The following is a 57,671-nucleotide window of genomic DNA, read 5'->3' as shown; positions in this document are numbered from 1 at the left end:
CTTCGCTAGAACGAATTACCCCGGTAGCGCCTTCAAATTTGGTATAATCATATTTACCATCTTTGTAAAACTCAGATGAAGCACAATCTAAAGCTAAACAGATTTGAGAACCTGGTTTGTAACCAGCAGTTTCAATTGCTTTTAATACCGTTTCAATTGCATCTTCAGTACCATCAAAAGTTGGTGCAAAACCACCTTCGTCGCCTACTGCAGTAGATAAACCTCTATCGTGAAGAATTTTTTTCAAGCTATGGAAAACTTCAGTTCCCCAACGTAAAGCCTCAGAGAAAGAAGGTGCGCCAACAGGCATAATCATAAATTCCTGGAAAGCGATAGGTGCATCAGAGTGAGAACCACCGTTAATGATGTTCATCATCGGAATTGGTAAAGTGTTTGCGTTAACACCACCAATGTAACGGTATAATGGCTGACCGATTTCATCTGCAGCAGCTTTAGCAGCAGCCAAAGAAACACCTAAAATTGCGTTAGCACCTAAGTTACCTTTGTTTTCGGTACCATCTAGGTCTAACATGATTTTATCAATTGTATTTTGCTCAAAAACATCAGTACCTCTTAATGCATCAGCAATTTTAGTATTTACATTTTCTACAGCTTTTAAAACACCTTTACCTAAATATGTAGATTTATCTCCATCACGTAATTCAACAGCCTCATATTGTCCAGTAGATGCACCGCTTGGTACAGCTGCACGGCCAAAAGCACCTGCTTCTGTTACAACTTCTACTTCTACTGTTGGATTGCCTCTCGAATCGAGAATTTGTCTGGCATGGACATTAACGATTATGCTCATTTTTATTTGATTTTTTATTGATTTTTTAACCTGCTTAGTGTATAAAGTACAATTACTAAGCGCAACATCAAAGTTAGTATTATTTTTAAATAAATAAAGCGTTTTAAGGGTTAATGTTACTATAGTTGTTCAAGTTAACCAGCGGTTAATTTTAATTTAATATTAGCTATCTGTAATGCCGGATGAATGTCGTCATCTTGACTGAAGTGCAGCGAAATGGAGAGATCAACCTACAGTATCATGCCGATAGGTTTCTCCTCCGAAGGAGTTTCTTTGGAACACTGCGGTCGAAATGGTTATTTTTTAGCCTCAGCCAAAAGTTCAGAATTGAGACGTACATATTCATCAACCTTTTGTGCCTTTGCAGCATCTATGCCTTGTTGTGCAGTAGCTGATGCTCCCGCTTTATCGCCCATTTTTAGTTGGATACGGCCTTTCCATAGTTTAAACCAGGGTGCTTTAGGATCTGATTTTTCTGCTTCCGTCATCCATTCTAAAGCTGTTTTTAAATCTTTTCCATTTTGATAATAATACAATGCCGAATTAAAGTAAGGTTTCTTTTCGTCCTTCATCGCTTCTGCAATATTTGCCATTACTTTCTCATCAATAGAAGTTGTAATATTGATTGAATACGCACTATTCTCCCACATCATATTTAACTGCGCAGAAGTTTCGCTAACAGCCGAAAACTGCATGCTAAGGGTTTCTACTTTATCTTTTAAAGCTGTTGTTTTTACTTTTACACGAAGCACATCATCACTTTCCTTATATTCGTAAGCACCCCATTGATCGGGCGTTTTACTAAAAATAATCGTCCATTCGTTTTTGCCTGGGATGCTGAACAGGCCATATTCGCCCGCAGGCAGATCTTTGCCTTCAATTTTAACGGCATCAGTAAATTTAATACGCGTGGCTGCATTTGCCCCGTTACGCCAAACTACGCCCATTGGCTCCATACCGCCAAAAATTTTACGGCCCTTAACATTCGGGCGAGAGTAGGTTAACGTTATTTTGCCTAATCCAAAATCCTGGATAATAGTTTGTCCGCTGCTCGGTTGTGGAAACTTGGCTCCCTGAGCATTTGCGAAATCTGCTGCACCTAAAAGTGCAACAAACAGCACTACTGATTTGATCGATAATTTCATTGTTTTGTTGTTTTTGGTTTGCACGAATTTACGCAATAAGCTTCGGGTTTAACAAAATGTTTTAATTCTGTTCGTTGTTTAACTGATGTTTCCTAAATCCAAAAATGAATTCATCAAAATATTCGCCATTTTTAAAAATAGTATCTTTTAGCGCTGCCTCGAAAATAAAGCCCGATTTCTTTAAAACCTGCTGCGAGGCCAGGTTCGTATGTGTAGTCCGTGCGAAAATTCTGTCAATATCGAAGGTGTCGAAACCATATTTAAGCATTTCTTTTATGGCAAACGGAACAATGCCTTTACCCCAATAATCTTCAGCAATCCAATAACCCATTTCTGCACTTTTGCTGTAAATATCGGCCAATTGATGCACACCAATCGATCCAATTACTTCATCGTTTAACACAATGGCCTTGATTTGTAAGGGATCATGACTCAGTGCGAGTTGAATAAAAGCTTCGCCATCTTTTTTCTCGTAAGGAAAAGGAAATTTATTGGTTAAATATTTCGAAATATTGAAATTGTTGGCATGTTTAACTAAACTTTCAACATCACTTGGTTGGTAAGGGCGTAAAATTAATTGCATTGCGTATGATTTTATCAAGATGAATGTGCTTTGTAACTTTTCATTAAAACTAAAGTCAGAAACAAAATGCTTTTATGTTACACTTCAATCAATTTGAAAAATCTTATTTCAATCATCTTGTTTTAAAGATAGATAATATTAAAATTCCCGAAGGCATTTTCTGGATAAAAGGAGGTAACGGCTCGGGGAAAAGTACCCTGTTGAAAGCAATTGCAGGAATATTGTCTTTCGAAGGTGATATTGCAATAAGTACTATTTATTTAAAAGATCATGGTGTTTCCTATAGAAAACTTGTAAATTTTGCCGAGGCCGAACCATTGTACCCCGAATTTTTAACAGGATTTGAAATGGTTGATCTTTTCGCTAAAGCCAAGGGAGCTGTTTCTGATCAGGAAAAGACCTTAATTGCTGAAATGGGTATGGAGCCTTACATTCATAATCAGTTGGGTTCATATTCCAGTGGCATGTTAAAAAAGTTGTCGTTGGTTTTGGCTTTTTTAGGACAGCCTAAATTGATCTTATTAGACGAGCCTTTAAATACGATCGATGTAGAATCGTTGGAAATATTATATCGCTGGATTAATGAAAAGTGCCAAAATGAAAAAATCAGTTTTTTACTGTCCTCACATCAGCCATTAGACAAATTAAAACTGCCTGGACTTAAACAGATCAATATTCAAGGTAAAAAAATTATACTGAATTTTTAATGTCGTTGCTTTCAAACACTGCCTTAAAGAAAATATTTGTTGATGGATTTTATCGTACCCATGCAGCTATATTGGTATTCCTCTTTATGATATTAGTGAGTTATTGTTTGTTTATCAATACCCTGGGCACGGTTCGGCCAGACCAGATTGATTTCTGGCAGTTTTTCTTTACCATTAGTTTGGTGAGTAATCCACTTATTTTAACTTTTTACCTGATAGGAAGCTCGCTTTATGCTTACAAAAGCTTAAAATATGTCTTAGGCCAGCTTGCTTTGCCCCAACAAGAGTTTCTGTACTATAGTTTCACCGCATTTAGCAAAAAACAACAGCTTAAAAATTGGTTTACTGTACAGGCATATATTTTTATCCCTGTTTTAAGTTATACGCTATATGCATTAATTATTGGACTATTATTTGGGTTCTACCTTATTTCAATAGGGATTTTGCTTTTTCAGGGGCTTCTGATTATGGCTTGTGCTTATACCTGCCTAAAAGAAAATAACCGTTTAATTGAGGCCAATAAACCAAGTTTGTTGATCAGGATTAGTAGAAAATGGAACAAACCTGTTTTTTTGCTATATAGTTTTCAGGTGTTCAATCAATGGAAGCTGGCCTACGCGCTTACCAAATTGCTTTCGTGGGTATTAATTTCGAGTGTGTTGGTAGTTTTTGCTGATCTTAAAGATGATTCAAGATTATTGATGCTCGTTACCTCCTGTATTGTTGTGGCACATGTGGTGCTCATTTACCAGGAGAAGGTTTTTAATAATAAATACTTGTCTTTCTTGCCAAATTTTCCTTTTACTAAAGAGAAAGTATTTTTTAGTTATTGTTTAAACTATCTCGTTTTATTACTGCCCGAAATCTGTTGGATATTTACCAACTTCGGTATTTTAACATCGTTTGGGTTAATCACATTTGCCTTTTCTGCGATTCTGTTATTTAGAAGCCTGCTTTTGTTAAATGCGATACAGATTAAAGGATTTTTGATATGGGTTTTTAGCCTATTTTTCCTTTTTTATGTGTTTATTATGTTTGGCTTCGGGTTAATCCTTATTCCGTTGAATGTTATTGTCGCCTGGATAGTGTTTGGGAGGAATTATTTAAATAACAGTATTTTGTGTTGATGTTATTTCTGCCTTAAATATTCGAAAACAAAAAGTTTAACCTGGCAAGCTCTGTTTTTATCTGATTCATACCGATTAAACCTCCAGACATACCACTCGACTGCTGAAAAACATTTACAGTAAGTTCGTTTTCAGCATTTGGTGACATGATTACACTGAATTTATAGTATGTTGCAAATGCGCCTAATAAAAGCCGTTTTGTTCGGCTCCCTTTCTCTAGAATTAAATTTCCATATTGATGGTCAAAAACTTTATAGCCTTGTTGTTCCATAAGACCGGTAATTTTTTTAGTCATTTCTTCAATAGAAACATCTTTATATAAATTCGAAATCAATCCATCAACAGTTTGCATGTTTTTTATAAAATGTGTCATATTTTATATCAGTTAATTTTATTTGAGTTCATCTAATACCTTAAATAATTTTTTGTTAATCCCGCTTCCGCTATAATTATTGATATTAATAACGATTACATATTTATTGCCTGCAGCATCAGTATGATAGCCTGCAAATGCCGAAACATCATTTATCGTTCCGCTTTTAATTTTCATACCGTTGTACTCGGGTAAGGCCTTATAATAATCTTCGAACCAGTTTTCTTTCTGGATCTGGAAAAGTATATTCGCCATTGCCGAGGTGGTTATTCTATCTCCTGGAGAAAGTCCACTACCATCAATAATATTCAATGCCGTTCTATCAATGCCTTTATCGGCCCAGAAATTGATTTCGGTTTCTGCTCCTTTACTTGTTGTACCTGCCTTACCTGATTTTATCGCAATGGTTTTTAAAAGTGATTCGCCATATAAATTAATACTTTTCTTTAAAAACCAATAGGTGATCTCACTTAAGTTAGGCGAACTGATGGTGCTTATTTTCTGTGTAACCGAAGGGATGACCTGATTGTTCAAGGTCATTAATCTTGCCGTTGTGGCTTGCTGACCTGTCGAAATACCCAATCTTTTCAATGTATCCTGTAAACGGTAAGCGCAATCAAAAGCAGGGTCGGGGAGGGCTACAGAAATGCCTGTTTTGGCAATGCCTATTCCCCAGCTTCCACGGAGGTAAGCAACATTACTGTAAGGTGGAAGAAAAGCATAACTTCTATCACCAGAACCCGGACTTCCGGTTTTTAGTTCATTTATGATCTGCACATAAGGTGTTGCAGGAACTGTTTTTACTGCCTTAACTTCATCTGCTGTACTACTTCCAGGCTTCAAATGAATATCAAATTGATTTTCACGCCAGGCTAAGCCAGAAGTCCCGGCACCATAGTAATTGCCAATATCCTGCCAAACCCAACCCTCAGGTGTTGTTTGTGTGCCAAAAATGCGATCATCGCCAATTATTGTGCCTTCAATTTTTTTGATCCCTGCAGATTTTATCGCAGCAACCCATTGTGTTAAAACAGCATTCTCTTTGTTTTGATATCGCCAGGAGCCCAAAGTCGGATCACCACTGCCAATAATGATTATGTTTCCTTTTAATATTCCATCTGCAGTAATTGTTCCGGTATAGGCCAATGTGGTTTGGAACTGAAAATCCTTTCCTAAAATACTGAATGCCGTGGCTGCAGTTATGGTTTTTAAGGTTGAAGCTGTAGCCAGGCCGATTTGCTCATTTTTGGCATAAAGCGTTTTACCTGTATTGGCATCTAAAACGCAAAGTGAAGCAATGGCATGTTTTGTCTGCTCATCATTTAATAAATTATTGAAGGCCTTTTCGAGGTTTTGAATTCGATTTTGAGCAATTGTAATGTTTGCAGCAAAAATTAAAAGCAATAGGGAATATATTTTTATTCGCATAGATATTTTATCCGTTGAAGATTAACAAAGATAAAATTAAAAGGCTAATCACTAATTTATATATAATTTAGTGATTATGATCTCTAAATTTATGTTTTTTAATTTAGTACAGTTTAGCCGTTAAACAGTTTATTGCGTTTAATTTCCTTCCCCTGTCTCAATTTTACTGCATGATAAATGGTTGGTACATCGTTGGTCCATTTTTTTAGCGTGAAAACGATGGCAAGTATTTCTATTCGGGTTACCAATCCGAGCCAAAAGCAAATTTCAAATAATACAACCGATTCGCAATGCACTATAATTTCGACCAAAGTGGCGAATATAGTCAACGTCCAGATTTTAGCGCCGATAGAATGTGTAGCGATTTCTTTTCTGAATTTGATATAGCTTAATGCATAGGTTGAAGCTTCGAAAGCACCAAGGACAATCAGTTTTACCAGGTTGACTCTGAAAAAATCGGGACATTGGATATAAGTAGCAACCGCAACGGAGATAAAAAATACCTGATCGATGCCAGAGTCTAAACGGCGTAATTTTTCAGAAGAGATATTTAGTTTTCTGGCTATTATTCCATCAAATACATCTGTTAATAAACCGATCGATAATAATGTGATTGCAAGAAAAGAATAATGATTGACGTGGAAAAAGCTTAATAGAATTATGATAAAACCAATCAGTAACCTGGAATATATTAAAGCGATTGGAATATGTTTCATGGTGGAGCGCTCGGTATAAAAAAAGTCCCCCGATTTTACACCGGGGGACTTCTCTTGAGGTTATTAATTAAACTAATTCTTTCTGAATTAGATATTCAGCAATCTGAACGGCATTGGTTGCAGCCCCTTTGCGCAAGTTATCTGCAACAATCCAAAGATTTAAAGCTTTAGGCGCCGATTCGTCTCTACGGATACGGCCTACAAAAACTTCATCTTTTTCATGAGCATCTTTTGGCATTGGGTATTTTAGGTTGGCCACATCATCAATAACGATAACGCCTGGTGCTTTTTCTAAAATACTGCGTACTTCAGCTAAATCGAAATCATTTTCGAACTCAATATTTACTGATTCTGAGTGGCCGCCCATAACCGGGATACGAACTGTAGTAGCGGTAACTTTAATGCTATCATCACTCATGATTTTGTTCGTTTCCTTAACCATTTTCATTTCTTCTTTGGTATATCCGTTATCTGTGAAAACATCAATATGAGGAAGAACGTTTAAATCAATTTCATATGGATAAGCTTTAGGGCCATCAATGCCTTTACGCTCGTTCATTAACTGCTCAACGGCTTTAACGCCTGTACCCGTAACCGATTGGTAAGTAGAAACGATTACACGTTTAATTTTGTATTTATCGTGTAAAGGTTTTAAAACCACTACCATTTGAATGGTAGAACAATTCGGGTTAGCAATGATTTTGTTATCGATAGAAAGTTCGTGTGCGTTAACTTCTGGTACAATTAATTTAATTGCAGGATCCATTCTCCATGCAGAAGAGTTATCGATAACGGTTGTTCCGGCTTCTTTAAAACGTGGAGCATGCTCCAATGAAGTATTTCCACCTGCTGAAAACAAAGCAATATCTGGTTTCATGCTGATTGCAGTATCCATGCTAACAATTGGGAACTTCTTACCCTTAAAAGTAATTTCCTTGCCAACACTCTTTTCTGATGCTACGGGAATCAACTCTGTTAAAGGGAAATTTCTTTCCTCCAATACTTTTAACATGACAGTGCCTACCAATCCGGTGGCACCTACTACTGCTACTTTCATTTTAAATTTTAATTATATATTATTAAACATTTGATATAAGCCCAAATATGCTAAAAATTAAGCTTATATCCCCATTGTTACCAATTAAATTTGCTTTTAATATTTAAAATCTTACTTTTTCAATAGAAAATACGGTTAAAAAGATCAGACATAATTCGATTTAGGAAGGGCTCGGAGTTCTTAATCCCGTTTGCGCTCGTTTCCTAACGAGTGCATTAATAGCTATACGATTTTATCGTTTGTAAACGACAACCTATTAAACACTCCGTTAGCGAATTGCTTGATGTTTTTGTTTAGAAAGCAGGTTACTGTTTATATCGGTTCCGAAAGTCCTGCTATCCACTTCAAGCCTCCACTGCGTTACGGGCTTTTCGTTACTATCAGGTTTAGATAACTCAGATCAGCAGTTCTAACCTAAAATATATTGTTGAAGAATTGAAGGTTTGCTGTTTTGGAGATAGATCTCTCCATTTCGCTATGCTTTAGTCGAGATGACGATAAGCGCAGAAAACCTCGCAGGTTTTCGAAACCTGCGAGGTTGGATAAATTTTAAATCAAATTGGCTTTGATATAACCACAGCTTGTTTTGATTGAACCAACTGGATCAGGTTGGTAATTGGTTTCGTGCTCTACAAAAAAATGTTGCATACCCGAAAGTTTTGCCTGAGCAAAAATGCTTTTAAAATCAATAGAACCTTTACCTACTTCGGTATTCCATTCAGGTTTGGCTTTGTCCATATCTTTAACGTGCCACATAGGGAAACGGCCTGGATATTTTTTAAACAAAGCTAAGGGATCGTTACCTGAGCGTACCACCCAGTACAGATCCAATTCGAAATTAACCAGATTTTTATCGGTTTCGCTTAAGTAAACATCGTAACCAGTGGTATCACCTAATTTTTTAAATTCGAAATCGTGGTTGTGGTAGGCGAATTTTAAACCAGATGCTTTTGCAATTTCGGCAACTTTATTAAAATCATCGGCGGTTTTCTTAAAGCCATCTACTCCTTTGCTCATATCTACGTGTGCACCAGCGATGGTAAAGTATTTACCTCCAATTGCTGCTGAAGATTCGATATCGGCCTTTAATCTGTCTGTTTTTCCGGTTTTTACAAAATCATCCATATGGTAATGGCCACTTGGTGCTTTTAAACCATTCGCATTTAACAAGGCTTTAAATTCCTTGGGTGTTAAACCCCAGAATTTTCCATTAGAAAAACCATAGGTTTCTACTTCTTTATATCCGGCCTGTGCTACCTTTTCGATAATGCCTTTTACATCCTTTGGCAGTTCATTACGTAAAGAGTACAATTGCAAACCAACATTTTTACTTGCTTTATCAAAGGCAAACGACGGGATTAATAATGCCGCTCCTGCGGCTAATCCTGCCTGTTTTAAGAAAGTTCTTCTTGAATTCATCATTTAAAATTTAAATAATTTCTTTTTTAATGTATGCACAGCTTGCTGCAACAGATTCCATTGCGTTTGGCTTGTAATTGGTTTCGTGCTCTACAAAGAAGTGTTTCATGCCTGAAAGTTTGGCATCAGCAAAAATAGGTTTGAAATTGATAGAACCAGTTCCCACTTCAGCATTTAACGCTGGATTTGCTTTATCCATATCTTTCACATGCCACATGGTAAAACGGCCTGGATTTTCTTTAAATAGTTTGATCGGATCGTTTCCTGAACGAACTACCCAATATAAATCAAGCTCAAAATCAACAAGGTTTTTATCGGTTCCTTTTAGCAGGATTTCGTAACCAGTGGTATCACCTTGTTTGTCAAATTCGAAATTGTGGTTGTGGTAAGCTAACCTGATACCAGCTTCTTTTGCCAATTTTCCGGCTTCGTTAATTTTAACCGCAATTTTTTTATAGTCGTCGGCACTTTTTCTGATACTTTCATCTAACCAGGGAATGGTTACGTATTCGCTTCCAAGCACTTTGGCAGCAGCAATTGCTGCTTTTAACTCTTCAGTGTTTCCATCGGTTAAATAGCTGCCTAAACCGTAGTGACCGCTTGGTGCAGTTAATCCGTTATCATCAAGCAATTTTTTGAATTCGGCTGGTGTTAAACCCCAAAATTGATCCTTTATAGAGAAACCATAGGTTTCAACTTCTTTAAAGCCTGCTTTTGCCACTTTAGCTATGGTTCCTTTTACATCTTTCGGAAGTTCATCTCTTAAAGAATATAACTGCAGACCAACAGATTTTTTATCGGAAGCCACACAAGCAAATGATGGAACCAAAAGTGCTGCAGCTGCAGCCATACTACTGTTTAAAATAAAACTTCTTCTTGATAACATAGGTGTATTTTTAGATGTCGCAAATGGAAACTGCCTTTTTTAGCGAGGCTATTTTATCTGCATTTTTAGGTATAAATTCTTGTGCAACGAAACCTTTAAAGCCAGTTTCGGCAATGGCTTTCATTATTGCAGGATAATATAGCTCCTGCGTATCATCAATTTCATTTCTGCCCGGAACACCAGCGGTGTGATAGTGGGCTATGTATTGATGATTATCTCGGATGTTTCTGATTACATCGCCCTCGTCAATCTGCATATGGTAGATATCGTATAACAATTTGAAGTTTTCAGATCCTAAACGTTTGCAAAGTTCAGCTCCCCAGGAAGTTCTATCGCATTGATAATCTTTATGGTTAATTTTGCTGTTTAATAACTCCATTACCAACACTACATTGTGTTTTTCGGCCAATGGGATTAATTGCTTCAACCCTTTAACGCAATTGTTCCAGCCTGTTTCGTCATCTTTACCACGGCGGTTTCCACTGAAACAGATTAGGTTTTTGTAGCCTGCTTCGGCAACAAGTGGGATCATTGTGGTGTAGTTTTGAATTAACTTTTCGTGAAATTTTTCATCGTTAAAACCATCCACTAAATTAATCTCCGCACCATTGCACATGGTCGATTCTAAGCCATGTTTCTTTAAAGTCGGCCAATCTTTTGGTCCAACCAAATCAATGCCTTTAATGCCGATTTTTTTAGCTTCAACACAAAGCGTTTCTACATCTAAACCGCTAAAACACCAACGGCAAACGGCATGATTAATATTTCCTTTTAGCCTTAGTGGCTGATCTGATTCTGATTTATCCATTGCTAATGCTGAAAATCCCGAAGAAACACCAATCGCAGCAGTTCCTGCGATGATGTTCTTTAAAGCATTTCTTCTATTTACGTTCGAGGCCATATTAAACAGTTTTAGGATCTATTTCAGCTTTGGATTTATCGTTGAAAACCAATGCAAATAATAAAAATACCACTAATGCAATTCCTGCTGGGATAATCCAGATCATTTTCCAGTCCATCACACCATCTGCTGCTTTGTAGGCATCAGAAATTTTACCTGCTACGGCAAATCCAATTAACATGCCTACGCCGTAAGTAGCTAAGGTAATTAAGCCTTGGGCTGAGCTTTTAAAACGCTCGCCTGCTTTAGAATTGGTATAAATCTGTCCTGAAACGAAAAAGAAATCGTAGCAAACACCGTGTAATGCAATTCCCAAAATCAGCATAAAACTCAATTCGCCTGCATTGCCGTAAGCAAATAATGCATAACGTACTGCCCAAGCCAGCATGCCCACCAAGATGGTCATTTTAAAACCGAATCTTTTAAAGAATATTGGGATAAATAATAAGAAAATTACTTCTGAAGCCTGACCAATAGTCATTTTTCCCGTGGGGTTATCCATACCGATATTGGAAAGGAATGGATTTGCATTTTGATAGTAAAAAGCCAGAGGGATACAGATCAAAATAGATGAAATAAAGAAAATTAAGAAGTTTCTGTCTTTCAAAAGTTTTAAAGCATCGAGACCTAATACATCAGAAACGGTAATTTTTTCGTCTGAAGATACTTTAGGTGGGGTTTTTGGTAAGGTAAAACTGAATAAACCCAAAGCTAAAGATACTATACCAGCCATTAAGAAAGTATTTTTCAATAAGCCAGCTTCTGTACCTTCTTTTGAATCCCAATGGAAGAAATAACTGATTAATAAACCTGCAGCAATCCAGCCCAATGTACCCCAGATGCGGATTGATGAAAACTCTTTCTCGGGATCTTTCATTTGATTGAAAGAAACTGAGTTTACCAAAGCCAGTGTTGGCATAAAAAGAATCATGTAGCCCAATACGTAAGGATAAAATATGCTTACATCTGTAGCATTATACATTTGGTACATCAATAATGCCCCGACAATGTGCAGCACACCTAAAATGCGCTCAGCATTAAAATATCTGTCGGCAATTAAGCCTACAATAAAAGGCGCAATGATAGCGCCCCAAGATTGGGTTGAAAATACAGCTCCGGTTTCTGAACCCGTGGCTTTAAGGTTGTTTCCTAAGAAAGTTCCAAGTGTTACAAACCAGGCGCCCCAGATAAAAAATTCAAGGAACATCATGGCTGAGAGTTTAAAGCGAGTAGTGCTATTCATTTGGCTTATATAAGGTTGTATTAAGGTATTAGGTTAAAGGTATAGGGTTAATGCGAAAGCGGATAAACGTTATGTTTTCCCTCTTTCTAACTCAAATGTCTGGTTTAAGCGAAAGAAAAGAAACCTTTAGCTTCTACCTTACGCCTTAAACCTCAATTATAGTTCTTTAATAGAGATGTTTTTGTACCAAACCTCATCTCCGTGATCTTGTAAGGCAATTTTGCCTGTTTTAAAGGTGCCCCAATTTTCCCATGTTGCAAATTTGCTGCCCGCAACAATCTTTTTCCAGTTATCATCCCAAAGGCTGGTTTTCACTACTTCAACACCGTTTAAAATTAGCGTTAGTTTGCCCTTTTTACTGATGATTTCTGCTTTATTCCATTCGCCAACAGCTTTAACTGGCTCTGATGAACTTTTTACCAGATCGTATAAATCGCCGGCACGGTGTTTAGTGATTTTTCCATCTGGATGACCATCATTATCAATAACCTGCATTTCTAAACCAGTAGAATAGGTAGCATGGTATTTAGGTTCTTCATGAACATAAAAAATTAAACCACTATTTGCTTTTGGAGCCACTTTCCATTCATATTTTAAATGGAAATCGCCGTATTCCTTATCAGTAACCAAATCGCCGCCACCGTCTTTACCTTTGGTCGCTAAATCTAAATGAAGGGCACCATCCTGAACCTGCCAGGCACTACCAACCGCAGTTTTGTTGTAAGTATGCCAGCCAGTTGTTGTTTTACCGTCAAAAAGTGGCTTAAAGCCCTTTTGAGCCTTTGATATTTGTGTTAAGCTTAACAAGATGCAAGCAGAAAGAAAGATTTTTTTCATTTTTTTTATTTGTTGTCATAGAAGGTATGAAGCAATCTTAACGTTAACGAAAAGATATGTTGACCTTTTGCAAGTTGTAGGATTATTCATTTTTACTTATGTTTTTTATAGGTATTCATGAATTCTCTGCGTTCGGTTGACTTCGTGCCTGGCAATGACGAATGTACTTATTAATTAAAGTGTTAAATTATTCCAGCCTTTGCGGTATTCGCGTTTTACAAACTGGTTCGCTTCGTCAAAATTGGTAACTTTCATATTGTCGTTATCCCAAAGCATTTTTGTGTACCTGCCCGGATAAGTAGTTTTATCATTTACCGTTTTTTTGATATCGAAGCTTCTGATTGCCAGATTTGCCATCAGTAAAGCTTCCGTTAATGGACCTGCAATTTCGAAAGGCGAACTTACTTCTTGCTTGCCATAACCCGCAATTGCAGCTTCAACCCATTGTTTATAGTGCCCGTTTGCGCCGTCTGGCACACGAGCGTATTTTGGTGCCACCTTAATGTCTTTGTTTTTGCTTAAAGGCAATAATTTCGGGTTTGCGCTATACGTTTCAGACATCATTTTGCCTTTAGTTCCAATAAACAGGGTGCCATTACCGCCATCGCCAAAAGTTTCATCTGCTTCTAATTCTTCAGGACGTTCCGGTTGGATGCCACCGTCCATCCAGTGTAGAGTAACATCACCCAGCGTTTTCTCCGTTTTAGGGAATTTTAAGGTAACGTGGCTTGATGGAGGGCAGCTTTCAGGGAAATAGCCACGTTTAAATTCATCTACATAAACAGAACCTACACTGGCCTGAACTTCTTTTGCATATTTTAAGTTTAATACGCTAAATGGAGCTTCGATTAAGTGACAGCCCATATCGCCCAAGGCGCCAGTACCATAATCCCACCAGCCACGCCAGTTAAATGGAACTAATTTATCTACAAAGTCCTTTTCAGGGGCTGTTCCTAACCATAAATTCCAATCTAATTCTTTAGGAATTTCTGCTTTTTTGCTTGGCCAGGGAATGCCTTGTGGCCAAACCGGTCTATCAGTCCATGCGTAAACTGTATGTACATCGCCAATTAAACCAGCTTCGTACCATTCTTTCATTTGGCGCGGACCATCGTTTGATGCACCTTGATTTCCCATTTGGGTTACCACTTTATATTTTTTTGCGGCAGCGGTTAGAATGCGTGCCTCATAAATATCATGTGTTAAAGGTTTCTGCACATAAACGTGTTTGCCCAATTGCATAGCTGCTAAAGCCTGGATAGCATGATTGTGATCAGGAGTAGAAACAGAGACAGCATCAAAATGTTTATGTTCCTTATCTAACATTTGGCGCCAGTCTTTATAGTATTTCGCCTTAGGGAAAGCTTTAACACTATTTGCTGCACGGCGATCGTCTACATCACATAAAAAAGCAATGTCAGCTTTTCCGCTTTTGTAAAACATGCTTAAATCGCTTTGGCCCTTTCCGCCAACACCAATACCTGCAACCAATAAACGATCGCTTGGTGCCAAATAACCTGGTCCGCCTAAAACATGGCGGGGTACGATCATAAACGCAGCAGCGGCAATAGCTGTGGTCTTAATAAAATCACGGCGGTTACTCGTGTTTTTATTTTCTTGCTCTGTTTTCATATAAGTAAATCGATTTGCTAACTGAGGTCGATTATTTTTTCTTTAAAGATAAGATATACTTTACCATTAATTTTGCATCATCTTTTTTAAGGGTAGCGTGCGCAGTCATCGGCATATTGCCCCAAACCCCTGTTCCACCTTTAATAATCTTATCGGCTAACATGTTGATGTTTTTCTCGGTAGCCGGATATTTTTTTGCAATTTCTACGTATGCAGGGCCAATAATTTTGTTGGTCTTGTTATGGCAACCCAAGCAGTCTGATTTGTTGATCAGTTTTTCACCTGGATTTGACTGCAAAGCAGCATGATTAGTTAATGTTGCTGTCGCAACCACAGTTTTCTCTCTCGATAAATCAGCTTTTGAAAAAGACGCCATAAAAATGACTACAGCGCCTAAAATTAAAAATGTTTTTTTCATGTGTGTGTGTTGTGTTTGTTAATCTTATAATCCTAATATTCTTTTATTGAAGGCGCTATCACTACCCGATGCTGCAAAATCGTCAAATGCTTTATCGGTTACGTTAATGATGTTCTTTTTAATAAATTCTGCACCTTCGCGGGCACCATCTTGCTGGTTTTTGATACAGCATTCCCATTCCATAACGGCCCAACCTTTAAAATCATATTGCGCCAATTTACTAAAAATGGTTTTAAAATCAACCTGACCATCACCTGGCGAGCGATAACGACCAGCCCGGTTTGCCCAACTCTGGTATCCACCAAAAGTGCCTTGTTTGCCTGTAGGGTTAAATTCTGCATCTTTTACGTGGAAGGCTTTTATGCGTTCGTGGTAAAAATCGATGTACTGAATGTAATCCAATTGTTGCAACACAAAGTGTGATGGATCATACAATAAGCATGCCCGAGGATGATTATTTACCGCAGCGAGGAACATTTCATAGGTTTCGCCATCAAATAAATCTTCACCCGGATGTATTTCGTAGCAAACATCAACGCCACATTGGTCGAATTCGTTTAAAATTGGTGTCCAGCGTTTTGCCAGTTCTGCAAAACCTTCTTCAACCAATCCTGCCGGACGTTGTGGCCAGGGATGGAAATATTGCCACAATAATGAACCACTAAATGTGGCATGCGCATTTAAACCCAAGTTTTGAGAGGCTTTAGCTGCATATTTCATTTGCTGTACCGCCCATTCTGTTCTTGCTTTTGGATTTTTGTGTACTTCTTTTGGTGCAAAGGCATCAAAAAGATCATCATAAGCTGGGTGTACCGCAACCAATTGACCTTGTAAGTGTGTAGAAAGTTCAGTAATTTCTAAGCCATAAGAAGCGATTTTTCCTTTCAGTTCATCTGCATAGGTTTTGCTTTCGGCAGCTTTTTGAAGATCGATAAATCTTGTATCTAAGGTTGGCATCTGAATACCTTTAAAACCTAAACCTGCTGCCCATTCACAAATACTGTCTAGTGAGTTAAATGGGGCTTCATCGCTGATAAATTGTGCTAAAAATACTGCTGGTCCTTTTATAGTTGTCATGCTTGATCGTTATAATTTATAATCTAACCACTTTTGGTCCGATTGGCTAGAAGCCACTACGTTTTCGATAAATGCCATTCCTCTAATTCCATCTTCAGTACCTGGAAAGTCCAACATTTCAGCAGTAGGTTGCTCGTTATTCAACTTCGCGTTTACTGTTAATGCAAAGTTTTTATAAATATTTGCAAATGCTTCTAAGTAGCCTTCTGGGTGACCACCAGGAGTGCGTGTATTGTGCTGTGCAAAACTGCCCATATAACCGTTGCCAGTTCTGTAAATTTGAGCAGGGGCATTTAACCATTTCACAATTAAGGTGTTCGGCTCCATCTGGTGCCATTCCATACCGCCTTTTTCGCCATATATTTTGATCTTCAATGCATTTTCTTCTCCGGCAGCAATTTGTGATGCTACAAGAACACCATTGGCACCATTATCGAATTTTAACAATACGTTTCCATCATCATCAATAGCTCTTCCTGGAACAACAATACTTAAATCAGCACAGATTTTAGTAATTTTTAAACCAGAAATATACTCTGCCAAATGAGCGGCATGTGTACCGATATCGCCCATGCTCCCGCTTTTTCCGGTTTTAGATGGATCAGTGCGCCAGGCTGCCTGTGCATTTCCTTCGCGTTCTGATAAGGTGCTTAACCAGCCTTGAGGATATTCGACCATGATTTTTCTGATTGCGCCTAAAGCACCTTCGCTAACCATTTGTTTGGCCTGTTTAACCATTGGATAACCAGAGTAAGTGTGCGTTAAGCATAGCGTTAAGCCAGTTTCGTCTACTTTAGCTTTTAGCTGTTTTGCTTCTTCCAAAGTTAAAGTCATTGGTTTTTCAATCACTACGTTAAAACCCTTTTCCAAAGCAAGCATTGCAGGAGCAAAGTGGGCAAAGTTTGGAGTAACGATGGTTACAAAGTCAATTCTTTCATTTGCTGGCAATTCACTTTCCTTCGTCAGCATTTCTTCGTAATTGGTGTAGATTCTGTTATCCGGAAGAAAAAGTAGTTTTCCAGATTCGTATCCAATTTCAGGATTTACACTTAGAGCTCCGGCAGATAATTCAATAAGGCCATCCATATTGGCCGCCAAACGGTGTACGGCACCGATAAAAGCGTCTTTTCCACCGCCTATCATGCCCATTCTTAATTTTCTTTTCATGTTTATAAAGGTGAGGGGTTTAAGGTTTAAGGTTAGGGCGATTTCCCTTATACCTTAAATACTTAATGCCTTTAACCTGTCTAGATGTTGTTTTTCTATATCTTATTGGTGTATGACATAAGGTTCAAGTTTTAGGGCGATTAAACCCTACACCTTTAACCTTATGCCTTTAACCTCTTTTTAGATGTTCTTTTTCTTTAATTCTTTTACGGCGTAATCGCATGCACGGGCAGTTAAAGCCATAAATGTTAACGACGGGTTTTGGCACGCGATTGATGGCATACAAGATCCATCAGTTACGAAAACATTATTCACTTCGTGCATCTGGTTCCACTTATTGAGTACAGAAGTTTTCGGATCATTACCCATTCTAGCCGTTCCTTGCTCATGGATAGCCATACCCGGATAACAGCCATTATCGAATGTTTTGATGTTTTTCATGCCAGCCTTTTCTAACATTTCGGCGGCATCATTCATCATATCCACACGCATTTTTTTCTCGTTCTCTTTGTACTCGCAATCGATAGCCAGTACGGGTTGTCCCCATTTGTCTTTTTTGGTTTTATCGATGTATACCTTGTTTTCGTAATAAGGTAACATCTCTCCGAAACCGCCCAAGCCCATAGACCATTTGCCTGGAGTGGTCATTTTTTGTTTTAAATCTGCTCCGAAAGACAATTCAGCAACATCATCTTGCCAATTTGATCTGCTTGCACCACCCTGATAACCGAAACCACGCAGATAATCTCGTTTATCGTTGCCGATATTCTGATACCTAGGTACATAGATTCCGTTTGCACGACGCCCATAAGTGTATTTGTCATCAAAGCCTTCGGCCTCTCCAGATGCTCCGCAACGGAAATGGTGATCCATTAAATTGTGCCCTAACTGACCACTTCCATTACCCAATCCATTTGGATGGGCTTCAGAAGTTGAGTTTAATAAAACGAAAGTTGAACCTAGGGTAGAACCGTTTACAAAAACAATTTTAGCATAAAATTCCATCGTTTTGTTGGTTTCTGCATCGATTACCATTACACCTTTTGCTTTTTTGGTGTCTTTATCGTAAATGATATGATTTACGATAGAATATGGTCTAACCGTTAACCTTTTTGTTGCCATCGCTGCCGGAAGGGTAGAAGACTGCGTACTGAAATAAGCACCGAACGGACAGCCTCGGCTACATAAGTTTCTGTACTGGCAATTGCCGCGGCCTTTGTGCGGAACAGTAAGATTGGCAACACGGCCAATCATGATAATGCGTTCTTTTTTATAATGTTCTTCAACGCGGGCTTTTACCGATTTTTCTACAATGTTTAAATCCATTGGGGGTAGAAACTCACCATCCGGACAAGTTGGCCAATTTTCTTTTGAACCACTGATGCCGGCAAATCGTTCTGCATAATCGTACCAAGGAGAAAGGTCGGCGTACCGAATTGGCCAGTCATTTCCATGACCATCTTTTTTGTTATCCTCAAAGTTATGATCGCTAAAACGGTAACTTTGGCGGCCCCACATTAGCGATTTTCCACCAACGTGGAAACCACGGTACCAATCGAAACGTTTATCTTCCGTATATGGGCATTCTAAATCGTTTACCCACCATTTTTCATTTGCTTCCTGGTAAGGATAATCTCTTTTTTGTACCGGGTGAGTACGTTTTTGCTCTTCCGTAAGTTTTCCGGCATGTTTAAAATCCCATGGGTTTTTCATTGCCGTTTCGTAACCGGTAATGTGCTCAATGTTCATTCCTCTTTCGAGCATCAACACGCGTAAACCCTTTTCTGTAAGTTCTTTGGCAGCCCAGCCGCCGCTAATTCCCGATCCTATAACAATAGCATCGTAAGTATTTTCTGCTTTTAAATTTGTATTTAAATTCATGATGTTTTGTTGTTGTTTTAGAAATTAGGTTGCCCAAGATTTTTGACCTGGTTTTAATGGCACATTGCCATTATACCGGCCTGGAATAAGCACATATTCGCGTGCTTTGGTACAACCAATTTCTGAAGAATAATAACCAAGTAGGGTTAAATCTCTTGCGGTAATAAAAAAGTAAGCTAAATCTTTATTCTCTTCTGATTTGCTCGCTTTTTGGGCAAGTGCGATTGCCCTTAAATCGATCATTAGTTTTTTACGATCGGCTGGTGTTAAGGTGATATAACTTTTTCCAAAATCTTTCATTGATTTAGCCTGAAGATCTTTAAAACCTTGCGCAAATGAGGTTTGCATAGTGGCAGGGTAACAATCTTTCATCATCATGGGAATAAATTTCCCTAAACCTGCAGCCTTGGCGCCAGCAGATGTTTTGGTAGTCGGAACAATAATATCAGCGAATTCGGCGAAAATTTTTTCGTCCTCCAGAGAATAGAGGACAAAGTTCTTTTCGTTTTCCGGTAGCGTAAAACTTTCAAATAAAACGCCCATTGTGCTTGCCGAGATTGCTCCTCCCAGCAAAAATGCAACGTTTTTGAGTGCTTCTCTTCTGTGCATCGTATTTATGATTTTATATATTGGTTACTTATGTGTTGAATTAGTAATATTAGAAAAAATATAACGGAAAGAATAACTTTTTTAAGTTAAATTATCGGTGTGCAATGTGATTGTTACCGAATAGAATTGTTCTAAATAAATGATTTTTTGACGCCTTAGTGTGCTTTAAACAACGTTTTTACATCGATTATACTTGGTGTAAAAAGTACATTTAGTATAGATAAGCATATTATTTACTAATAAATCTAAAAACACGGATTTTTTAAGGATAAAATATGCTTAAAGTAGATTTTTTTTGATGTAATCATAGCTTTCGGCTATACTCTCATAAGGTGCTTTCCTGATGATGTCCTGTTCTGTAAAAATATAATCTACTCCAGCCAATTTAGAAGCAGCAAAAATGCCCTTGAAATCTATCCTGCCAGAACCCACTTCCACGAAAACTGCTTTGTCTGTTTTATCCATATCCTTAACATGGAACATTTTATAACGACCTGGATTTTTCTTGAACATATCAACAGGGTTTAAACCTGCATTTACCGCCCAAAAGATATCGAGTTCAAAACCGACCAGTTTGGCATCGGTTTCAGTGAGCAGGATTTCGTAGCCTGTAGCCCCATTGCCCTGATCTTTAAATTCGAAGTTATGGTTGTGGTAAGCTAATTTCAATCCAGACTTTTGGCAAAGCTCAGCCGCCTGGTTAAATTTTGAGGCCATGCGCTTGTAATCATCTAATGTCCCATTAGCCCTGATATTAGTAGGCAAAGCTGGGATAACGAAATATTTCTGGCCAACGGTGGCTGCGGTTTCGATGTGCGATTTTAGCACTTTATCATCGCCTGAGGATAAAAACTCGGTTAGGTTATAATGTCCGCTGGGAGAAGTGAGGCCATTTGCTTTTAATAAGGCATTAAAGTCTTTTGCTTCCAAACCCCAAAAACCTTTCACTTCGTATTTGCCAGGATAACCATAATAGGTTTCTACCTGGCTATAACCGATTTTAGCTACCTGTTCTATTGTGGCTTTTACATCTGCAGTTAACTGCTCTCTTAAAGTGAAAAGTCCGATTCCTATTTTTGAAACTTTAGCAGACCCTGCTAAAGCTGTTGTAATTAATGATGGACTTAAAAAAGCTGCTGCGCTAGCAAAGCTTACCTTTTGTAAAAATGATCTTCTTGTTGTCATGATGTTTTAGAATTAAAAAACCGGAGCGTAAACTCCGGTTTTATTTGTTAGAATGAATAAGCTAATGATCCCCAGAAGGTACGTTGAAGTAATGTTCTGCCAATCATTAATGTGCCAGGGGTTATGGTTGAGAAATCTCTGAACTGATCTCCCCGAACATCACCCTCTGTCAGCACTTTTGCATTTAACAAGTTGTCTGCCCAAAATCTTATTGAAATCTTTTTAGTAAAATTATATCCTGCACCAGCTTTCATTACCACATAGGATGGGAGTTCATAACTGCCGCTAGGTGAGGTAAAGCGACTGCCAACATAATTAGCTGCCACATACAGGTTAAAGTTTTTGTAATCATAGTTGGCACCTAGCTCTGTATTCAATACAGGTACCCTTTCGGTTCTTTTGCCAGTAAAACTATATACACGGTCGCCAAACTCGGCAGCTACAGCGGCATTTCCACTTGTATTTGCTTCGTAATCGGTGTATTTAGAATCTTGCAGTGTTCCGGTTAAGCGCAAGCTCAGCGGTTTGAATATTTTGTAAGAAACTTCATACTCGGCACTCCATGTGCGTGTAGAGCCAAAGGCCACCAAAGCCTGTGTGCCAGCTGCGGCAGTAGGTACATTAATCGTTAATGAAACATTTTTAATGGCAGAATAACTTCCTGATGCAAAAATGGCCAGATTGTTTTTGGCATATTTAAAACCTACTTCGCCTAAATAAACCGGGCGTTTTTTAATGTTTGCACCATTATATCCTGAAGCATTATAATCGCCTATATTTGGTGCGTTATAGGCTTTTGTAGCCCGCGCAAACATACTTGCTGTAGTGCTTATCTTATAATTTGCACCTATTGATGCTGCCCAGTTGGTTAATGTTTCATCATAGCTGGTATAACCCAATATGGTTGGAGTTGCTGCTGCTGCAATATTTACTGTGCCATTTGCATTAAGTGCATAATAAGGTCTATCCCCCTTAACATTCTGGTTATCAATTCTGGCTCCAATATCTAAACGCCATTTTTCGGATATTTTAATCTCATCGCCTGCATAAGCTGATAATGTTCTGGTATCGCCAATAAAGGTGTTTTTGGTTTGGATGGTTCTTTCTGCTGCTGTTGGCGATTGCAAAATAATGCTTGGGTGCTCTTTAAATTCTGTAAAAGACCTAAATGCATAGCGTAAATCATCGCGATTGTATTGGTGAATACCTGCACCGATATTTAAGCTATGATTTTTAATGGTCTTTTTCAGATCCAGATAATCAACAATTTGAACGTCACTGTTAATTTGTCCCTGTGCGTTTGATGTAATTACATAATCGCCCGTTACAAACGGTGCAACGGCGCCTCCTGGGTAATAGTAAGGTATAGCCATTGTTCTGGCTGTAATTCCAGCTGGAACGGTATAGGTTGAGTTTGTATGGGTATTTTGATAGCGGAAATTGTTTACAATCTGCCAGCCACTATCGGTTAGATAATTGAACTGGAAACCAGCTGAGCCCAATTTGGTATGGATACCATCTGTTAAACTAAAATTACGGCTTCCGGTTGTAGGATCGTTATAATTCCATTCGGTTTGAACAGGTAGAATCGATTGTGAAGCCATGTTATAATCGCGGTAAGTGGTTGGCTTTCCGGTAGCATCATAAGGGTAATAACTCGTTAGTAAGAACTGAACTTTATCATTCAGGTATTTCCCATACACCCTGAAAAAGCCCTTGTTGTTTTTAAAATTAAAAGTCATGTTGCCTTTAATCTGTCCGCCCTGGTTGGCCGGGTTAAAACCTTGATCTACCACGCCGTTATCGGTACGGTAAAAACCACCGATATTGTATTTAATCCGGTCGTTTATTTTGCCTCCGGTATTCCCATCAAAACGGTACAAACCTTGCGAAAAACCTGTAGTAAATTTAAATTGGCCATATTGTTTATCGGCGCCCACGTAACTGATGTTGTTTACTACAGCACCTGGCGTATTGGCTTGAATAATTGAGGCATTGCCACCTCTAACTGCTTCGATATTCTGAATGGTTAAATCTGTTTTATAATATTGATCAACAGATGGGTTGGTGTTAAAACCCGTTGGTAAAAGCGGTAACCCATCTTCCTGTATGCCCAGAAAAATATATCCGCCCTGCTGCGGAAAGCCCCTTACCCAAACGTTTCCCGGTCCGTCGCCACCCGTACTTTCTACCGTTAAACCTGGTATGGCTTTCAATAAATCGGTACTGTTTAATGGTGCTCTGTTAGTGATATCTTTATTGCTCACCGAGGTTAAGGCCACACTGCTTTCTAGCTTTTTCTTTGGATTACCGCCGGTTACCATCACACTTTCCAGCTGTAGGTTATCTTCCGACAGGCTGATACTCAGGTTTTCGTCGGCATTACCTGGTGATAGATTTACTTCTTTGGAAATGAAACCTACGTATCTCACAACGATTACACGGCTATCAACAGTTAAACCCTTTAGCGCAAAAGCACCATTTTCGTCGGTTGTGGTCCCGATTGATTTTCCTTTAACGGTAACCGATACCCCGGGAATGGCATTTCCTTTACTGTCGGTTACTTTTCCTGTAACAATGCCTTCAAAGGCTTTTAGCAGTTCGAGGTTGTTATTGGCGGGAATAGAATAGAGCAGAATCTGATCTTTAACTATCCTATATCCCACGTCATAACGTTTTAGCGAATTCTCAAGAAAGTATTTAAGTTTTTGGTTAACCACATTAATAGAAACTTTACGGCTGGAGTTTATTAATTGTGGGCTGTAAACAAATTTAACATTGGTTAAGTGTTCTGTTTTTTCTATAATGGTTTTAATATCTGTTTGATCAGCTTTAATCGAAATTGATTTGTTCAGAAAATCTTGTGCGTCGACATTTTTGGCAAAAGCGCCACAAGTAAAAATTATTATTGCAAGTATTTGGTAAATCGAAACTCTCATTGCATATATCGCCAGCGAAATAAGTTGATTTTTTTTCATAAATTTGGTTATTGTTCATTAAATGATTGGATTTATTGGACATAGAAATACCATGAATACATTTCTAATGTATTTAACTCGCCGGCAATGCCCCACATTGTCGGCTTTGTTTTTTAGAAAAATATTATGGAAAATGGAGCCGCGGTTATGGGCTGTTGGTGTTGTGCTTCTTCTTCATCATGTTTATATATTTGGTTAGTTTTTATTGGAAACCACAATGCTGGTTCCCTGTATGTAATATTTGCTTGATATGGTTCCACAGATCAGGTCGAGCTGCTCATATAGCCCCTTTTTGCTTAAATCTCCGGTAAAAGTATAGGTCGAAATCTGCTCGTTATCCGATTTTATCTCTATCCCATAAGCTTCAGATAAGGTTTTGAAAATTTCTTTGATGCTTTCTTCCTTAAAATTGTAGCTCAGGCTTGTGGGTACGTTATAAGCTTCGGCCAATGGAATAGGCTTGCTTACCAATGTTTTATTTAATTTGTGGTCGGAAAAAACACCTTTTTGATTTGGCGTAAGCAGAATTGGTTTCGCCAGTTTTTCTTTAGAGAAAGTAAATACAGAATTTTTTTGATTTTCTTCTACCTGAACTTTTCCAGTCCTTACGGCAACTTGAGCGGGAAGTTTATCTGTTGATGATTTTACCCAAAAGCTGGTACCCAAAACCCGAATAACCAGTTTCTGATTGTATACATAAAAAGGCCGCTTAGGGTTTTTGCTTACCGAGAAGAAAGCTGTTCCTTTTAAATAGACCATTCTTTTGTTGGCAGCAAAAATCTTTGGATAAATAATATTTGCCTGCGGTTTAAGTGTTACCGTGCTTTTATCGCTAAGCGCTATAATAATGGAACGATCAGTATCATTGGTTTTGCTGATTAAGCCTAAACCGCTGTTTTCATCAATAAATGATTGTTCAGCATGGTTGTAGTTGGTTAGGTATAATCCCCCGATAAAAAAGGCAACCAATATAGCTGCTGCGATTGCAAATTTTGGCCAAAGCCTTTTAACCTTTAATGCTTGTGCTGGTTTGCGCTCAATATTATTGATGTTTAGCCAGGTATTGGCCTGCATTTCTTCGAGTGCAGTTGACGATAAATCTTTAAAATTCCTGCTATTTAAATTATGATACCATTTATCTACCCAAAGCTTTTCGGCTTCGGTACAATTTCCGTTTTCGTAACGGCTTAGTAAATCGTAAAATGATTTCTGGTCCATAAGAAAGAATATTTGGCTCTATACTATACAAGTAACGCAATGAGTGCGAACCCCTAAAGATAGGAGATGAAAAAGCTGAAATAATTTTCAATTGCTTGATAGTCAGCTATAAAAAGATGTAGAAATTTTTAATATATTCTTTAATTCTTTTAATTGAGCGGGTAATATGGTATTCTACAGCTTTTTCGGAAATATTTAAACCAGCAGAAATATCTTTAGTAGATTGGTGCTGGTATCGGCTCAGCCTGAAAACTTCCTGGGTTTTTTCCGGAAGAGAGTTGATGCCTTCTTCAATGATGGAAGATAGATCGTGCAGATCGACCAGGTTAGTGGTATCCTGATGGTCTTCTGAATAGGTTAGGATTTGGTACTCCATGTACTTATTTTCCATAACGAGGCTCCTGATGTGGTTGATTACACTTAACTTCAAGGCACCGAACAAATAAGCCTGTAGGTTATTGATCACTGCTTCCTGCCGCTTCTCCCAAAGGGAGATAAAGATATTCTGCACCAGCTCTTCAGCAATTACCTTATCGCCTGTTTTTTTGTAGGCTGCCAATAAAAGCTCATTACTATAGGTGAAATATATTTTTTCGTAAGCCTGCTTATCGCCCATTTTTAAGCGATCGAGTAAATCATTAGACTTTTCAGGCTCAGCGTGAGTCATTTGTTATTTGGTTATGCAGGTAAGTGTAGTAAATGTAATAAAATTAATGTTGAAATATAATCAAGTTTGATTGTTGTATTGTTTCGTCGTTGAAAGGTTCTAATACCTAGGATATCAGTTAACAGTTTCCAGTTAACAGTTTTCAGTTGGCAATTTGCAGTTAGCAATGCAACAATTAAACAATCCGGTTAACAGTTTGCGGTTTACAGTTAACCAGTTTAAACAATTAACCACTATTCTACACTAAGTATAAATATTTTATCGCCTTTTATCCCATTTTTTTACCTTTGCTCAATCTCAAAAAAATTATGCAAGAAAAAATTGTTGTTTTAGGCTCTAACGGGCAAATTGGTACCGAGTTGGTAACCATGTTACGTAAAATATATGGTGATGATCATGTGGTTGCATGCGATATTCGCAGGCCAGATTACGACATCAAAAACTCTGCACCGTTTGAATTTGTGAATGTGCTGGATAAGGAAATGATCAATGGTATTTTTCATAAATACAAACCAACACAGGTTTACCTTTTAGCAGCTTTATTATCGGCTACAGGTGAGCAGAATCCAAAATTAGCCTGGGATTTAAATATGAACGGCTTGCTGAATGTTTTAGATTTAGCTTTAGAATATAAAACTGCAAAGGTGTATTGGCCAAGTTCAATCGCTGTATTTGGTCCGAATTCGCCAAAAGATAATACCTCGCAATATTGTGTAATGGATCCGAATACAGTTTATGGAATTAGTAAACTGGCAGGGGAGCGCTGGTGCGAATATTACAACCAAAAGTACGGATTAGATGTGAGGAGTATCCGTTATCCAGGATTAATCAGCTGGAAAGCTGCCCCGGGTGGTGGCACAACAGATTATGCGATCCACATTTTTCACGACGCTTTGAAAAAAGGCAGTTACCAGAGTTTCTTAAATGCAGAAACGGAGTTGCCAATGATGTATATGGACGATGCCATCCGTGGAACCATTGAGCTGATGGATGCACCGGCAGATCAGATCTCGGTGCGTAGCAGTTATAATTTTGGTGGGGTAAGTTTTACACCTGAGGTTTTAGCGGCCGAAATCAGAAAACATATTCCAGATTTTACATTATCTTACGCCGCTAACGATCCCCGTCAGCAAATTGCAAATAGCTGGCCACGTTCTATCGACGATAACTATGCTGCAAAAGATTGGGGATGGAAACCAGAGTTCGATTTATCGAAACTGACAATTGATATGTTGAATAATTTAAAAAAATAATATAAAGGTAGAGGGTTGAAAGGTTGAAGGCATAAGGTCTCCTATCTTAAATCTTATATCTCAATACTCGAAAAATGGGAAGAGCATTCGAATTTAGAAAAGAGAGAAAATTTAAGCGTTGGGCCAAAATGGCAGTTCAGTTTACGCGTATTGGTAAAGATATTGTAATGGCAGTTAAGGAATCCGGACCTCATCCGGAAACCAACTCGCGCTTACGTACGGCTATGCAAAATGCGAAAGCTGTAAACATGCCAAAAGATAGGGTAGAGGCTGCTATTAAGCGTGCATCTGATAAATCGATGGCCAATTACGAGGAAATTGTATATGAAGGTTATGCACCGCACGGTGTTGCAGTTTTAATTGAAACGGCTACTGATAATACCAACCGTACCGTAGCAAATGTTCGTAGTTATTTTAACAAAACCGATGGTTCTTTGGGTAAAACCGGATCGTTAGATTTCGTTTTTAGCCGCAAATCTGTTTTCCGTTTTGTACCGGCTGAAGGTTTAGACTTAGAAGAGTTAGAGTTTGAACTAATTGATGCTGGTTTGGAGGAATTGTACGTAGAGGCTGATGAAGAAGGCAACGATATCGCTGTTGCTCAAGGTGCTTTCGAAAACTTTGGCTCTTTACAAAAAGCTTTAGAAGAAAAAGGAATTGAGTTAAAGAGCTCAAAACTAGAGCGTATTGCTTTGTCTCACCATGAGGTTACAGAAGAACAAGCTGCTGACGTTTTGAAATTGATCGATAAGTTAGAGGAAGATGATGATGTGCAGGCGGTTTACCATAATATGGCGGAATAATATCAATTAGATATTTTACAAGAGCTTGAAGATTTTTTTCTTCAGGCTTTTTTTGTGGTTTTTTTGAAGAGCAATACCAGTGTGTTCCGGTTACATCAGTCCCGCCATCATTTCAAGTCCTCTCCCGATGAAGAATCGGGATCCGGGCTTTCCATTTTGTCGGGTCTAGGTTACTTAGGTCAACCACGGTAAATTAAACCTGACAGCAGCGGGCACGAACTCCGATTTAAGCACTGTTTTTATTGTTCTATTGTGTGCTTGCTTGTTTCAGAGGTTTTCAATCGTGGTGAGTAAAGCGGATGGCAGGACTTTCGGAACCGATAAGATACCGAACCCTTCTTTTCTAATTCTTTTACCTCTGATCGTCACCCTGGATTTATTTTAGGGTCTTGCCCAGATAGATAATGAAACAAGTTCAGTATGATGGATCGTTCTACTATTTCTTATGTGAAAATAGCCAGGTTAACAGTTCTGGCTCTGCAAAGGCGCTGTCCCAGCTATTGTGGTTGGCATTTGGATACAGCGTGAACTTCACCTCATCACCAACCGTTTTCAAACGTTCGGCGATGGCAATCGAAAAAGCCGGATCAACAACATCATCTTTTGCACCATGGAAAATCCAAAGCGGTATTTTTTGATATTTTTTAATGTTGTTGGTATTATCGCCTCCACAGATGGCAATGGCAGCGGCAAATTTGCGGCGTTCTCTTCTTAACAATTCATAAGTACCCATTGCCCCCATTGATAAACCGCCCACATACACCTGCTCTTTGTTTATATAAGGTTTATTAAGGAAGTTTTTAACCATGCCTTGTAGCGCATGCATAATTTTGGTTGGTTTGCCACCCTCCACAAAACTGATTCTCCTTTTACCTTTGACATCTTTCTCAAAATTCGCATTTGCCCAAAAATCGTTAGATGGGCACTGAGGGAAAACAATAATCGCAGGGAAATTTTTGCGTACATCGTTTTTTAAAAACAATTTTCCACCGTGTACCAGTTGACTGGCATTATCGCTACCTCTTTCTCCACTTCCATGCAGAAAAAATATGATCGGATATTTTTGGTCGGGATTAAAATTCTCGGGAAACAGGATTCTGTAGTAAATAGAGTCCTTTCCTTTGATATAGCTTCCCTTGTCGTATTTTTTTAAGTCTTGAGCGTTTAAAAAGAGTACAGAAAAAAGAATGCAGATGGTAAAAAAAATCTTTTTCATCCGTTTTATATTATTTTTAAAGTTGATGAAGCTATCATGATTTGTTATTTCAAGCTGTGTTTTTATAAATTATGATGATTTCATTTAACAAAAATAGAAAACCCTGGCTACTTTACAATAGCACAGGGTTCATAACCAAACCTAATTGTCTTTATTTCAGTATAAAAGATGCCTCTTTTACATCGCGTGAGTTTGTTCCGATAAATACTTTAAAATCGCCAGGCTCTGCTACAAATTTTAGATCAGCATTGTAAAACTTAAGATCATTTTCGGAAATGTTGAAAGTGACGGTTTTACTTTCTCCCGCTTTTAAATTAATTTTTTGGAAACCTTTTAGCTCTTTAACGGGGCGGGTAATGCTTCCAACAAGATCTTGAATGTACAATTGAACAACCTCTTTGCCATCATATTTGCCCGTATTGCTTAGCGTAACCGATGTGGTGATCGATTTTCCTTTAGTTAAGGTATTTGAACTCAACTTAACATCGCCATAGCTGAATGTAGTATAACTTAAGCCAAAACCAAATGGATATAAAGGATCGTTGCTTACATCTAAATAGTTAGAGCGGAATTTTTCGAACCATTTACCCTCCGCCAACGGTCTACCGGTATTTTTATGTGCATAATACAAAGGCACCTGACCTACATTTTGAGGGAAAGTTGCACTCAGTTTACCCGAAGGATTAACATCGCCAAAAAGTACATCGGCAATTGCATTTCCAGCTTCACTACCCGGGAACCAAACATTTAAAATTGACGGAATATTTTCCTGCTCCCAGTTTAATGCCAATGGTCTGCCAGTAAATAATACTAATACCACTGGTTTACCGGTTTTAGCCAATGCTTTTAACAGGTTTTTTTGCGTTTCAGGAATCTGGATATCGGTTACACTGCTGCTTTCGCCTGTAAATTCAGAACCTTCGCCAATGGTAGCCACAATAACGTCTGATTTTTTAGCAACTTCTAGTGCTTCCTTGATCATTTCTGCTTCGGTTCGTGGATCGCGTTTGTAAGTAGGATTGTGAATGTTTACATAACGGTGCTCCATAGCAGAATCTGCTAAAAAATTAGCGCCACGTGCAGTTAAAATTTTCGCTTTATCACCCAAAACATTTTTTAAACCTTGAAGTACCGTTACCGATTTATCAAAAAGGGCAGCAACGCTCCAGGTTCCGTACATGTTGGCCGTATTATCTGCCAATGGACCGATTAAGCCAATAGTACCTGATTTTTTTAATGGAAGTACATTATTGTTATTTTTCAGTAACACAAAGCTTTCAGCTGCGATTTCGCGTGCAACCTGACGGTTAGCTGGACTAAAAACCTCTTTTTCTGCTCTTTCTGCATTACAGAATTTATAAGGATCAGCAAATAAACCCAATTTGTATTTTGCCTGAAGCACTAATCGGCATGCCCTGTCTATTTGTGTCATGCCAACTTTTTTCTCTGCCAATGATTTTTTTAAAGTACCTAAAAAGCCTTCGCCCACCATATCCATATCAATGCCAGCATTTAAAGCCAGGGCAGAAACAGTTTGTAAATCGCCCATACCGTGTGCAATCATTTCAGGGATACCCGTATAATCAGTTACCACAAAACCTTTAAAGCCCCACTGGTTGCGCAAAACATCGGTCATTAACCATTTGCTTCCGGTTGCAGGGATACCATCAACTTCGTTAAAAGAGGCCATAATACTGGCTGCTCCTGCATCAACAGCGGCTTTATATGGGGGGAAATATTCATTATACATACGCACTTTGCTCATATCGGTGGTATTATAATCTCTACCGGCCTCAGCAGCACCATAAAGTGCATAATGTTTTACGCAGGCTAAAATTTCATTATTGGCCTGAAGTTTACCTTGATAACCTTTCACCATGGCTGCGGCAATCTGTGAACCTAAATAAGCATCTTCGCCACTTCCTTCGGAAATGCGGCCCCAGCGTGGGTCTCTAGAAATATCAACCATAGGAGAGAAGGTCCAGTTAATTCCACTTGCACTGGCTTCTATCGCTGCAACCCTTGCCGATTTTTGTACGGCATTCATGTCCCAAACGCAACTCATTCCTAATGGAATTGGGAACACAGTATTATAACCGTGGATCACATCCATTCCGAAAAGTAAAGGAATTTTCATTCGACTGTTTTCTACTGCAATCTTTTGAACTGCTTTTATCTTATCTACTCCTTTGATGTTGAATAATCCACCAACTTGTCCATCTCTGATTTTTTTAGAAATGTCGCTGCTATTAGCTTGTCCCGTGGTGATATCGCCAGAACTTGGCAGGTTCAATTGACCAATTTTTTCATCAACTGTCATTTTCGCCATGAGGTTGCTGATGAAGGTATTCATCTTTGCATCTGCTGCCGAAACAGGTTTTTTGGTTTGTGCTGATCCGTTCAGTACAAGCAGGGTTAAAAAACCGACCAGGATATTCGCTCTCTTCATTATATGTGTATTTTATTCTTTTATCAGCTTGCGCTCGTTTCTAACGAGTGCCTAAATAGCTTTACGATTTTATCGTATTTAACATTAATCGCTAAAAGCGATTGGTTATTTTCACACTCGTTACAAACGAGCGTGAACTATGTATTTTATTAATCAACTTTCTTTACCTCGGTTTTTGTAGATACACCATTCTCATTTATTGCTTCAATGGTAAAATAATAGGCTTTTTGACTGTCCATTGCTTTGAACCAGTACTCGTTAAAATCATGGATCATAATGCAGTTGTATAGCTTATCTGGTGCGGTACCGTAGTAAAGATTATAGGCAAATGCATTATCAACAGGCTCCCATTTGATGTAGGCGCTGCGTTTATCTTTTTCCGTTCTCAATACAATCAGGTTTTTAACCTTTGTTGGTTTTTCTCCATTTCCATTGCCAAAAACACGCAAGCCACTAATGGCAAATTTTCCGGTTGGCATGTGGATGTTTACCATTTTGATGAACCTGGTTTTTACCGGTTTCTGCAGTTCGATATAATCGTGCGGCACATCGGTTTTGTTCTGGCTCTTATCAACCAGGGTAGTCCATTTTTTACCATTTAGTGAAGAAAGGATTTTATACTGATGGTAAATCCCGGTCTGTTTACCAATAAATTCTGCATCCTGATCAGCATAATTAATCTGGATGGCATTAACGGTTGCAAGACTACCCAAATCGGTTTGGATCCATTCTCCATTGTTTGCGGTTTTGGCACTCCAATAAGTTTTAATGCTTTCATCAACAGCATTATTGGCATTAAAGCTTCCTAAAGTTGAAGAAACAGTAACGGGTTTTTTATAGTTAATGAGCATCCAACCTGGCCCTGCCGGACCGCCTTCTTTTCTTTCGGAAGGTAAATAGAGCGGATAATCTCCAAAGGCAGTATTGGTCCACATTACATCATCTTTATCAAAACCTGTCGGCCAGATACCCATTCTGCGCTCCCAGGTGTTTTTTACACAGATAATGCTGGTAGAAATATGCCAGTAATTTTTGCTGTTATCCTGAAAAGTTGCGCCATGCCCTGCACCACGAGAAAATCCACCGCCTTTATAACTCAGGGGATCGGATTGAGGGGTAGAAGGGCTATCGTAAAATAAAGGTTTGGTTCCAACCACCACTCCATCAGAATAACCGCTAAATTCGGTTCCCGGTGCACCATATTGAAAGTAATATTTGCCATTATGTTTGGTCATCCACGCGCCTTCGGCAAAAGGATCAAGAAATGTATTGTCCATATATTCGCCAAAACGCTGCCAGCCATATCTCCAGCTTTCAAGCAGGTACATTGGTGTGCGGGTGCCTTTAGGTTGAAAAGTTTTGCGGTCTAATTCTACGCCATACATGGGGTAGTTATTGCTGCTTCCGTTATACATGTAAAATTTGCCATCGTCATCGGTAAAAAATGACGGATCCCAGCCACCAATTTCTAGCGAATCCACCAACGGAAACCATTTATTCCCTTTGGGGTCGGTACTTCCCCATAATGTGAAATTTTTAGTATAGGTACTCCCGAAAACGACCATTGTATCGCCAACGATACCTACGCCAGGAGCACATAATTCATCTTTTGTTTTATTCCATGGGCGGAGAAATTTTCTTTCATGGAATTTCCAGTTCAGCATATCCGGGCTATGCCAGTAACCCCACTGGTTCGTACTGAAAAGATAGAAATCTCCCTTGTAGTTCACTATTACCGGATCGGCAGTGGCACGGTGTTTCCCCCATTCGGTAAACGATTCAAATGGTGTATAACCATAATCTACGTTGATTGGGTTGCAATATGTTTTTTGCTGAGCATAAACAGTATAAGTACCGCATAACAGCAATAAAATTAAAAATATTTTGAATAAATGTTTAGCCATTATTCGTAAGTATTAATTAAAAATGTTTATTCGTGCACAGCTCGAGCAGCCAATTGCCATTCCGCTAACACTTAGTCCGGTAACATGCGATTGATGCTCCCAGTAAACCCACATGTCATGTGCGCCACCTGTAGAGGTTAATTTGACAGTGTAAATGTCTCCGTTTTCTGGTATTTGCCCAATTACTGTTCCGCTCGGCGAGTTTGGTGGGATAAAGAAGGAATAAACACCACCACTGGTATTATTTTCAAGTCTAACATATACACCATCGCTGGTAGAATTTGTAGCGGTTACATCGATATTAGCAAATTTTGCTTTTGTGATTTTATGCTTAGTGCTTGATATTGTCGTAAAGCTTGAATTTAGAATTACAAGCCCTATCATTGTTGTTAATATTAAAATTACTCTTTTCATGGTTCTGTAGATTTAATTTGAAATATATGATGACTAAACATTTATATCCTACCTAAAACTATGGCTTAAACTGGAAGTCCAATTTTTTTAATCCATTTTGAACATCCTTGTTCCCCATAAAAAGCTTCCAAAGTAAGCCTGATCTGTAATTTTCGATCATCACTACCATTGGTCCTTGGTCGATACCTAAATATCTTTTCGGGTACCAATTATCCTGTTCTGAAAAGGCATCGTAAAAACCATATTTCCCCCAAACTTTATCGCCCAGATCTTCGTAAAGATGCCTGATTACCCTCATCGATTCTTTTGGCGTGTATGGGATTGATGATATAGCTGCGGTAGGAGAGATTACCCCAAAATCTTCCTGAGGGTTATGTGCTGCATAACCTTTTACCGAATAACTGGCCGTTAAGCCCCAGTTATTTTCGCCGTAACCTTTAAATTGCTTTGGGTTGGCCACACAGTAATCGTGTATGGCAAGTGTATGGTTTACGTTATTTTCCCAATAATTTGCATAACGGTCTTTCAACCCTTTCGGATTTAGACCTAAATAGGAGTAATGTGCCCAAAATAATGGTCCTACAGAATTTTTCTGACCTTGATAATCAAGTGTAAAAGGATGTCCGTAAACCTTAAAATTGGCTTTAATTTCGCCATTTCTGGCCCAACCTTCGTGGTATACCTCGGCAGGAACACCATGCGTAGGAGATGAGGCGGCCATTACATACATGATCAAACATTCGTTATAACCTTTTACCGGAAAATTCATTTCCCATTTGTACTCCGGCGACCAATGCCAGTACAACACATTTTGGCCATTGCGGTACCAGTTGAAATCGATTCCCTTCCAAAGTTCATCAGCTTTTCTTGCCAATGTTTTTTCAGGTTCAGTACCATTTTTATAATACTCGTTAATACAAATTAAGGCTTGTGCAACAAAAGAAGTTTCTACTAAATCGCCTCCATTATCTTTTTGCCCAAACGGACGTACTTTGGCGGTTTCTCCATTTATCCAATGCGGCCATGCGCCATGAAAGCGGTCGGCTTTGGCTAGGAAATCCAATATTTTGTTTAATCGCTCCAGTCCTTCTTTTTTGGTCACATAACCTCTATCAATACCACTTAAAATGGCCATCAAGCCAAAACCAGTTGCGCCAGTTGCCACTGTGCTCTTATCATTTTCCGGGTATACGTTATCCACATGAAAGCGTTCTCTACCAGCACCTGAGGTAGGTTCGGCGCCATCCCAAAAATATTGAAAGGTTTGCTTTTGAACCAGATCCAATAGTTCGATGTCGGAAAGGTTTTTTTTAATGGAGAGATCGGGATTATACTTACCGCTTTTATTTTTTGTACAAGCGCTAACAAGCAAAAAGGAGCAGAGCGTGGCTACCAGTATAGTTGTAATTTTCTTTAGGTCTGTTTTCAACATAGTATGGAGAAAAGGAAAGAAAGGCCGCCAGTGTTAACTGACAGCCTTTATTAAAAGATTTAAATTTTAGTAACCTTGATTTTGTTTTAGCAGATTTCCACTTAACTCAATTTCGTTCTGAGGAATTGGCCAAACTTCATTTTTGTTGGCTTTCCAGCCTTTAGGGCCAAAAACTGCTGCAGCTCTTCCTTGACGGATGACGTCGAAGTAGCGATCATTTTCCATAGCAAGTTCTACTTGTCTTTCTTTCCAGATAGCTTGACGTAATGCATCCTTATCTGTGGTGGTAACATTTGGAAGGATGTTATTATTTCCACCTCTTGCGCGTGCACGAACCCTATTTAGTGAGGTTAATGCTTGCGAAGGATTGCCCAATTCGTTAGCAGCTTCTGCATTCATTAAAAGAACATCTGCAAATCTCAATACCCTAAAATTCTGCTGTGCACCTTCGTTAAATCCTGATACCCGCATTGCAAATGGTACATAAGATTTTTGATTGTATCTTTCGTTTGGTACACTATTAGGAACTAAATCGCCTTGTGGAGTAGTTTCACCTTTAAAAAGTATTGTAGCATCTCTACGCGGATCTCCGGCCTCAAAAGCATTAGCTAATACCTCTGATGGTGTGTTAAAGCCCCATCCCATTATCGCAGCTACCCCTTGAACCTGGCTATATTGCGAAGTTGAAGCATCAGGATTACCAGGAACTAACTCTGCCTGTACTTCAAATAAAGATTCAATGTTATTTTCATTCTGAGTTCTGAAACCTTTTTCGAAGTCAGGGAATAAATCATATCCCATGGTCATTACTTGGTTGGTTAAGGAGAGTACGTCTGGCCATTTGTTTTGATACATAGCAACTTTAGCGTGTAGGCCAATAGCTGCACCTTTAGTCGCTCTACCTAGATCTGCTGCGCCATAAGATTGAGGTAAAACTGCAGCAGCTTCATTCAAATCTTTTTCGATTTGGGCATAAACAGTAGCTTTGTCCGATTGAGGTAGATTATATTCGCTATTATCTTTAGGTACGTGTAGCCTTAGTACTACGTTGCCATAGGCACGAACCAATCTGAAATAAGAATATGCCCTAACGAATTTGGCCTCTGCAAGGTATCTGTTTCTTAATGTTTCATCCATAGGAATATTTGGAATATTATCAAGAACCTGATTACAAAGGTTGATATTTTGATATTGACCTGTCCAGAAGTCTTGAAGCGTACCATGAGTGGATGTAACCGTGAATTGATCGTAAAGATTGAAGAAAGTTGCATCAGTAGGAGTACTCCCTTTATCTGCCTCGTCGGAACCGGTACTTTCTATAGCTATTGCATTAAAAGCCACATTGTTCCAGCTGCGTAAATTAGCATAAATTGCATTTACGCCTTTTAATGCATCTTCTGGTGTTTTCCAAAAGGTTACTGATGGCTGCTGAGCCTGAGGTGGGACGTTTAGGAAATCTTTTTTGCATGATGCAGTAAAAAGTACTGCACTAAATGCAGCAGCAGCAAAAAATGATCGTGTATTTATATATTTTTTCATTTTAATTCGATTAGAAAGTTACGTTAACTCCGAAGTTATAAGTGGCAAACAAAGGATATACATTGGTGTCAATACCTGCATTCGTTGGTGTTCCACCTACCTCTGGACTAAATCCTTTGTATCCAAAAATGTTAACTGCATTTTGTGCGTTTAAGAATACCCTTAAACGTTGCATTTTCCATTTATTAACAATTGCTGATGGTAAACTATAACCGAGCTGGATATTTCTCAATCTGATATAATCGCCCTTTTCTACATAAAATGAGTTTGGCGCATTGTTAAGTCCACCAGCTAAATCTGCCGAAGGATAAGTATTTGAAGTACCCGGACCGGTCCAACGGTTATCAAAGAAATCTTTTGTGAAGTTTTCGTTACCAAATCTGCTACTTAAGTTCGCATTAAATACATCAACGCCGGCCACCCCTTGTATGTCAAGGGTTAAATCGAAGTTTTTATAAGCAAAATTGGTATTTAATCCATAAGTGAATTTTGGATTTGGGTTACCAAGAACAATTCTATCTGAAAGGTCGATTTTTCCGTCACCATTAACATCCGCATATTTAAAATCACCTTTTTTAAATCCAGGCCATGCTGCTGCCTCAGCATCTGTTTGGAAGATACCAGTAACTTGGTAACCGTAGAATTCTCCAATGGCTCTGTTATTAACTGTTCTGGTAGAACGATAACCACTGGTCAAACCTTCACCACCTTTGTAAATAGGGTTAGCTCCTGAGGTTACGTTTAATACTTTATTATCATTGATGCCTAGGTTTCCACTGATTGAATAAGTCAATCCACCGGATGTCTTATCCGCCCATGTAGCTAAAAATTCGAAACCACGATTTTGAATGTCAGCCTGATTTGCAATGATAGAACTGTTTACGGTTCCTAAACTTCCTAGAACCGGGATATCAAATATCGCCTGTTCTGTTTTTCTGTTATAATAATCCAATTCAACATTTAACCTGTTTTTTAAGAAACCCATTTCTAAACCAATATCAGTTCCAGCACTTCTTTCCCAAAATAAGGTAGGAGGTACAAGGGTTCTAATGCTTGCTCCTGTATAAGGAATTCCTCCAAAAATTGCAATTAAGGCTGCTGATTGGTCAACGGTTTGTGTTGATGGATTAAACGGAACTCCTGCATTACCCACTTTACCCCAGCTTCCTCTTAATTTTAAATTACTGAAGATTTTTTGGTTTTTCATGAATTCTTCGTTGCTGATTACCCAGCCTGCACCGATTGAAGGGAAATTACCCCAAACGTTATCAGATCCAAAAAACTGAGATGCACCGTCTCTTCTGATCGAAGCATTTAATAAATATTTGTTTTTGTAACCATAATTAACCCTTGCGAAGTAAGATGAAAATGTACTTAACTCGCCTTTGTCGATAATACTCCTGGCTGCAGCATCACCTAATGCCAGATATAAATCTCCCTCTGAGGTATATGGAACGTTTTGCGCATCGGCATTTATAGTATACATTTTATTCCGCTGAGCGGTTTGGCCTGCTAATATGGTTAAACTATGATCATTCCATTTTTTATCAAAAGTTAACGTATTCTCAACAAGCCAGTTTCTATTCTCAATCCTATCTATATCTAGTTTACTGACAGTACTCAGTTGTGTTTTTGTAGCTTCGTATTTTGGAACATAACCTCTCACTTCTTCCTGCCCAAAATCTCCACCAATACTCGTCTTGAAAGTAAAGTTTTTAAGGAATTTTAATTCTGCATATACATTACCGTTAATTTTATATTTGGTAGTATTTTGATTAAAGAAATCTAGAGTAGCCTGGGGATTCATATTGCTGCCATTTCCCAAATTAAATGCATTCGGATCACCGTAGCTGCCATCTGCATTAAATACAGGTACAACAGGCGATGCCGCATACATGGCTCTGAAAATAGTTGTAGGAGCATCTTTCGACTTACTGTATGTCCCTGCAACATTGTAACCAATTTTTAACGGTTCAAAAATCTGGAAATCGTTCGCTAGCCTTACCGTATAACGTTTATAGTTATTGTTTTTAACAATTCCATCCTGATCAAGATAGCCCAAAGAGAAATTATAGGTTGATTTTTCAGAACCACCACTTATAGACAGTTGTTGATTGTTGACCATTGCGGTTCGAAGTACCTGGTTATACCAATCGGTTCCAGTACCTAAATTGGTGTTGGCAAATAAAGGTGCAATAGGTGGGGTCTGAAGACCATATGCTTCATTTACCAAAGTTGCATATTCACTTGCATTAGCCATTTCTACTTGGTTGGTTACTTTTTGAAGGCCAACAGATCCATTGTAATTGATTACTGCAGTTCCTTTTTTACCTTTTACAGTAGTTACCAGAACAACACCGTTAGCTGCACGGATACCATAAATCGATTGTGACGAAGCATCTTTTAGAATACTGATATTTGCAATGTCTGCAGGATTTAAAAAGTTAATATCATCATACCACACGCCATCTACTACGTATAGCGGTCCTGTTTTTCCGTATATTGTACTTGTACCACGAATAGTAATTTGTGGCGAAGAACCTGGGGTACCATTATTGGTAATCGATACGCCTGCAACTTTACCCTGTAACGCACTTACCGGGTTTACCGATGCTTGCTTTGATATGTCTTCCCCTTTTACTGTTCCAACAGACCCCGTAACATCAATTTTTCGCTGTGTACCATAACCCACAACCACAACCTGCTCTAATTGTTGTGTTGATGAAGCTAAGGATACGTTAAGTGTAGTTTGATTATTTACAGCTTGCTCTAGTGCTGTATAGCCTACAAAGTTAAATACCAATGTGGCATTGGCCGGCGCGCTAATGGAATAGTTGCCGTTCTCATCTGTTTGCGTGCCATTTTGTGTTCCTTTAATTAAGATAGTTACGCCCGGTAAAGATGTCTTATCACCTCCATCAATTACTTTACCTTTTACGGTAATGTTTTGCGCTAATGCTACGTTAATTGTTAGCAAACAAAATGCAGCGAGAACAGAAATTCTTGTAAAGATTCTTTTCATGCTTTATTATAAATTTAGTTTAATTGTTAGTTAAATGTGAGGTTGTTTTTGCTGATGTGCAAGTGTTTCTACCTATACATTAATACATCATGAAAGACCATTTGGTTTAATTATTGAATAAACCAAATGCGATTTCAGGCTAAAAATGCAGTTTTCGTGATTTTAACATAATATTAACAAATACAAAAGTGTACAAATAACACTAAGTGATTTGTGGGGTTTAGGAAGTGGTTATGAGAGGTAATGATGTAGTGCTCGATTTGAGTTGGACTGGAAAAGAGTCATAAAATCTGCTTTTTATGCAATCGTTCCCGAAACTATTTGACTCCGGATTTTATTGCGGTAAGTCGAAATATTTTGAAAAGGAAGGTTTAATTTTAAAGTTCCATTAAAAACTCTGTCAGGTTTTTATCGTGTGGTACTTCGAGCTTTTTACGCAAGCGATACCTGCGTATTTCAACTCCTCTTAAACTAATGTTTAGTAGTGATGACATCTCTTTGCTACTCATATTCATCCTGAGGTAAGCGCAGAGTTTCAGATCATTTGGAACAAGATCAGGATGTTGCGCTTTTAACTTTTTAAAGAAACTTTCGTGTGCCTCATTAAAACTATTCTCAAATAAATGCCAATCACGTTCATCATTCATTCCATCATTAATTACTTTCTGGATTTTGCGGGTTTGATCATCTGAGAGTTTTTTCCCATTCTCATCCTTTAATTTGGTGATTTCATCGCTCAGCTTTTGGAGCAGCTCATTTTTATAAACCAAGCTCATAGCCGAATTGGCCAGCTCTCTGTTTTTCGAGGCGAGTTCTGCCTGTAATTTCTCTGTTTGCAGCTTGGTAATCTGCTTTTCGTTGATCTCTGTTTCCTGCCTCAGGATCTCTTCTTGCTCGGCCTGTAAGCGGTCGCTGATTTTTTGGCTATCCCGCTGTAATTTTCTTTCGTAGATTTTCTTACCCAGTATCAACACCACCACAAAAAGAATAACATAGCATAAAATGGCCCAATTATTTAGATACCACGGGCGCAAAATGGTAAACGAATAAACGGTTTCCCCGCTTACTGAAGTATCATCGATTTTTGCCCTAACTTTAAAAGCATAGTTCCCAGCGCTTAAATTGGTAAAATCTTTTTGTGTGGCATAACTCCAATCAGACCAGGCCTTAGAATATCCCTCTAAATAAAACTGATATTTAACCTTAGCCTGGCGGTAATATGGCAATGCATAAGAAATACGGATATTGTTGCGGCTATTTTCAATCTCGGTTGCTTCCTCATCGTTTCCAGCTTCGCTGATAAGCGAAAATTTATCGGTAATATCTTCTACACGTCTGATCAGTATGGCAGGCAATTTTTGTTTCTGCAAATTCAGTTGAGCCGTAGGATTGTAGATTACAAACCCATCATCAACGCTGATCAGGTAAATGGAATTACTGATCCGGCTGATATTCTCATAATATTGCACCATCCGGCCATCTAAAATACTGAATTGATTCGAATCTATTTCTACTTTACCAGGTTCGCTAAAGTTAACAAGTGCTGTTTTGCCGTGATTAATAAACCAATATTTTTTTCCCCCTGCGCTAATAATTTTATTGGATGATTCGAAAGAACCGAGTTCTTTATTAAGTGCTTCGTACTTGGTAAATTTATTGCTCAACTCATCGTAGGTATAAAAACCTGAATCAGAAGAAAAGACAATCTTGTTTTCCAAGTTAAATATATTGATGTTGTAATTGCCGGGCAGACCGTTCCTTTCGTCAAAATATTTGGCGCTGGTTACACTCGTGTAATTAGGGCTTAAGCTTAATTTATATAGTCCCTTATAAGCATGCGCTACCCAAATATCTCCCTTATTATCCTGTTCTACATATCTGGATGGGGCATCAAATCCGGTAATTTTAGTAACAAACTTTAATCCTGATGCGGGAGATTCTGTAAAAAGCGAAAGCCCGGTATAAGTGCCCTGAACAAGGTAATTCGGATTTGAGTTTAACTTTTTAATTGTCCAGCCTCCAGAAGATCTCGATAACCAATCGATCTTATCGCTATTTACCTTAAAAGTGCCGCTATTGTGTCCGCAGATCAACTCATTGTCAATAATGGCGAGTTCCCATACCTGTCCTTGCGAATTAGGAATTAACCGAAAATTAAATGGTAAGAGATTATCAGGCGACCACTCGCTATAAAATAAGCCCTGATTGGTACCAAGATAAATTTTATTATTAAAGATAATGCTGGAGTAAACAGTTCCAAACTGACCTGTTTTATCGAAATAAAAATATAAAGGAGAATTAAGTTCTATGCGGTCGATCCCATTATCAAGACCTGTCCAAAGATTTTGTTCATTATCGGCATATAAACTTAAAACGGTGTTGTTCTGTAGACCGCTCGATTTATTGATCCGCTGTACAACCCTTCCATTTTCATCAATAATGATCAGGCCATTGAGAATAGTGCCGTAAGCAAAATATTTACCCAATAAACTCACTCCATTGTTAAGTTGGTAGGTTTTAAGATAGCTATTTGCTGGCGTGTTTAGCGGCGTAAAATCTTTTCCATCATAGGTAAACAATCCGTTTTTACTGGTACCGATAATGAGGCCACTGGTTTTATAAGGAAGGATAGAAAGAATTCCTTCTTTGCCAAGTTTTTCACTGTGTGGGATATGAATTAACTTGTTGCCAATGAGTTCGAACAAACCTTTTTCCAGTACTTCAATGAAGTATCTTTTGTTCACCTTATGAAGAAACAGAAAGGATGATGGCGATTTTACAACCTCGATTTTGTTGTTTTTATAGAGAAATATTTTCGAAAAAGATTGAAAGATTACCCTGTCCTGGTCTACATAGATTTTCCAGACTTCATCATTGATTTTTATTCCTTTTGGTAAAAGATTAGTAAGTGAGCTATAGGTTAATTTGTTGCTTATAATCGACCAAAAGCCAAATTCACCAAAACTACCGGTATAAATTCTTCCCTTATCATCTGTGGCGACCGATCTGACAATTTGTCTGTTGGGCATCTGATATTTCTGCCAGTAGCGGCCATCGAAAGTTAAAAGTCCTTCAGCATTGCCAAAGTACATCACACCATTTTTATCTTTTGCTATACTCCAGTTCTGGTTTCCTGACGAATAAACAGATTTTGGATAATTTTCTATATATGGAACGCCTATGCTTTTAATTTCTGATGCATGGGTATTTATTGCGAAGCAGGTTAATAATAATAGGAGCCGGAAATAGTTTAGCATAAAATGGTTAATAGGTAAAGCCATTAATACACAAAGTAAATGAAAAATTGTTTAATACGAGCGAGGGGCGGTTAATGGTTAAGGAATCATGTACCAGAAAACATCATAACCTCGATTTATTAAAAAATTATCCACAAGTGATCAATTTTTAGCCTTTGCCCAAGGCGATCGTCATGCTGAATTTATTTCAGCATCTTTCCTGCAAGATAGACCCTGAAATGAATTCAGGGTGACGACACTATAATTATCACGGTTTCAAAGAGATTATCAACTTATAATAATCTCTTGCCATTCTATTCATCTATTGAAATGTAAAATTCTCTTGAGAAGAGAGCTCTATGTTTCTAGTAACTTTAAATAGTTACCCCTTCACTGCTACCGGATGCGGAACCTTTACATAATAGCCTGTGCCATCGTAAGGGCGCTTGCGCGGGTTGGTAGTGCACTCCACTGAGCAACAGCCCTGAAGCTGATCGCCGCATTCATCACATTGGGTAATGTGCTCATTACATTCCGGATTGGCGCAGTTGATCATTTTTGGGGTAGTTTTACCACAGTTATAACAAACTGAAACAATGGTAGGGTTTACCTTATTTACATCAACAGCAATGCGGTTATCGAAAACATAACATTTGCCTTCGAAATCCTTTCCGCCTGCTTCTTTTCCATATTTAATAATGCCACCATGTAATTGGTAAACATCGTTAAAGCCATGGTGTAAAAGCAAAGCAGAAGCTTTTTCGCATTTAATACCTCCGGTACAATAGGTTAATATTTTTTTGTCCTTATATTGGGCAAGTTGATTGATCTGTTCAGGGAAATCGCGGAAATTCTCGATATCGAGTGTTAATGCATTTTTAAACTTACCAAGATTGTGCTCATAATTGGAGCGGACATCCAGGATAATTACATCCTCGTCATCTTTCATTTTCATGAAATCTACAGGCGCTAAATGTTTACCCGTTTTTTCGTTCGGATTAATGATCGAGGTATCTCTTAAGCCAGAATGAACAATTTCTGATTTATAACGACAGTGCATTTTCAGAAACGAAGGCTCTTCAACATTGTCTATTTTAAACTCTGTTTTGGCAAACCTTTCATCGGCATGTACAGCTTTCATGTAAGCTTCGCAAGCCTCAACAGTACCAGAAATAGTACCGTTTAAACCTTCATCGGCAACGATGATACGGCCAACTAAACCTAATGATTTACAAAATTTAAGATGATCGGCAGCAAATTGTTCTGCCTCTGCTATGTAACTATAGCAATAGTAAAGTAGTGTTTGATATTTTTCCATAACGCTGTTGATACCGTTGCAAACGGCGTTTAAAGCGGGGCAAAGATAATAAAAAAAGGTAGAACGTAGAAGGTAAGGTGGAAGGTTTTTAACTCCTGATTTCATAATCTTCCCTTTTTTGGAAAACAGCTAAAATTGGCTGAGTATACCTTACGTCCAATGTCATTAAGTTAAGCTATTCGGCACGAGCAATAATCATTTAATCACAGATAGAAAGGATGCACACAGATATAAAAATCCGTGTTTATCTGTGGCTAAAAACCCTTAACTTAATGACATTGACCTTACGCCTTATACCCTCCACCCTAAACCTTATTTATAAGGTGTAAGCTATTCTAAATCCTTGTGTTAGTTTGCGGGCACCATCGTAGGCAAAGCCATAACTGGCCCTTAATACCAGGCGCTGGAAGCCGAAATAAAATTCTTTATAATTTCTTTTTTCTGGGGAAGACAAATATCCACCCCCAATAAATTCTTCCAATTTAGCTTTACGCAGTAACGGCACTTTATTTGTGAAAAAGCCTGCAAAGTTATGCTCTAGATGTGCTTCGAAGTATTGCTGATTGGTGCTAAACTGATAAAAATCTAAAAATTGAAACTTCCTTATATTAGGAGGGAAGATGGTAGATATGTTACCTGAAAAATGCTTGAAATCAGGATAGTACATCTTTGCATTATTAAGAAACTTTCCTGCCCCAACCAAAAATGAGCTATAGCCCAATAGCCCTAAGCTAATTCTATCCTGATAAACTTCTGCTTTTACAAAATCGTAATCAACATCGCTATTTAAAACGTTGTTAAATCCCTTTTTATATAATACCGTAATTCTGGGGAAGTGAGATTCGGTATAAAACTTGCCATCCGGACGGGTAATGTATTTCTGACCAATGGTATAGGTTAAACTTGCAGTTGCACTTAACGCATTGTATGTAGGGAAAAGTGGCGTTTCTACACTTGGACTAAAAGGATTGTTCGACGTAAATTCCCTATCCTTGGCATCGATAAACTTAAATGTAGAGTTATTGGTTAAGTTTGTGTTCCTGCTATAATCTACACTTGCACTTCCCTGTAATCCTGTTGCCAGTTCTCTGGTGGTGTTAATGTTAATAAAGCTTTTCTCGTAAAATTTTGAGAAGTTTTTTTCGTAAAGCAATGAGTTAATGGTATTGCCTAACGCAGTCATTGAGCCCAGATTGTTTAGGTCAAAAATGCCATTTCCGAACGATGCACCTACACTGGCCCTTTTAAGCGGATTGTAATAGTAACTTCCGGTTAAACTTCCCGTTAGTTTTTGGTTGGCAAAACCATACCTCAGTTCAGGCCGGATAGAATAAGATCTCCTATTCTCGAAATCCTTTCTATAGGTAACCCCATATTTTACCGCAAAACCTTCTACGGTATTGTAAAATATGGCTTTAAGTACTGGATCGAAAGACCAATATTCCTTATCATAGCGATCGTTAACACTATGTCCTCTAAGCAGCAATTTGCCGATACCAAACTTATTGTTGTCTTTTTCTAACGAATCGAGATACTTTTTCGATTCCTTTAATTTAGCAATACTATCTTTTTTAACGTAATTAAGCTTTTCATCACCTGTTAAAGGAATCGGCCTATTGTTTGCCCAGTAGGTAGAGTCTTTTTTGTTCACCATTTCAGTTATTTTCAATATTTCGCCATTGAAAAAGTTTTTAGGAAACTTGGGATCAACATTGTAATTGCTATAAATACCAACAAAATAGCCTGCAATTTTAAAGCCCAATACATTGCCCGCGAATTGAAAATTGATGGCGGTAGGCATATAAACCTCCTTAACCTTGGTAAATTGTTGGCTGATGTTTAAGGTATCTATAAAGTTGATCCCCGATTTTTTAGTTAAATAAACATCGGTATTGTAAATTCTCCAGCTGCCATCTATAATGTATATAATTCCCCTAAATACAGGATCATTTTCACGGCGGGGGATGACTTCGATTTTGTGGATCAGTTCTCCATTTTCTTTGGTTTCGCCAAGCAACTTGTATTTATAGTAAAACAGGGCATTATCTGCAATTGGCGAAATGAAGCCCCTGGTGCTTAGTTTGTTTTCGAGCAGGTAATTATCATAAAAATTAATAATAAGATCAGATGCTTTATTAAAACTGAAAGCATTGTTTCTTCCGGCAACTTTTGATGAAATCATTTCTTCGTGCACATCATTAGGTCTTCTGAAATTAAACTTACTCTGCGATTCTGATAAATAAATGATGCCTTTTCGATTGGTGTCGAGTTCCAAAACTTTTTGGATATCCTGACCGAAAAACTTTTTAGGAGCCCCCCTTAAACGCTGTACGCCCTTGATATAAACATCGCAACTAAATTCCTTAACTTCATTCAAGTGTGTTTTTCTTTGTTTGATGGTTTTACGGATAATGGCATAAGCCGGATCTTCGGCATTTGCCCTGATGTTTACATTTTCTAAAGTATAACTTTCGGATGTTAGGGTTACGTTGAGCGAAATATCGTCGGTAAGGTTAATGATATGCTCCTGCTGTTTATAGCCCACTGCCCTAAAATGTAGCGTGTATTCTCCCGTTTTTAGCTTCAACGAATACCTCCCATCAACATTTGCAGATGTGCCGGTAGTGGTGTTTTTTAAATAAACCGAGGCAAAAGGAACGGGCTGTCCGTTGGTATCTTTAACAATACCTGTAATGGTAAATTGTTGAGCAAAAACAAAATTGGTGAGGCCACAAAAAAATAGGAGCGCGCAAATTCTTATCATAAATTAGATTAGTAAGCTATAAATATCGAATAACTTTTAAGACTATACATATAGGCATGTGTTAAAGTTTGTTAAGTTGAAAAAAAAATAGGATAATATTATTTTTTTTCAGAATAATATAAACGTAATCACCATTGGCCAACTAATCAAACGTTTGTCTCTAAAATATGTTGTTAAAATTGCCTTTTAGGTCTGTAAAGACTTTTTTTTATAACTTTGGGCGTAAAATCAACCATATAAAAAGGCCATGTATAAAACATTACAACCTGTTCTTCAGAAAGAACTTGAAGAAATCGAAAACGCTGGATTATTTAAACGCGAAAGAATTATTATTACCCCTCAGGGTGCCGACATTAAAGTGAGTGGTGGTGCTGAAGTAGTTAACTTTTGTGCAAATAATTATTTAGGGCTCTCTTCTCATCCAAAAGTGATAGAAGCGGCTAAAAAAGCGATCGACGATCATGGTTATGGAATGTCTTCGGTACGTTTTATCTGCGGCACGCAAGATGTACACAAAGAATTGGAGGCTAAAATTTCTAAATTTTTAGGTACTGAAGATACCATTTTATATGCTGCTGCATTTGATGCCAATGGTGGTGTTTTTGAGCCCTTGTTTAATGCAGAAGATGCCATTATTTCTGATGAATTAAATCACGCATCAATTATCGACGGGGTTAGGTTGTGTAAAGCACAACGTTTCCGTTATAAAAATGCAGATATGGAGGATTTGGAAAAACAGTTAATTGCTGCCAAAGATTGCAGACATAGAATTATTGTTACCGATGGTGCCTTCTCGATGGACGGATCAGTTGCTCCGCTGGATAAAATTGCAGATCTGGCTGATAAATACGAGGCCTTGATTATGATCGATGAATCACACTGTACAGGTTTTATCGGTAAAAATGGCCGCGGAACACACGAGCACTTCAACGTAATGGATCGTATCGATATCATTACCGGTACTTTAGGTAAAGCTTTAGGTGGTGCATCTGGCGGTTTCACTTCAGGTAAAAAAGAAATTATCGATATGCTGCGTCAACGTTCACGTCCCTATTTGTTCTCTAATACCTTAGCACCAGCAATTGCGGGTGCATCTATCGCAGTATTAGATATGTTAAGCGAAACCACGTCGTTAAGAGATAAATTAGAAAATAATACCAAGTACTTCCGTGAAAAAATGACAGAAGCTGGTTTCGATATCAAGCCAGGTTTCCACCCAATTGTTCCGGTAATGCTGTACGATGCAAAAATTGCACAACAATTTGCTGCTAAAATGTTAGAAGAAGGTATTTATGTAATCGGGTTCTTTTATCCTGTTGTGCCTCAGGGAAAAGCGAGGATCCGTGTACAGTTATCAGCTGGCCATGAGCAACATCACTTAGATAAAGCGATTGCCGCATTTATTAAGGTAGGGAAAGAATTGGGTGTAATTTAAAACCTATATATCTACGATAACTACAAAAGCCGCTTAAGCGGCTTTTGTAGTTTATGGGTTCATTTTCTTTTATAATGGTATTGTAAACAGATTATTTGAACTCATCAACCCTGAAATTATTGGATAATTTGCCGTATATTTGAAGCCATGTTACAGGACAAAATAACACAATATACCGATAAAATTAATGCTTTCGTAACTGAAAAAGCAGACGAGTTAGAGCAATTCCGTATCAAGTATTTAGGAAGTAAAGGCATCATTAAAGAGATTTTCGACGAATTCAAATCTGTTTCTGTTGAAGAAAAAAGATCATTGGGTAAAGTTTTAAATGAGTTTAAGCAACTTGCCGAATCAAAATACCTCACCTTAAAAGAATCAACAGAAAGTGCCGAGGTAAAAACCGAAAGCTCTCAGCAAGATTTAACTTTACCCGGTGAAGGTTTCGAGATTGGTTCGCGCCACCCTTTAGCTTTAGTGCGCCGCGAAATTGTAGAGATTTTTGCTAAACTTGGTTTTACAGTAGCAGAAGGTCCTGAAATTGAAGATGATTGGCATAACTTCTCTGCACTAAACTTCCCTGAAGAGCATCCTGCAAGAGATATGCAAGATACTTTCTTCATTAAAAAAGGTGGGGAAAAAGGTGATATCGCATTGCGTACACATACTTCTTCTGTGCAGGTGCGCATGATGGAGCAGGGCCAGCCGCCATTCAGGGCGATTATGCCAGGCCGTGTTTACCGTAACGAGGCCATTTCTGCACGTGCACACTGCTTTTTCCATCAGGTAGAAGGTTTGTATGTTGATGAAAATGTTTCATTTGCCGATTTAAAACAAACGTTATTTTATTTCGTTCAGGAATTATACGGAGAAGGTACAAAAGTGCGTTTCCGTCCATCATATTTCCCTTTTACAGAGCCATCTGCAGAGATGGATATTTCTTGTACCATTTGTAAAGGAGCAGGCTGTCAATTCTGTAAATACAGTGGTTGGGTTGAGATTTTGGGCTGCGGTATGGTAGATCCCAATGTTTTGGAAAACTGTGGTATTGATTCGAAAAAATATAGCGGTTTTGCATTTGGAATGGGAATAGAACGTATTACCAACCTGAAATACGAAATTAAAGATCTGCGTTTATTCTCTGAAAACGATGTACGTTTCTTGAAGCAATTTAAATCTGCTTTAATTTAATGATGAAGTATTTATATAGCATATTGTTTGTACTCTTGATTGCCATAGGCTGTGGCAAAGATGAAGGTTACATTCCTGATGTGCCGGTAAATTACAATGTAACACTGCAAGAGTTTTCCATTAAACAAAAAGATAATGTTATGCTGGTTGCCGATCGGGGTGTTGGAGGTTTAATTATTGTGCGAATATCATCCAACAGTTATGTCGTATTTGATCGTTGCAGTACCGTGAATCCAGAGAAAATTTGTAAAGTAGTGCCTGATGATAGTGGATTTACCGCAACCGATCCATGTTCTGGCGCAAAATTTTCACTGCTTGATGGTAGTCCACAAAAAGCGCCTGCCGAAAGAAGTTTGAAAGCCTATAATATTTCGTTGCAGGGCAATACACTATTACACGTAAGCAATTAAAATGGAAGCTGAAAAAATAAAAGAAACAGTAAAAAAGGCTGCCAAAGAACTATTTAGAAAATACGGTTATCATAAAACCAGTGTAAATGAAATTGCTAAAAAGGCACGGATTGCCAAAGCAACGATTTACAAATATTTCGAAAGTAAAGAACAGGTGCTGGATAGTATCCTGATGGATTACCTTGATCAGAATCTTCACGAAATCCTGCATAATAAATTAAGCTACGCATCAGAAGAGGAGCATTTAAAAGCATTGGTGATGAAAACCAGCCGTTTATCTTTTACAGCATGTAATGAGTTTATCGGGTGGGATTTTGTTCGTGAAAATGCAAACTCACAGGAATTCTTAAAACACTTATCCGATCAGCTAGAAGCTTTATTATTAGCTGCTTACCTGCAATTGGATAACTTTAAGAATAATCCTGCCAGAAGAGAAGGATTGGCCTTTTTGCTAAAAGCCAGTAAGAGCATAGTATTTTCATTTGCATTTACCTCAGTTAGCGATTCCGACGTTCGTAAGAACTTTGTAAGTTTCCAGAAAGAAATATTGCCATTTTTGGTAAAAGCAGCACTTTAGTTTATAAGCTAAATAAGGCGTCGTCATAACATCACAATCTGGTCTTAGCATTCCGCTAAGACACTAAAAATAAACTTATTGGTATGTCGTAGCGAGACACTACCATTAGAATAAGATGAAAAGGGGACGCATGCAGAGATCCGTGTTTATCTGTGCGCATCTGTGGTTAAAAATTCGACTTATTGATTGTAATAATCTTTCATCTTAAATTTTTGAACAGTTCTTTTTATTTTTCCATCAACAAGTTTTTGCGTAATCACTGTAACGTTATCTGCAATACTCGAATCTTCAATTACCGATGAATCTTCGTAAAGCACATTTTTAGTATCATATTTATAATTGATGGTTTTGTCAAAACAGCATCCATCTTTTTGGTGGATGGCAATCTGCTTTGTTTTTTTATCAATATCGAACATGCCCAGGTTTTCGCTTGCCATTTTGGTAAGTTCCTTATCCAGTAAAAACTTGTTTTCTTTTGATGATAAATAAATGTTGTAAGATGGACTGGCGTAAGCGCCATTATTACCATTTCTTACCGCGATATCTTCAGAGCCGTCAAAATTAAAATCGCCAAAAATTAAAGGTGTTTGGTATTTGCCTAAATCGAGCCATCCAAGTTTGGCATTTTGAGTTTCAGTTAAGCCAAAATCCAAATCTTCAGAATGGAAGGTGTCTACTTCTCTATCTGTGGCTTTATCGTAAATAATAATTGTAGCTTTTCCGCTGCAAGCGTTACCTTCACATTTATCAACAAAAATTTTCGCCTTGTACTGGTCAGAGCTGTTATTAGCTAAGAATTTAAACTGTGCTTTCGAAGTATTGGCAATGAGTAAAATACAGCAAAAGATAATCAAACTTTTCATTAAATATTTTTCGGTAAAATTACACCAATATCGTCCACCGAAAAGTTAAAAAAGGTTAACGTTTTCTTTTGCGGCTTTTGATATAGCTTTGAACTGCAGATTTTGTGGTAAGCCAATCTCTACCTTCTTTGTAAGCATCTATTTTGCCCTGCCTCGCTAACAAACTCACGTACTCTTGCCCGTATGGAACATCAGGTTCCGAAACAATCTGCGATATTGGTTCATAATCTCCGTAGGTATTTCCTGGCAATGCATTTATATAGATGTTTAATGAGCGCTCCAGGGCCTGCAGCATTAACAAACAAAGCTTATGGTAATTACCCTTGTTGGCTTGGTTAAGTGCTTCGTAGTATTTCTTTCTGTCGTTTTTGAGAATAATGGCTGGTGGGAAGCCTTTGCGCATGAGCAGTAAATTCATGGCAAGCCTCACCGTACGGCCGTTTCCATCAAAAAAAGGATGAATCCAAACCAATTTATGATGGAAAATAGTAGACAGCAAAATGTCATTTAAGCCTAAAGGATTATCATTAATGAAGCCAATTAATTCATCTACTAGATCAGAAACCTTATTAGCGTTGGGCGGTGTAAAATTTGCACCAACAATGCGAACACCGCCGTTTCTTAGCCGGCCTGCATAATCATCTTCAATGCTCCTGAGCACTAAGCCATGAAGCGATAAAATATCGATACTTCTAAGCGCATAGTTTTTATTAACTAAGGTATAGAGATAATCGATGGCTTTTTCATGATTGTAGGCTTCGAAATGCTCTCTCAATGATTTCCCTTTAACGGTCATACCTTCCTGTAAAACCATTTGGGTTTCTTTCAGACTTAAGGTGTTTCCTTCTATGCTATTGGAGTTGTAAGTCCATTCTAAAGTGAGGTCTTCTTTGATACGGTGTAGCGCGCTATTAGGCAGCGGCCTTGAGGTTTCTAGCCTTGCTTTTTTCTCGTACAACCTGTCTATTTGAGGTAGTAGTTCTTCTAAATCGCTTAAATCGAATTCCCACATACCCAAATATAATAACTATCGGTTAGATTTAAAAATTTACTTATCCGATATTAAAGATTTTTATCCAAAAAAAAATGATAGCTGATTTGCTACCATTTAAAAAACTTCCTTTATTTAGTTATTCCCATTTGAATACTTTTACGGCTACAGCATAAATGCCAATGCCCCATAGTAATAGGATCATGATCTGGAATTTAACGTCCCATAAGCCCAAGCCCTCAAAAGCTACTTTGCGCATAGCATCGTTTAAATAGGTAAGAGGTAAAGCCCTGCTAATGGGTTGTAGCCAACTAGGAAAAGCTTCTATAGAAAAAAATGTCCCTGATAGTAAAAACTGCGGTAAAGTAACGATGTTCGAGATGGGTGGTACCATACTTTCGTTTTTGGCAATCCCTGAAATGATAAAACCAAAGCCCATAAAAACAATCACACCAAGCGTAGCCAGTATAAGCATATTGACGACGGTGAGCGCACCATGGACAAGGGTAAAACCAAAAAAGAAATGACCAATCAGGATGATAAACAATGCGCCAATTAAGGCAAAGCCAATGCGGGCAATACCTTCGCCGATTACAATACTAGAACGTTTAACAGGGGTAGCAAAAAACCGCTTGATTACTAAGGTTTGGCGCAGACTTAAAAAAACGAATGCAGTTCCGAAAACACCTGTGCTTAATAGCGAGAAACCCAGCTGCCCAGGAAGTATAAAATCAATGGTTTTATATTCGCGGCCAGTAATGGTGCTTTCTTTTATCTCTGCTACTGTTGGTTTTAAGGTTTTATCGTAAAAAATATTGTTTAAAACCGATTTTAAAATCCCGCCTTTATCTCTTGATGCGGAGGTGTAAATTACGTTGACCGAATAGGCGGCAGAATTTACTTTTCTATGTACATCAATCATGGCATCAACATTACCCTTTTCAAGTAATTTATCAAACTCCGCTTTCGATTTATCTTTAACAAGGCGGATCATTCCTGTTTTTTCTAACATGCCCATTACCGGGTTGTTTATATCAGAGCCTGGTGTTACGCCCACATCGATACGCGTTCCGCCCCCACCTAAAAATCCGAAGACTAAAATAAATATCAAAGGAAAAGCAAGCGTAAATACCACTGCCGATGGGCTCCGCATAATTGACCGGAAACTCGCTTTGGCAAGGGCAAGGGTTGCTGTGGTGTTACTATAACCTCCAGCCCCTGAAGGGGAATTTGAGTTTCTTTCGTGTATATCTTTTTGCATATTCGTTCTGCTGGATTGTTATTTTAAAAAATGTATTAATCACTAGGTTTCAAGTTTCCCCTTCTGGGGGCAAGGGGGCTTATTCTCTCCATTCCTGGCCAGTAAGGTTGATGAAAACATCTTCCAGATTGGCCTTTTTAACCTCTTTTTTGCGCTCAAAACCACTGCTCACCAACTTATCTATTAAATTATCAGGAGTATCCAGTGCGATAATCTGGCCGCGTTCTACGAAAGCAACCCGATCACAAAGTTGCTCAGCCTCGTCCATATAGTGGGTGGTGATTACAACGGTGGTGCCTGCATTCCGGATTTCGATAATCAAATCCCAGAGATTTCTTCTGGCCTGTGGATCTAAGCCTGTTGTGGGCTCATCCAAAAAAATAATTTTGGGTTGGTTGATTAAGGTCGTGGCTATAGAGAAGCGCTGTTTCTGTCCGCCGGAAAGTGCTTTGTATTTGGCTTTGGCCTTATCCTGAAGGTTTACTTTCTCCAGCATTTCCATCGGTTTGATGTTGGCGCCATATAAACCAGCAAAAAGTTCGATCAGTTCGATAAGATTCAGATTTGGATAATAACCAGCTGCCTGTAGCTGTACACCGATAATCTGTTTGATATCCTGCGGCTGTTTGTCGACAGAAAAGCCATCAACAATAATTTCGCCCGATGTTTTATCTCTCAAAGTTTCAATAATTTCGAGTGTAGTGGTTTTTCCAGCGCCATTAGGGCCGAGCAAACCAAAAATCTCATGCTCGTAAACTTCAAAACTAAGCCCTTGAACGGCCACGAAATCATCGTATTTTTTTACCAGGTTTTTAACGCTGATAATGGCTTTTTTTGTTTCCATATTGCGAATGTAAGCAGCTTTAAATGAATAGAGAATGAATTTGTAGATGGATAGCCAAAAATGTCGGTAAAATGATGTTTGTAGTAGGTAAAAACATTAATTAGTGCTCTTTTTGGTTAAAATGATCACATCGCGATCAATTGAGTCTATTTTATAAGTGTTTTTAGCCTTGTTAAAAGTTTCGTCGAAAACAATTTGATCTTTTAGAAAACTAAACTTTCCTTTTGTATTTATACTATCGGCAGGAATAACATACGATTCTCTATAAGTGCGATCGTATTCCATTCTGTGTTTCCATGGGTTTTGATATTCGCGTAGCTTTTTTCCCGTAAATGTTCCATTGGTTTTAAGCGATACCCAGTAGGTAGTTTTTAGATCATATGATTCAGCACTCCATGCGGTGTCTGGTTTCTTTGTAGCGTTAAATTTATAGATTAACCCATATTGTATTTTCTCTACAAATTCCCTGTTGTTTGTTACATAATTTTGAAGCCTGAAATTGGCATTTGTGCCGTAGAGGGTGTCTAAGTTTTTATTTGCGGCAAATTTCCAGTTCGTATAAATGTAATCTTTAGCGTGAAGTACTTCATTTATTCTTTTTAAGTAAATCGTGTCGATGCTAGTAGCTGCGCACTTTCCCTGTCCACCACCAAAAGAATTATGTCCTTCTATGTTGTAACTCAAAAAACCTTCTTTTTTTATAATTTCAGAAAAGTGAAGGGGAGGAGCTTCCATCATGAAGATTTCGGGTATGAAAAATTTATTATAGCGAATTTCTTTGAGGTAAAATTTACCATTTGCATCGGTAATGGTTTCACCCACTTTACAGCCAACAATAGGTTTGTTCTGATAATCTAATATTGTGCCTGAGATTGCCGGTCTCGACAATCTGGAAATACATGAGCTGAACAAACACAATGAAACAGCAATACACGCAATAAAAAGATTTTTCAACATGTTTTAATTTAAATAAAAAAAACACTGCCAATAGGATTGAGCAGTGTTTTAATGCTTTAATAAAAAGACTTATGTTTTACCAGGTTAATTCGCCCTTCATTACATCAACAAAATCGTCGAATAAGTAACGAGAATCATGTGGACCCGGTGAAGACTCTGGGTGATATTGAACCGAAAATGCTTTTTTACCTTTAACACGGATACCTTCGATCGATTTATCGTTTAAGTTAACGTGTGTAATCTCTACTTTATCAGAGCTTCTAACCTCATCAGGAATTACACCAAAACCGTGGTTTTGTGAGGTAACTTCACAGTGGTTTTTGATAATATTTTTTACCGGATGGTTTAACCCACGGTGACCGTTAAACATTTTCATGGTGCCGATACCGTTAGCTTCGGCCAATAACTGGTGACCTAAACAGATCCCGAACATTGGTTTATTTACCGCTAAGATATCTTTGATTGTTTCTACAGCGTAAGGCATTACTGATGGATCACCAGGGCCGTTAGAAATGAAATAACCATCAGGGCTGAATTTTTCCATTTCAGCAAAAGTGGTTTTCGCCGGGAAAACCTGAACGTAGATATCGCGGTTTTCGAAACTGCGTAAAATGTTTTTCTTGATACCTAAATCTAAAGCTGCAACTTTTAAGCTCGCTTCAGGGTTGCCATAGAAATAAGGCTCCGTTGTACTTACTTTAGATGAAAGCTCTAAACCTTCCATTGAAGGTACTTCTGCTAATTTTTGTTTTAATTCTTCCAAATCAGTAATCTCAGAAGAAATAATCGCATTCATTGCGCCTTTATCCCTAATGTGGCGAACCAATGCACGTGTGTCGATATCAGAAATGGCAACCAGGTTGTCGTTCTGAAAATAATCCTGAATCGATTCTGTTGCTTCTTTACGGCTATAAACGATGTTGTAATTTTTACATACTAAACCAGCAATTTTAATCGAACCTGATTCGATTTCATCTTTGTGGATACCGTAATTGCCAATATGCGCATTGGTGGTAACCATTATCTGTCCAAAATAACTTGGATCAGTGAAAATTTCCTGGTAACCTGTCATCCCGGTATTAAAACAAATTTCGCCAGTAGTGGTGCCAATTTTTCCGGCCGCTTTGCCGTAAAAAACTGTGCCATCGGCCAGTAATAAAATCGCAGGTAACTTGGTGTAGTTAGTCATGGTAATTACAATATGGATTTTGATTTAAAAAAGAGTTGAAAAAAGAATGGCTTTCGGCATTAAAGCCGTTTTTGCTAGGTGCAAAAAAAGATGAATATATCCCTTCCATTTCGGGGTACAAAGATAGAATTTTAGATTGGAAATGTAAAGAGAAAAGTGAAATAAGGTGAAAGGTTTAGGGTGTAGGGCGTAAGGTTGTTCAACCCTAAACCTTATGCCTTGAACCTTATACCTTTTTAAAGAAAAAACAATACTTTTGGCAATACAAAACAAATCCCATGTCGGTACATAAAGAAATCAAACGCATCACCACGCACACTTTACAGGAAATGAAGCAACGTGGTGAAAAAATATCTATGTTAACGGCCTACGATTACTCGATGGCTACCATTTTAGATGATGCAGGATTAGACGTTTTACTTGTAGGCGATTCGGCTTCTAATGTAATGGCTGGTCATGAAACAACTTTGCCCATTACGCTAGATCAGATGATTTACCATGCTGCCTCGGTAATCAGGGCAGTTAAACGCGCTTTTGTTGT

The 57,671-nt window shown here is 38.2% G+C and carries 47 protein-coding genes (2 of these 47 cut by a window edge); 9 read left to right on the top strand and 38 right to left on the bottom strand.

Annotated elements, in window-relative coordinates; all coding sequences use genetic code 11:
* From eno to ACTJKN_RS18815, 3 genes are all read right to left on the bottom strand, one after another.
* Positions 1-811: the 5' portion of a phosphopyruvate hydratase gene (eno, locus tag ACTJKN_RS18825; protein WP_440827280.1), read on the bottom strand. It extends 485 nt beyond the left edge of the window; the window shows 811 of its 1,296 coding nt (coding positions 1-811); it begins with the start codon at positions 809-811; its stop codon lies beyond the left edge, outside the window.
* A gap of 296 nt (positions 812-1,107) precedes the next feature.
* On the bottom strand, positions 1,108-1,956 hold the full coding sequence (locus tag ACTJKN_RS18820) for a DUF2911 domain-containing protein (RefSeq protein ID WP_440827279.1): 849 nt from the start codon (positions 1,954-1,956) through the stop codon (positions 1,108-1,110).
* A gap of 61 nt (positions 1,957-2,017) precedes the next feature.
* Positions 2,018-2,539 (bottom strand): GNAT family N-acetyltransferase, encoded by a 522-nt coding sequence (locus ACTJKN_RS18815; RefSeq protein ID WP_440827278.1) that lies wholly within the window; start codon positions 2,537-2,539, stop codon positions 2,018-2,020.
* Positions 2,540-2,613: 74 nt separating this feature from the next.
* Here ACTJKN_RS18815 and ACTJKN_RS18810 point away from each other — a divergent pair, with 74 nt between their 5' ends.
* Positions 2,614-3,246, top strand: a complete 633-nt coding sequence (locus ACTJKN_RS18810; RefSeq protein ID WP_440827277.1) for an ABC transporter ATP-binding protein — start codon at positions 2,614-2,616, stop codon at positions 3,244-3,246.
* Complete coding sequence (locus tag ACTJKN_RS18805) at positions 3,246-4,373, top strand: hypothetical protein (RefSeq protein WP_440827276.1); 1,128 nt, start codon at positions 3,246-3,248, stop codon at positions 4,371-4,373. Before ACTJKN_RS18810 ends, ACTJKN_RS18805 begins: the two co-directional genes overlap by 1 nt.
* A 13-nt stretch (positions 4,374-4,386) precedes the next feature.
* Here the strand turns inward: ACTJKN_RS18805 and ACTJKN_RS18800 are convergent, their stop codons facing one another.
* The 19 genes from ACTJKN_RS18800 to ACTJKN_RS18710 form a co-directional block, all read right to left on the bottom strand.
* On the bottom strand, positions 4,387-4,746 hold the full coding sequence (locus tag ACTJKN_RS18800) for a hypothetical protein (RefSeq protein ID WP_440827275.1): 360 nt from the start codon (positions 4,744-4,746) through the stop codon (positions 4,387-4,389).
* 18 nt (positions 4,747-4,764) lie between these two features.
* A complete protein-coding gene (dacB, locus tag ACTJKN_RS18795; RefSeq protein ID WP_440827274.1) occupies positions 4,765-6,174 on the bottom strand; it encodes a D-alanyl-D-alanine carboxypeptidase/D-alanyl-D-alanine endopeptidase in 1,410 nt (469 codons plus the stop codon).
* 113 nt (positions 6,175-6,287) lie between these two features.
* Positions 6,288-6,890, bottom strand: coding sequence for a CDP-alcohol phosphatidyltransferase family protein (locus tag ACTJKN_RS18790; RefSeq protein WP_440827273.1), 603 nt, complete (start codon positions 6,888-6,890; stop codon positions 6,288-6,290).
* A gap of 67 nt (positions 6,891-6,957) precedes the next feature.
* Positions 6,958-7,947, bottom strand: coding sequence for an aspartate-semialdehyde dehydrogenase (locus ACTJKN_RS18785; RefSeq protein ID WP_190326416.1), 990 nt, complete (start codon positions 7,945-7,947; stop codon positions 6,958-6,960).
* Between the two features lie 549 nt (positions 7,948-8,496).
* On the bottom strand, positions 8,497-9,369 hold the full coding sequence (locus ACTJKN_RS18780) for a sugar phosphate isomerase/epimerase family protein (protein ID WP_440827272.1): 873 nt from the start codon (positions 9,367-9,369) through the stop codon (positions 8,497-8,499).
* 7 nt (positions 9,370-9,376) lie between these two features.
* Positions 9,377-10,252, bottom strand: a complete 876-nt coding sequence (locus tag ACTJKN_RS18775; protein WP_440827271.1) for a sugar phosphate isomerase/epimerase family protein — start codon at positions 10,250-10,252, stop codon at positions 9,377-9,379.
* 10 nt (positions 10,253-10,262) lie between these two features.
* Positions 10,263-11,153 (bottom strand): hydroxypyruvate isomerase family protein, encoded by an 891-nt coding sequence (locus ACTJKN_RS18770; RefSeq protein ID WP_440827270.1) that lies wholly within the window; start codon positions 11,151-11,153, stop codon positions 10,263-10,265.
* Between the two features lies 1 nt (position 11,154).
* Entirely contained in the window at positions 11,155-12,396 is a 1,242-nt protein-coding gene (locus ACTJKN_RS18765) for a nucleoside permease (protein ID WP_440827269.1), read from the bottom strand.
* A gap of 156 nt (positions 12,397-12,552) precedes the next feature.
* On the bottom strand, positions 12,553-13,233 hold the full coding sequence (locus tag ACTJKN_RS18760) for a 3-keto-disaccharide hydrolase (protein ID WP_440827268.1): 681 nt from the start codon (positions 13,231-13,233) through the stop codon (positions 12,553-12,555).
* Between the two features lie 174 nt (positions 13,234-13,407).
* Entirely contained in the window at positions 13,408-14,865 is a 1,458-nt protein-coding gene (locus tag ACTJKN_RS18755; RefSeq protein ID WP_440827267.1) for a Gfo/Idh/MocA family protein, read from the bottom strand.
* Positions 14,866-14,896: 31 nt separating this feature from the next.
* Positions 14,897-15,283 carry a c-type cytochrome gene (locus tag ACTJKN_RS18750; protein WP_440827266.1) on the bottom strand — a complete coding sequence of 129 codons (387 nt, stop codon included), beginning with the start codon at positions 15,281-15,283 and terminating at the stop codon, positions 14,897-14,899.
* A gap of 24 nt (positions 15,284-15,307) precedes the next feature.
* Complete coding sequence (locus tag ACTJKN_RS18745; protein WP_440827265.1) at positions 15,308-16,360, bottom strand: sugar phosphate isomerase/epimerase family protein; 1,053 nt, start codon at positions 16,358-16,360, stop codon at positions 15,308-15,310.
* A 9-nt stretch (positions 16,361-16,369) separates the two neighbouring features.
* On the bottom strand, positions 16,370-17,527 hold the full coding sequence (locus tag ACTJKN_RS18740) for a Gfo/Idh/MocA family protein (RefSeq protein WP_440827264.1): 1,158 nt from the start codon (positions 17,525-17,527) through the stop codon (positions 16,370-16,372).
* 180 nt (positions 17,528-17,707) lie between these two features.
* A complete protein-coding gene (locus ACTJKN_RS18735; RefSeq protein ID WP_440827263.1) occupies positions 17,708-19,408 on the bottom strand; it encodes a GMC oxidoreductase in 1,701 nt (566 codons plus the stop codon).
* Between the two features lie 24 nt (positions 19,409-19,432).
* Positions 19,433-20,017, bottom strand: coding sequence for a gluconate 2-dehydrogenase subunit 3 family protein (locus tag ACTJKN_RS18730; protein WP_440827262.1), 585 nt, complete (start codon positions 20,015-20,017; stop codon positions 19,433-19,435).
* A 279-nt stretch (positions 20,018-20,296) separates the two neighbouring features.
* Complete coding sequence (locus ACTJKN_RS18725) at positions 20,297-21,202, bottom strand: sugar phosphate isomerase/epimerase family protein (protein ID WP_440827261.1); 906 nt, start codon at positions 21,200-21,202, stop codon at positions 20,297-20,299.
* A gap of 47 nt (positions 21,203-21,249) precedes the next feature.
* Entirely contained in the window at positions 21,250-24,180 is a 2,931-nt protein-coding gene (locus ACTJKN_RS18720; protein WP_440827260.1) for a TonB-dependent receptor domain-containing protein, read from the bottom strand.
* A 195-nt stretch (positions 24,181-24,375) separates the two neighbouring features.
* Positions 24,376-25,398: a FecR family protein gene (locus tag ACTJKN_RS18715; protein WP_440827259.1), complete on the bottom strand. Its 1,023-nt coding sequence runs from the start codon at positions 25,396-25,398 to the stop codon at positions 24,376-24,378.
* A 106-nt stretch (positions 25,399-25,504) separates the two neighbouring features.
* On the bottom strand, positions 25,505-26,065 hold the full coding sequence (locus tag ACTJKN_RS18710) for a sigma-70 family RNA polymerase sigma factor (RefSeq protein ID WP_440827258.1): 561 nt from the start codon (positions 26,063-26,065) through the stop codon (positions 25,505-25,507).
* A 308-nt stretch (positions 26,066-26,373) separates the two neighbouring features.
* On the opposite strand from ACTJKN_RS18710, the gene ACTJKN_RS18705 reads away from it, so the two are divergent.
* Complete coding sequence (locus ACTJKN_RS18705) at positions 26,374-27,318, top strand: NAD-dependent epimerase/dehydratase family protein (protein ID WP_057933983.1); 945 nt, start codon at positions 26,374-26,376, stop codon at positions 27,316-27,318.
* Between the two features lie 74 nt (positions 27,319-27,392).
* Positions 27,393-28,121: a YebC/PmpR family DNA-binding transcriptional regulator gene (locus tag ACTJKN_RS18700; protein ID WP_088299327.1), complete on the top strand. Its 729-nt coding sequence runs from the start codon at positions 27,393-27,395 to the stop codon at positions 28,119-28,121.
* A gap of 436 nt (positions 28,122-28,557) precedes the next feature.
* On the opposite strand, the gene ACTJKN_RS18695 is transcribed toward ACTJKN_RS18700, so the two are convergent.
* From ACTJKN_RS18695 to ACTJKN_RS18650, 10 genes are all read right to left on the bottom strand, one after another.
* Positions 28,558-29,337, bottom strand: a complete 780-nt coding sequence (locus ACTJKN_RS18695; protein WP_440827257.1) for a prolyl oligopeptidase family serine peptidase — start codon at positions 29,335-29,337, stop codon at positions 28,558-28,560.
* A gap of 151 nt (positions 29,338-29,488) precedes the next feature.
* A complete protein-coding gene (gene bglX / locus ACTJKN_RS18690) occupies positions 29,489-31,786 on the bottom strand; it encodes a beta-glucosidase BglX (protein WP_440827256.1) in 2,298 nt (765 codons plus the stop codon).
* A 149-nt stretch (positions 31,787-31,935) separates the two neighbouring features.
* Positions 31,936-33,690, bottom strand: a complete 1,755-nt coding sequence (locus ACTJKN_RS18685) for a discoidin domain-containing protein (protein ID WP_440827255.1) — start codon at positions 33,688-33,690, stop codon at positions 31,936-31,938.
* A 12-nt stretch (positions 33,691-33,702) separates the two neighbouring features.
* A complete protein-coding gene (locus tag ACTJKN_RS18680; protein WP_440827254.1) occupies positions 33,703-34,104 on the bottom strand; it encodes a hypothetical protein in 402 nt (133 codons plus the stop codon).
* A gap of 58 nt (positions 34,105-34,162) precedes the next feature.
* The gene (locus tag ACTJKN_RS18675) at positions 34,163-35,536 is read right to left on the bottom strand and encodes a glucoamylase family protein (RefSeq protein WP_440827253.1); all 1,374 of its coding nucleotides are present in this window, start codon (positions 35,534-35,536) and stop codon (positions 34,163-34,165) included.
* A 66-nt stretch (positions 35,537-35,602) separates the two neighbouring features.
* Positions 35,603-37,075 carry a RagB/SusD family nutrient uptake outer membrane protein gene (locus ACTJKN_RS18670; protein ID WP_440827252.1) on the bottom strand — a complete coding sequence of 491 codons (1,473 nt, stop codon included), beginning with the start codon at positions 37,073-37,075 and terminating at the stop codon, positions 35,603-35,605.
* 10 nt (positions 37,076-37,085) lie between these two features.
* Positions 37,086-40,097, bottom strand: coding sequence for a SusC/RagA family TonB-linked outer membrane protein (locus ACTJKN_RS18665; RefSeq protein ID WP_440827251.1), 3,012 nt, complete (start codon positions 40,095-40,097; stop codon positions 37,086-37,088).
* A gap of 377 nt (positions 40,098-40,474) precedes the next feature.
* Positions 40,475-43,378, bottom strand: coding sequence for a triple tyrosine motif-containing protein (locus ACTJKN_RS18660; RefSeq protein WP_440827250.1), 2,904 nt, complete (start codon positions 43,376-43,378; stop codon positions 40,475-40,477).
* 337 nt (positions 43,379-43,715) lie between these two features.
* Positions 43,716-44,651, bottom strand: coding sequence for an oxygen-dependent tRNA uridine(34) hydroxylase TrhO (gene trhO / locus ACTJKN_RS18655; RefSeq protein WP_440827465.1), 936 nt, complete (start codon positions 44,649-44,651; stop codon positions 43,716-43,718).
* Between the two features lie 316 nt (positions 44,652-44,967).
* A complete protein-coding gene (locus ACTJKN_RS18650) occupies positions 44,968-47,415 on the bottom strand; it encodes a DUF5686 and carboxypeptidase regulatory-like domain-containing protein (protein ID WP_440827249.1) in 2,448 nt (815 codons plus the stop codon).
* A gap of 247 nt (positions 47,416-47,662) precedes the next feature.
* Between ACTJKN_RS18650 and kbl the strand changes: the two genes are divergently transcribed.
* The 4 genes from kbl to ACTJKN_RS18630 all read left to right on the top strand — a co-directional run bounded on the left by kbl (position 47,663) and on the right by ACTJKN_RS18630 (position 51,025).
* Positions 47,663-48,850 (top strand): glycine C-acetyltransferase, encoded by a 1,188-nt coding sequence (gene kbl / locus ACTJKN_RS18645; RefSeq protein ID WP_440827248.1) that lies wholly within the window; start codon positions 47,663-47,665, stop codon positions 48,848-48,850.
* A gap of 147 nt (positions 48,851-48,997) precedes the next feature.
* Positions 48,998-50,038, top strand: coding sequence for a phenylalanine--tRNA ligase subunit alpha (pheS, locus tag ACTJKN_RS18640; protein WP_440827247.1), 1,041 nt, complete (start codon positions 48,998-49,000; stop codon positions 50,036-50,038).
* Positions 50,038-50,448 carry a hypothetical protein gene (locus ACTJKN_RS18635; protein ID WP_440827246.1) on the top strand — a complete coding sequence of 137 codons (411 nt, stop codon included), beginning with the start codon at positions 50,038-50,040 and terminating at the stop codon, positions 50,446-50,448. Before pheS ends, ACTJKN_RS18635 begins: the two co-directional genes overlap by 1 nt.
* Position 50,449: 1 nt before the next feature.
* Positions 50,450-51,025 carry a TetR/AcrR family transcriptional regulator gene (locus ACTJKN_RS18630; protein ID WP_029274048.1) on the top strand — a complete coding sequence of 192 codons (576 nt, stop codon included), beginning with the start codon at positions 50,450-50,452 and terminating at the stop codon, positions 51,023-51,025.
* A gap of 179 nt (positions 51,026-51,204) precedes the next feature.
* On the opposite strand, the gene ACTJKN_RS18625 is transcribed toward ACTJKN_RS18630, so the two are convergent.
* The 6 genes from ACTJKN_RS18625 to carA form a co-directional block, all read right to left on the bottom strand.
* The gene (locus tag ACTJKN_RS18625) at positions 51,205-51,888 is read right to left on the bottom strand and encodes an XAC2610-related protein (protein ID WP_440827245.1); all 684 of its coding nucleotides are present in this window, start codon (positions 51,886-51,888) and stop codon (positions 51,205-51,207) included.
* Between the two features lie 55 nt (positions 51,889-51,943).
* Positions 51,944-52,900: a Fic family protein gene (locus tag ACTJKN_RS18620; protein WP_440827244.1), complete on the bottom strand. Its 957-nt coding sequence runs from the start codon at positions 52,898-52,900 to the stop codon at positions 51,944-51,946.
* A gap of 118 nt (positions 52,901-53,018) precedes the next feature.
* The gene (locus ACTJKN_RS18615; protein WP_440827243.1) at positions 53,019-54,140 is read right to left on the bottom strand and encodes an ABC transporter permease; all 1,122 of its coding nucleotides are present in this window, start codon (positions 54,138-54,140) and stop codon (positions 53,019-53,021) included.
* Positions 54,141-54,219: 79 nt separating this feature from the next.
* Entirely contained in the window at positions 54,220-54,984 is a 765-nt protein-coding gene (locus ACTJKN_RS18610) for an ABC transporter ATP-binding protein (RefSeq protein WP_116251357.1), read from the bottom strand.
* Between the two features lie 96 nt (positions 54,985-55,080).
* Positions 55,081-55,941 carry a hypothetical protein gene (locus ACTJKN_RS18605; RefSeq protein WP_440827242.1) on the bottom strand — a complete coding sequence of 287 codons (861 nt, stop codon included), beginning with the start codon at positions 55,939-55,941 and terminating at the stop codon, positions 55,081-55,083.
* Between the two features lie 76 nt (positions 55,942-56,017).
* Complete coding sequence (gene carA / locus ACTJKN_RS18600) at positions 56,018-57,130, bottom strand: glutamine-hydrolyzing carbamoyl-phosphate synthase small subunit (protein WP_440827241.1); 1,113 nt, start codon at positions 57,128-57,130, stop codon at positions 56,018-56,020.
* A 278-nt stretch (positions 57,131-57,408) separates the two neighbouring features.
* Here carA and panB point away from each other — a divergent pair, with 278 nt between their 5' ends.
* Positions 57,409-57,671, top strand: partial view of a 3-methyl-2-oxobutanoate hydroxymethyltransferase gene (gene panB, locus ACTJKN_RS18595; RefSeq protein ID WP_057932746.1) — the start only. Its footprint extends 553 nt past the window's final position; 263 of the gene's 816 nt are visible here — the first part of the coding sequence; its start codon is at positions 57,409-57,411; the stop codon falls past the right edge of the window.

It is taken from the genome of Pedobacter sp. 22163 (assembly GCF_052045595.1).
In the GTDB taxonomy this organism is placed as follows: domain Bacteria; phylum Bacteroidota; class Bacteroidia; order Sphingobacteriales; family Sphingobacteriaceae; genus Pedobacter.
This window is presented reverse-complemented; position numbering and strand designations above follow the sequence as displayed.

Bases quoted from the DNA above. Each gene is read 5' to 3' on its own strand.
- ACTJKN_RS18780 (WP_440827272.1), bottom strand. From the start codon at position 9,369: ATGATGAATTCAAGAAGAACTTTCTTAAAACAGGCAGGATTAGCCGCA.
- pheS (WP_440827247.1), top strand. From the start codon at position 48,998: ATGTTACAGGACAAAATAACACAATATACCGATAAAATTAATGCTTTC.
- ACTJKN_RS18635 (WP_440827246.1), top strand. From the start codon at position 50,038: ATGATGAAGTATTTATATAGCATATTGTTTGTACTCTTGATTGCCATA.
- ACTJKN_RS18715 (WP_440827259.1), bottom strand. From the start codon at position 25,398: ATGGACCAGAAATCATTTTACGATTTACTAAGCCGTTACGAAAACGGA.
- carA (WP_440827241.1), bottom strand. From the start codon at position 57,130: ATGACTAACTACACCAAGTTACCTGCGATTTTATTACTGGCCGATGGC.
- bglX (WP_440827256.1), bottom strand. From the start codon at position 31,786: ATGAAGAGAGCGAATATCCTGGTCGGTTTTTTAACCCTGCTTGTACTG.
- ACTJKN_RS18605 (WP_440827242.1), bottom strand. From the start codon at position 55,941: ATGTTGAAAAATCTTTTTATTGCGTGTATTGCTGTTTCATTGTGTTTG.
- ACTJKN_RS18735 (WP_440827263.1), bottom strand. From the start codon at position 19,408: ATGAATTTAAATACAAATTTAAAAGCAGAAAATACTTACGATGCTATT.
- ACTJKN_RS18625 (WP_440827245.1), bottom strand. From the start codon at position 51,888: ATGAAAAGTTTGATTATCTTTTGCTGTATTTTACTCATTGCCAATACT.
- dacB (WP_440827274.1), bottom strand. From the start codon at position 6,174: ATGCGAATAAAAATATATTCCCTATTGCTTTTAATTTTTGCTGCAAAC.
- ACTJKN_RS18705 (WP_057933983.1), top strand. From the start codon at position 26,374: ATGCAAGAAAAAATTGTTGTTTTAGGCTCTAACGGGCAAATTGGTACC.
- kbl (WP_440827248.1), top strand. From the start codon at position 47,663: ATGTATAAAACATTACAACCTGTTCTTCAGAAAGAACTTGAAGAAATC.
- ACTJKN_RS18675 (WP_440827253.1), bottom strand. From the start codon at position 35,536: ATGTTGAAAACAGACCTAAAGAAAATTACAACTATACTGGTAGCCACG.
- ACTJKN_RS18725 (WP_440827261.1), bottom strand. From the start codon at position 21,202: ATGACAACAAGAAGATCATTTTTACAAAAGGTAAGCTTTGCTAGCGCA.
- ACTJKN_RS18670 (WP_440827252.1), bottom strand. From the start codon at position 37,075: ATGAAAAAATATATAAATACACGATCATTTTTTGCTGCTGCTGCATTT.
- ACTJKN_RS18610 (WP_116251357.1), bottom strand. From the start codon at position 54,984: ATGGAAACAAAAAAAGCCATTATCAGCGTTAAAAACCTGGTAAAAAAA.
- ACTJKN_RS18800 (WP_440827275.1), bottom strand. From the start codon at position 4,746: ATGACACATTTTATAAAAAACATGCAAACTGTTGATGGATTGATTTCG.
- ACTJKN_RS18785 (WP_190326416.1), bottom strand. From the start codon at position 7,947: ATGAAAGTAGCAGTAGTAGGTGCCACCGGATTGGTAGGCACTGTCATG.
- ACTJKN_RS18810 (WP_440827277.1), top strand. From the start codon at position 2,614: ATGTTACACTTCAATCAATTTGAAAAATCTTATTTCAATCATCTTGTT.
- ACTJKN_RS18680 (WP_440827254.1), bottom strand. From the start codon at position 34,104: ATGAAAAGAGTAATTTTAATATTAACAACAATGATAGGGCTTGTAATT.
- ACTJKN_RS18665 (WP_440827251.1), bottom strand. From the start codon at position 40,097: ATGAAAAGAATCTTTACAAGAATTTCTGTTCTCGCTGCATTTTGTTTG.
- ACTJKN_RS18620 (WP_440827244.1), bottom strand. From the start codon at position 52,900: ATGTGGGAATTCGATTTAAGCGATTTAGAAGAACTACTACCTCAAATA.
- ACTJKN_RS18695 (WP_440827257.1), bottom strand. From the start codon at position 29,337: ATGAAAAAGATTTTTTTTACCATCTGCATTCTTTTTTCTGTACTCTTT.
- ACTJKN_RS18710 (WP_440827258.1), bottom strand. From the start codon at position 26,065: ATGACTCACGCTGAGCCTGAAAAGTCTAATGATTTACTCGATCGCTTA.
- ACTJKN_RS18790 (WP_440827273.1), bottom strand. From the start codon at position 6,890: ATGAAACATATTCCAATCGCTTTAATATATTCCAGGTTACTGATTGGT.
- ACTJKN_RS18615 (WP_440827243.1), bottom strand. From the start codon at position 54,140: ATGCAAAAAGATATACACGAAAGAAACTCAAATTCCCCTTCAGGGGCT.
- ACTJKN_RS18745 (WP_440827265.1), bottom strand. From the start codon at position 16,360: ATGACAACTATAAAAGGACCAGCAGTATTTTTAGCACAATTTATCAGC.
- ACTJKN_RS18685 (WP_440827255.1), bottom strand. From the start codon at position 33,690: ATGGCTAAACATTTATTCAAAATATTTTTAATTTTATTGCTGTTATGC.
- ACTJKN_RS18740 (WP_440827264.1), bottom strand. From the start codon at position 17,527: ATGAAAAGAAAATTAAGAATGGGCATGATAGGCGGTGGAAAAGACGCT.
- ACTJKN_RS18750 (WP_440827266.1), bottom strand. From the start codon at position 15,283: ATGAAAAAAACATTTTTAATTTTAGGCGCTGTAGTCATTTTTATGGCG.
- ACTJKN_RS18805 (WP_440827276.1), top strand. From the start codon at position 3,246: ATGTCGTTGCTTTCAAACACTGCCTTAAAGAAAATATTTGTTGATGGA.
- ACTJKN_RS18765 (WP_440827269.1), bottom strand. From the start codon at position 12,396: ATGAATAGCACTACTCGCTTTAAACTCTCAGCCATGATGTTCCTTGAA.
- ACTJKN_RS18720 (WP_440827260.1), bottom strand. From the start codon at position 24,180: ATGAAAAAAAATCAACTTATTTCGCTGGCGATATATGCAATGAGAGTT.
- ACTJKN_RS18760 (WP_440827268.1), bottom strand. From the start codon at position 13,233: ATGAAAAAAATCTTTCTTTCTGCTTGCATCTTGTTAAGCTTAACACAA.
- ACTJKN_RS18755 (WP_440827267.1), bottom strand. From the start codon at position 14,865: ATGAAAACAGAGCAAGAAAATAAAAACACGAGTAACCGCCGTGATTTT.
- ACTJKN_RS18775 (WP_440827271.1), bottom strand. From the start codon at position 10,252: ATGTTATCAAGAAGAAGTTTTATTTTAAACAGTAGTATGGCTGCAGCT.
- ACTJKN_RS18815 (WP_440827278.1), bottom strand. From the start codon at position 2,539: ATGCAATTAATTTTACGCCCTTACCAACCAAGTGATGTTGAAAGTTTA.
- ACTJKN_RS18630 (WP_029274048.1), top strand. From the start codon at position 50,450: ATGGAAGCTGAAAAAATAAAAGAAACAGTAAAAAAGGCTGCCAAAGAA.
- trhO (WP_440827465.1), bottom strand. From the start codon at position 44,651: ATGGAAAAATATCAAACACTACTTTACTATTGCTATAGTTACATAGCA.
- ACTJKN_RS18770 (WP_440827270.1), bottom strand. From the start codon at position 11,153: ATGGCCTCGAACGTAAATAGAAGAAATGCTTTAAAGAACATCATCGCA.
- ACTJKN_RS18730 (WP_440827262.1), bottom strand. From the start codon at position 20,017: ATGCACAGAAGAGAAGCACTCAAAAACGTTGCATTTTTGCTGGGAGGA.
- ACTJKN_RS18650 (WP_440827249.1), bottom strand. From the start codon at position 47,415: ATGATAAGAATTTGCGCGCTCCTATTTTTTTGTGGCCTCACCAATTTT.
- ACTJKN_RS18700 (WP_088299327.1), top strand. From the start codon at position 27,393: ATGGGAAGAGCATTCGAATTTAGAAAAGAGAGAAAATTTAAGCGTTGG.
- ACTJKN_RS18660 (WP_440827250.1), bottom strand. From the start codon at position 43,378: ATGGCTTTACCTATTAACCATTTTATGCTAAACTATTTCCGGCTCCTA.
- ACTJKN_RS18820 (WP_440827279.1), bottom strand. From the start codon at position 1,956: ATGAAATTATCGATCAAATCAGTAGTGCTGTTTGTTGCACTTTTAGGT.